The sequence below is a fragment of the Mesorhizobium sp. LNJC391B00 genome, from assembly GCF_000502535.1.
Lineage (GTDB): Bacteria > Pseudomonadota > Alphaproteobacteria > Rhizobiales > Rhizobiaceae > Mesorhizobium.
In genome coordinates this window covers 114,585-170,378 of sequence record NZ_AYWI01000002.1, presented here as the reverse complement: position 1 = coordinate 170,378, position 55,794 = coordinate 114,585, and the positions used below count along the sequence as shown (strand labels likewise).

The window sequence follows — 55,794 nt, the reverse complement described above, 5'->3', positions numbered from 1 at the left end:
TGTCTTCGCCTGTGCATTATGCAGCTACTATCTGGTCGAGAAGCCCGCGCGGGCCTGGCTGAACCGGAATTGGTGAGGGCTACGGACTCCTAATCTTATGCTGCCGTGGCGATCTGCTTGCCGATCATCAGCCAGCGATGCGTCAGCCCGCAATCTGCCTGAGGTAGTAGCGCACGGTCTTCTTGCCGCCATGGATCACCGCGTCGCCGACCTCGGCGAAGCCAAGCGCGGCATGGAAGGCGTCCGAAGCCGGATTGGGCGGTTCGGCATTCACCTCGCACGTGACGATGCTGTGGCCCGCGCGTGCGACTTCCCCGAACAGATCCTCGTAGAGCCGGCGGGCATGGCCGCGGCCGCGCGCTTGCGCCGCGACGACGACGCGGTCGACATAGACGAAGCGTGGATAGCGCTCGCGGAACCAGAGGAAATTCGGGCTGTCGTAGCGCGCATCCTGGTCGAAGGTCATGATGAAGGCTTCGAGCGCGCCGATGCGCCTGACGTAAAACGCTTCGCCAAGAAGGAAGGACAGCCGTTCGGGCTCGAGCCATGACAGTTCGGCGGCGTGCTCGTTGTTGAGTGCGAGGATGGCCGCTTCGTCCTGAGGCGAGACACGGCTGATCGGCGACGGCCCACTCACGGCTTCGCTCATCATGCTCTGGCCGCCGCAATCGTCGCGGCAACCAGCGCCCCATCGGTGACTGTGGTGCGATACTCGCGGTCGAGATCGGTGCCGCCCATGCCGACTTGCGGGTTGCGGTAGGCCATGGCGCTCGGTACGTCCTTGAGCGCGGCGAAATGCAGTTCCGTCAGCCCGGTTGATGCCAGCACCCCGGCGATGTTTTCGGGGTCCAGCGCGCCGCAGCCGAGGATGATGATGCGGCCGTCGGCCTGGCGGACGAGATCCGCCAACAGGCCGGCGCCTTCCACCGCGGTGTCCCTCTGGCCGCTGGTCAGCACGCGGCCGACCTTGCAGCGGATTAGCGCTTCCAGCGCCTCGGCCGGGTCGCGCGTCATGTCGAAGGCGCGGTGGCAGGTAACGGCGAGCGGACCGGCGGCATCGACCAGCGCGCCCATGCGGGTTTCATCGATGGTGCCGTCGGCATCGAGGCAACCGACAACGACGCCGGCGACGCCGAGGTCACGAAGCGCTGCGACATCGGCGAGCATCGAGCTGTATTCGGCCTCGCTGTAGAGGAAATCGCCGCCGCGCGGCCGCACGATGACATGGAAGGGAATGGTCGCGCTCTCGAGTGCGGCGCGCACCGTGCCGAGGCTGGGCGTGATGCCGCCTTCGACCAGGCTGGCGCAGAGCTCGACCCGGTCGGCGCCGGCGGCCTGCGCAGCCAGCAGTCCATCGATGCCTTCGACGCAGATTTCGATCAGGGGGCGAGCATTTCCGGCCAAGGGGCGATCCTTCATGATTGCATGACGGCCAGCCCTAGCATCGGCTCGGTTGGCGGGGAAGCCGGAACAGCCAGTCGCTGCTTGGGCCAGCCCGGCAACCCTGCCTAGGTCCGTAGCGAGAGATCTATTGTTTCTGCAGCACCGTGTTCTTGGCGCCTTGTTCGACCTGGTCGATGACCAGCAGCTTGACCGGGGCGTCGCCGATGTTGGTGGCCTGGTGCCATTGGCCGATCATCTCGATGATGAAATCGCCCGTCTTGTAGGTGTTGCTGTTGCCGGTCTCGACATTCGTCACTTTGAGTGTCCCGGCCTCGACATAGGCGTAGCGGGCAAACGGGTGCTTGTGCACCGGCAGAGTGGCGCCGACCGCAATGTCATAGGTTGAAACCAGCACCTGGACATTTTTCTGCGGCAGCACGATCGGCTGGCCGGACGCCGTCTGGCTGCGATCGGCAAGCGGTGTGACGACAACCGGCGGGCTGGTACTGTCCAGCGCCCGAGCGGGGTTTGCAGATAGCGCTGCCGCGAACAGCAGCATCGATGCCAGAATCTTTCGCATGGTTCCTCCAGGTTTTACCGCCACCGCGCGGCGCGACGCCAAAGTTCTAACTCTCGTCAGTTACTGGAGACACAACGTCATCCGCCGGTGCCGTCGTCCATCATCGTATTGGTGAGCGCTTCATAGATGTTGCTGCATACCTGAGACCGCGGACAGTGTTTTACGATGAATGCCGGCACGACAGTCAGTGCGGCGGCGATCAGGATTTGCAGGAAGAGAGGAGCAGGCTCGAAGCGTTTGCCAAACAAGGCTCGGCAAGCGAAGTAGAGACTTTGAGCCAGGCATGCCCAGACAAGGACATGCAACAGCGTGCTCGTTGCTCGGGCATAGGGCGTTATGTATCCGTCGGGAAAGCCGACCATGCCAAGGTCGACGAGCCACTGCAGAGCCAGAACGCAGGACAGGCATGCCCACAGGAAGAGCGCTGCGCGGGTAACCAAAACTCTGCTGCGATCCACGCTCATGTGCGATCGAAGCACAACTGCGCTCGGTCTTCCAGAGCGGCTGCTGCGTGGCTTGGAGTGTGGCCTATTTCAGAGTGCGCAGCGTGATCGAATAGCGGTGCCCGGCGACCGGAGGAATGCTGTGCTCCCACTCGTGGCGCGCCGGGCCGTCAATGAGATAGACAGATCTCGGCTGAACCTCGATCGTCTTGCGATCCCATTTCGAGCCGTTTTTTCGGCGCAGCCGAAAGCTGCAGGGCGCCAGCAGGGAGACGCCGGCGACGAGATCGAAATGCGGCTTGTCGCGATGCCAACCTATGCCCGCGCCCGGCCGATACTCGTTGATGAGCACTTGCGCGAATTCCGTGGCCTGCCTGCCGGCAAAATCCGCGACCTTGTCGCGAAGCGGCAGCAGGAATTTCGGGATGGGCGGCGCTTCGACGACCTGGCGCCGGTCGTAGTCGTAGCGCCAGCCGAAGCCGGCGACCTGCCGGTTGGCAAGGTGGCCGTGGAAATCGAACGGCTTGAAGGACAGTTCATTGAGGTGACGGACCAGTTCCGCCTCTTCGTCCGTTGTGATCAGGCTAGGCCGGTAAGAAAATCCTTCCGGCAGCGTGTCGGCCGCGCCGAAGAGATCGCCCTGGCTGGCATATGCTGTTGTGCTGGATTTCGTCTGTGCCATCTGACGGAGAGATAGGAAGCCTCGCCACCCGGGCAAGATTTTCGGCGTTGTGGTGCGCCTCCCTGTCGGAACCTCCGCATCGTTGCGGCATTACGCATGTTCGAAGCAGGATTTGGAGAAGATTTGGGGACGAAGCGGGATTTTCGACATGCCGTCCACTGCCATCCGCAATACCCACTACGACCCGTCGACGAAAATCCTCTCGGTCTGGTTCGTCCCGAGCGGAGCCCGCTACGACTACGAGGAGGTCGAGCCCGAGACCTATGCGGCGTTCCGGGCCGCCTTCTCGAAAGCGCAATTTTTCAACGAGTTCATACGCGATCACTACCGGTTTCATTTGGTTGAAGAAGGACGCCGGCGCGTGACTGGATCCTGAAGGCGCTACCAGGAGTCGCAGCGCAGGGATAGTTTTCGGGCTGGGAAGACCAGGGACCCAGGCAGCTATAGGCCCGCCACGGCGAGCGGAATGCCAAACAGACGACCGCATGGCCTCATCAAAGCCCTGTTCAACTCCTTAATTCGTGGTAAGGTGATTATACCAGTTAATAACATGACGATCGGCGCGGCCGTCGTTTAAAGCGGGAGTAGGGATAGATGACGACGATTGCGCTACTCGGTGCCGGCGGCAAAATGGGGTACCGCCTATCGACCAATTTTCGCGGATCGCCCTACACGGTACGCCATGTCGAGGTCAGCGAGGCCGGCCGCGAGCGGCTGAAGACCGGACTGGGCTTCGACGCGGTCAGTGCCGATGCGGCGCTCGACGGGGCGGATATCGTCATCCTGGCCGTTCCCGACACGCATATCGGCAAGGTGGCGGCTGATATCGAGAGCAAACTGGCGCCAGGCACAATGGTGATAGTGCTCGATGCGGCCGCACCCTTCGCCGGCCATCTGCCCAACCGGCCGGACCTGACCTATTTCGTCACCCATCCCTGTCATCCGCCGATCTTCAACGACGAGACCGACATGGCGGCCAAGAAGGATTATTTTGGCGGCGTCAAGGCCAAGCAGCATATGGTCAGCGCGCTGATGCAGGGGCCGGAAGCGGACTACGCCAAGGGCGAGGCGGTCGCGAAAATCATCTGGGCGCCGGTCATGCGCTCGCACCGTGTCACCGTCGAACAGATGGCGCTGCTGGAGCCCGGTCTATCGGAGACGGTGTGCGCGTCACTGCTTGTCGTCATGAAGGAAGCCGTCGACGAGGTCGTCGCGCGAGGCGTCGACCAACAGGCGGCGCTCGACTTCCTGCTCGGCCACATGAACGTGCTCGGCGCCGTGATTTTCGGCGAGACCAAGGGCGTATTCTCGGATGCCTGCAACAAGGCGATCGAATTCGGCAAGCCGGTGCTGATGCGCGACGACTGGAAGCGGGTGTTCGAGCCGGAAGAGATCGCCGCGAGCATTCGGCGCATTACCTGAGAAAGGCCGAGTCGGGCGCTTGCCGGAGTGCCTCGGTGGCTCGACACACCCGCCATGACACCCAACTGTTTTTGCTCAGTGGGCACATGTCACCTCGATTAGTGATTGACTCATCATACCAGTTGGCTTAGCTGTTGATGGCTTGGGCAAGGGTTCGCGGGAAGTACGAAGCCTGGACGAGTGGAGGGACGGCGGGGGGCGCAACGATCCGTCAGGTGGGAAGCCGGCAACGGCATTTCAGCCCGAACCGATCAGCGGCCCGCGCTGCGCGACGAATTCGAATGCATGGGCCTTGATTGATCAAGGCAATTTTTCAAACGGGAGGACATCATGAAACTCACACGCAGAATGACACTTGCGGCGTTCGCCGGCATGCTGGCGCTTGGCACGGCGGCGCCCGCCTATGCGGCCGACCTCATTGCCATCATCACGCCCTCGCATGACAATCCGTTCTTCAAGGCGGAAGCCGTCGGCGCCGAAGCCAAGGCCAAGGAACTCGGCTACGAAGCGCTTGTGCTCGTCCATGACGACGACGCCAACAAGCAATCCGAATTGATCGATACGGCGATCGGTCGCGGCGCCAAGGCGATCATCCTCGACAATGCCGGCGCCGACGCCACCGTCGCTGCCGTGCAGAAGGCCAAGGACGCAGGCGTGCCGTCGTTCCTGATCGATCGCGAGATCAACGCCACCGGCGTCGCCGTGGCTCAGATCGTCTCCAACAACTACCAGGGCGCCCAGCTCGGCGCGCAGGAGTTCGTCAAGCTGATGGGCGAGAAGGGCAATTTCGTCGAGCTGGTCGGCAAGGAATCCGATACCAATGCCGGCATTCGCTCGAAGGGCTATCATGACGTCATCGACGACTATCCGGACCTGAAGATGGTCGCCCAGCAATCGGCCAACTGGAGCCAGACGGAAGCCTATTCCAAGATGGAATCGATCCTGCAGGCCAACCCGGATATCAAGGGCGTCATCTCCGGCAACGACACGATGGCCATGGGCGCGTATGCGGCGCTGGTTGCGGCGAACCGCAAGGACGTCATCGTCGTCGGTTTCGACGGATCCAACGACGTGCGCGATTCGATCACCGCGGGCGGCATCAAGGCAACCGTGCTGCAGCCGGCCTATGCGCAGGCGCAGATGGCGGTCGAGCAGGCCAACGACTTCATCAAGAACAAGAAGTCGCCCGAGAAGGAAAAGCAGCTGATGGACTGCGTTCTGGTCAATGGCGACAATGCTTCCAAGCTGGAAACTTTTGCGCTTACCAACTGAGCCGGCGTGACATGAATAGCGAGGGGCGATCAAGGTCGTCCCTCGCCGCCATTTTCCGTGGGTGCCAATCACCATGCTCAACAGGCCATCATGCTGAACAACAAGCCGATCTGGCCGATGCTTGTCGTTGCAGTCGGCATCAGCCTGACCGCCTGCAAGATCCTGCCGACTCCCTCGGGGGATAGCGGCAGCGCTGCCGCCTTCAATCCGGACAAGATGGTCGAGGAGATATGGGCGGCGAAGGTCGTGCCTTACCTCCAGCAGAAAGCCGGGCCGTTTGTGCAAGTCCACGCTCTGGCAAAAACCGATCCTGCTTCCGCCGGCGCCAAATATGGCAATCCGAACAAGCAGGCGAATTCGCCCTGGACCTTCGCGGTTCGCGTCGAGGGCAAGATCATCGCCGCCAACACGCAGTCGCGGGCAGCGACCATGGATGTCGATGTCGACGGCGACGGCAAGGCCGATGCGCGGGTGCAAATCGGACCGGCGATGCGGGGAACCGCGCTGCGCGACAGCCTCGATTTCATCCAGTTCAACGATTTTACCAATCAGATCGACTTTGCCCAGTTCGGCAAGGCGTTCAACGCCTATGCCGTCAAGGCCCTGTTTGCCAAACTGCCGCGTGACGCGCTGGAAGGCCGGACCGCCAAGGTTCTCGGCGCCTATACGCTCGAGAGCGGCCAGGACCTGCCGCTGGTGACGCCGGCGGAGGCAGAAATCGGGCGGAAGCCATGAGCGCTGCGGTTGCTCACGATGTCGTCTTGAAGCTGGAGGACGTCTCCAAGGTCTATTCCGGCACCGTCGCGGTCAAGCGCGCGAATTTCGAGGTGCGCAAGGGCGCGGTCAATGTGCTGGTCGGCGAAAACGGCGCCGGCAAATCGACGCTGATGAAGATCATCGCCGGCGTCGAACAGCCGACGCTCGGCCGGATCCTCCTGGAAGGGGAGGAGGTCTCCTTCTCGTCATCGGGCGACGCGGTGAACCGCGGCATCGGCATGGTGTTCCAGGAGCTGAACCTGTTTGGCAATATGACCGTCGCCGAGAACATCTTCGCCACGCGCGAGATCACCAACCGGTTCCGCAAGATCGACCGCAAGGAGCAGGAGCGTCGCGCGGCGCAATTTCTCGAACGCCTGCAGGCCGGGATAAGGCCCGACATGCTGGTCGAGGATCTGCGCATCGGCCAGCAGCAGCTGGTCGAGATCGCCAAGGCGGTTTCGCTCGATGCGCGCATCCTGATCATGGACGAGCCGACCTCGGCGCTCAGTGCGGCGGAAGTCGAGATCCTGTTCAAGGTGATCGCCGACCTCAAGGCGCGCGGCGTGGCGATCGTCTACATCTCGCACCGGCTGGAAGAGCTGATCCGCATCGGCGACTACATCACGGTGCTGCGCGATGGGCACATCACCGGCCAGGAGGAGATGAAAAACGTCGACACCCGGTGGATCGTGCGGCAGATGATCGGCTCCGACGCCAAGGATTTCGCCAAGGCCGACGGCCATGTTCCCGGCGAAGAGATATTCCGCGCCGAGGACATCTGCCTGCCGCGCGCGACCGGCGGACTGGCGGTCGATCACGTTTCGCTGTCGCTGCGCGCCGGCGAGATCCTCGGCATATACGGCCTGATGGGCGCTGGGCGCAGCGAGCTGTTCGACTGCATCATGGGCCGCCATGGCCAGGCTACCGGCGCGATCTTCATCGCCGGCAAAAAGGTCAAGGAGCGCGACACGACGCGGCGCATCCGGCGCGGGCTGGCGCTGATCCCCGAAGACCGCCAACGCGAAGGGCTGGTGTCGATCCTGTCCGTCGCCAGCAATCTGACACTGGCCAGCCTGTCGCGGTTTGTCCGCCTGTTCCACATTCGCGGCGGCCAGGAGAAGCAGGCGGTGACGCAGATGGTGCGGGAACTGGCGATCAAGGTCGCCGACCCGGCGCAGGAGGTCTCGTCGCTGTCGGGCGGCAACCAGCAAAAGGTGGTGATCGGCAAGGCGCTGCTCACCGGGCCGAAGGTGCTGCTGATGGACGAGCCGAGCCGCGGCATCGATGTCGGCGCCAAGGCCGACGTCTTCCGCACCATGCGCAAACTGTCGCGCGATGGGCTCGGTATTCTGTTCGCCACCTCCGATCTCGATGAGGTGATGGCGCTGTCCGACCGGATCGCGGTGATGAGCAATGGAAAACTGACCGGCATGTTCGATCGCGCCGAGGCGACGGAGGCAGCCCTTGTCGCCGCCTCGGCACTTGGCCACGGACCGGCCCCGCACACGGAGAACCCATGACTGACATCCCGGCCAAGGCGGCTGTCTCCTCCGTTTCGAGCGGCTCGCTGCTGCTGACGCTGATGAAGGCGAGGACCTTCATCGCGCTGATCGCCGTCTTGATCTTCTTCTCGATCGCGGCGCCGAATTTCCTGTCGACCGCCAATCTGGTCCTGATGTCGAAACATGTGGCGCTGAACGCCTTCCTCGCCATGGGCATGACCTTCGTCATCATCACCGGCGGCATCGACCTGTCGGTCGGCTCGATCGTCGGCCTGTGCGGCATGGTCGCCGGCTACCTCGTGCTCAACGGCATCGACCTGCAATTCGGCTACACTATCTATTTCAACGTCGTCGAGATCGCGCTGATCACGCTGGCGGTCGGCATCCTGATCGGCGCCGTCAACGGACTGCTGATCACCAGGTTGAATGTCGCGCCGTTCATCGCCACGCTTGGCGTGCTCTATGTCGCGCGCGGCCTGGCGTTGCTGTCGTCGGACGGCCGCACCTTCCCCAACCTCGTCGGCAAGCCGGAGCTCGGTACCACCGGGTTTGGTTTCCTCGGCGCCGGGCGGCTGCTCGGCCTGCCGGTGGCGATCTGGATCCTGATCGTCGTTGCGCTGGCTGCGGCATATCTCGCCAAATACACGCCGCTCGGCCGCCACATCTTCGCCGTCGGCGGCAATGAACGGGCGTCGCGAATTTCGGGCGTCCGTGTCAACATGGTGAAAATGTTCGTCTACATGTTCTCCGGTTTCTGCGCGGCGATCGTCGGCCTGATCATCTCGTCGGAACTGATGGCCTCGCACCCGGCAACGGGCGAAAGTTTCGAGCTCAACGCCATCGCGGCGGCAGTGCTCGGCGGCACCTCGATGTCAGGTGGGCGCGGCACGATCGGCGGCACCATTGTCGGCGCCTTCGTCATCGGCATTCTTTCGGACGGGTTGGTGATGATGGGCGTGAGTTCCTTCTGGCAGATGGTGATCAAGGGCCTTGTCATCATCGTCGCCGTCGTCGTCGACCAAGCGCAGCGCCGGCTGCAGAGCCGGGTGACGTTGATGCAGATGGCAAAGGCAGGCTGAGCATGGCGGAGTTGCGGGGAGGGCTCATCGGCTGCGGCTTCTTTGCCATCAACCAGATGCATGCCTGGCGCGACATTGAAGGCGCCGCGATGGTCGCCATTTGCGACCGCGACCCGGAGCGGCTGCGCATCATCGGCGACCAGTTCGGCATTNAGACGTGTGCTCTTCCGATCTTCGGCATTGCGAAGCGCTACACCGACGCGGCAGAGATGTTTGCAAGCGAAAGCCTCGACTTCGTCGATATCGCCACTACCGTTCCCAGCCATCGTCCGCTGGTCGAGATGGCGGCGCTGCACCGTGTGCCGGTGATTTGCCAAAAGCCGTTCGCGCCGACGCTTGCCGACGCCAAGGCGATGGTGAGGGCCTGCGTGGAAGCCGGCGTACCGCTGATGGTGCATGAGAATTTTCGCTGGCAGTCGGCGATCCAGGCGGTGCGTGCCGTGCTCGACAGCGGCGAGATCGGCACGCCGTTCTTCGGGCGCATCTCCTTCCGCTCTGCCTATGACGTGTTTTCCGGCCAGCCCTATCTCGCCAAGGGAAAGCGCTTCATCATCGAGGACCTCGGTATCCACAGTCTCGACATCGCCCGTTTTCTACTGGGCGACGTGTCGACGATCACGACGCGAACCGCGCGCATCAACCCCGGCATCGCGGGCGAAGATGTCGCGACGATGCTGATGGACCACAAGAGCGGGGCGACGTCAGTGGTCGACTGTAGCTACGCGACGAAGCTCGCCACCGAACCGTTTCCCGAAACGCTGATCGAGATCGACGGCAGCGACGGCACGATCCGCTTGGCGCAGGGATATCGACTCACCGTCACCGGCAGGAGCGGCACGAAGATCACCGACGTTTCGCCGCCCGTACTCGCCTGGGCATCGCGCCCATGGCACAACATCCAGGAGAGCGTCGTCGCCATCCAGCAGCACTGGGTCGACTGCCTGGCAAAGGGAACCGAGCCGGCGACCTCGGGCGCCGACAATCTCAAGACATTCGCGCTGGTCGAGGCGGCCTATCTGGGCGCCGCGAGCCACGAACCTGTCCACCTGGATGGCTTGCTGACATGACAGCCGACGCCTTCCTCCTATACGGCACACGCGTGGTCGAGGCCGAGCCGGTTAGGCTGAGTGCGGGCTTGCTCAGCGCCGACTTTGTCAACGGCAGCCTGCGCACCATCCGTTACGGCGGCATCGAAGTGCTGCGCGCCATCGCCTACATCGTGCGCGACCGCGACTGGGGCACCTATGAACCGGCGCTGACGGACCTTGCCGTCGATCAGAACGCCGACAGCTTCTCCGTCAGCTACTCCGCAACTTGCTTAGCACCGGGCGGAAGCCGGCTCGACTTTCGCGCTACGATCAAGGGCTCCGCCAACGGTCACCTAGTGTTCGACGTCAGCGGGGTCCCTGAAAGCGATTTCGAGACCAATCGCTGCGGTTTTTGCGTCCTGCATCCGATCGCCGGCCTCGCCGGCAGCCCGGTCACGGTCGAGCATACCGACGGCAGCGTCGTGGCGACGAAACTGCCGCTGTTGATCGATCCCTGGCAGCCTTTCAAGGATTTGCGCGCGATCACCCATGAAGTCCGGCCGGGCATTACTGCCGAATGCCGGATGGAGGGCGACACTTTCGAGATGGAGGACCAGCGCAACTGGTCGGACGCGTCCTACAAGACCTATGTGCGGCCACTCGCGCTGCCTTGGCCCTATGTACTGCCGGCCGGCCAAACTGTAAGCCAGACGGTCAGCCTGCGCATCACCGGCGAGGGGGGAATGCCGGCCGCAGCATCTGCCGCCGAACCGGTCAGCGTCGAACTCGGCGAGACCGGGCAGAGGCTGCCGGATCTCGGCGTGATCATCTACCCGGATGAGGTCGAAGCAGCGCTCGCAAATCTTTCGACATTGACCGAGCTCGGCCCGCAGCAACTTGTCTTCCACTACGATCCGACGCGCGGCCACGGTCTCGAAGCATTGCAGTCTTATGCAAGGCTCACCGCCGCCTATCCGGTGCAGACGACGCTGGAATGCGTCGTTGCCTGCGCGGGCGACCTCGATCCCGAGCTGTCAGGCGTTGCCGACATGGTGCGTCAAGCCGGGTTGAAGCTTTCGGCCATTGCCGTCTCGCCTTCGGTCGACCGGCAGTCGACACCGCCGGGCAGTGCGTGGCCGGACTGTCCGCCGCTCGAAGACGTCTATGACGCGGCGCGGCGCGCCTTTCCCGATATCCGGCTTGGCGGCGGCATGTTCAGCTATTTCACCGAGCTCAACCGCAAGCGCGTGCCGGGGGGCCTGCTCGATTTCGTCACTCACTGCACGTGCCCGATCGTGCACGCCGCCGACGATCTCAGCGTCATGCAGTCGCTGGAGGCGCTGCCCTCCATAACCGCGTCGGCGCGGGCGATCTTTGGGGAAAAGCCTTACCGCATCGGTCCATCGACGATCGCCATGCGCCAGAACCCCTATGGCGGCGCGACCAAGGGCAATCCCGGGGGACAGCGCATCGCCATGGCCGATCGCGACCCTCGCCATGCCGGCCTGTTCGCAGCCGCATGGGCGATCGGCTATGCCGCGCGTGTCGCGCCGGCCGGGCTGGAACTGCTCACGCTGTCCGGCTTCGCCGGGCCCTTCGGCGTGCTGGCAGCATCCGGCGAACCCGTCGCGGAAGGATCGCCTCGGCCGATCTTCGATGCCATCAAGGGGCTTTGCGAACTGGCCGGCCTTGCCCATGTTGCGGCAAGGACGAGCGACGAGACCAAGGTGCTGGCGCTGGCCGGCCGCTCCGCTTCGGGCAAGACCGTGGCGTGGCTGGCGAACCTGACGGCGGACGACGTGACGGTCGACATCTCAGCGTTTGGCCGAGGCCAACTGGTGATGACCCCTTACGCGATCACGCGGATCAGCTGAAATCAGTTGCCGGAGTTCATCACATAAAGCGCGCGCGAGCGCTCGAGGTGCTTGATCATCGCCTTCTCGGCGCCGTCGGCATCCTTCTTCTCAATGCGGCCGATGATCTCTTCATGCTCGGTCAGCGTGAACTGTTCCTTGCCGGTCCAGATCAGCATTTCGGTGTGATATTCCTTCAGCCAACCGAGCATCGCCTCGCTGACGGCGATATAGATCGGGTTGCCCGAGATCGCCGCGATCTGGGTGTGAAACTTCATGTCGGCGGAGATGAAGGCTTCGGAATCGCCGCGAAAGCCACGCTGTTCGGCAATTGTGGCCCGCAGCTGCTCAACGTCCTCGGCAGTGGCGTTTTCGGCGGCTTCCCTGACCATACCGCGCTCGAAGAAGATGCGCGCCGTTTTCAGGTGTTCCAACGTGTCCTTCGACGACGACAGGATGATCTTGGCTGCGCCATCGACCTGCTTGATGATCGACTTGGCGGTCAGCTGCAGCACCTTGGCGCGTTCCCCATGCGAGATCGCGACGAGGCCCATATTGCTCAGTGCCTGCATCGCCTCGCGGATCGCGGGACGGCCGACCTCGAAGCGCTCCATCAACTCGCGCTCCGACGGCATGTCGTCGCCCGGCGTCAATTCTCCGCTGGTGATCAGGCGCTTCAGCCGCAAAAACACTTCGTCGGAAAGTTTGCGCCGGACGATCGGCTCCGAACGGTTCATCGTCGCGAATCACTCCCTTGACCTGTCTCTATCTAGCATTGCCACAGCCATTCCCGGAATGGCCGTCGCCCCCATCGGCGATAGCCGCAAGACAGGATATCGCTTGCAAAGCTTATGTACTCATTATACCAGATTTCGACGGTCAAGGAACTCTTTTCGAACCTTCCGCCCCTCAGACAACGAACCATGATCACGCTCACCTACCGCATCGAAACATCAGGCAGCATCGAGGCGCTGGCAGCCAAGATCGCGAGCGACCAGTCGACCGGAACCTTCGTCGCGCTGCCCGGCGAAACCGAGGAACTAAAGGCCCGGGTGGCCGCGCGCGTCCTGGCCATCCGGCACCTGCCGGACGCACTTCGCCCCTCCATTCCCGAGGCCGGTAACGGGCCGTTCAAGCGCGCGGATGTCGACATCGCCTTTCCATTCGATGCCATCGGCCACGACCTGTCGGCTCTGATGACCATTGCCATCGGCGGCGCCTATTCGATCAAGGGCCTGTCCGGCATTCGCGTTGTCGACATGAAGCTGCCGGAGCAATTCCGCGGCGCGCATCCAGGGCCGCAATTCGGCGTCGCCGGCAGCCGCAGGCTGACAGGTGTCACGGATCGGCCGATCATCGGCACCATCGTCAAGCCGGCGCTGGGGCTGCGGCCCCCCGAGACCGCCGCGATGGTGGGCGAGCTGATCGCCGCCGGTGTCGATTTCATCAAGGACGATGAGAAGCTGATGAGCCCAGCCTATTCGCCGCTGGCGGAGCGGGTAAAGGCAATCATGCCGCTGATCCTCGACCACGAGCAGAGGACCGGCAAGAAGGTGATGTATGCCTTCGGCATCTCGCATGCCGACCCGGACGAGATGATGCGCAATCACGATCTGGTGGCCAAGGCCGGCGGAAATTGCGCGGTGGTCAACATCAACTCCGTCGGTTTCGGTGGCCTGGCCTTCTTGAGAAAACGCTCCAGCCTGGTGCTTCACGCTCATCGCAACGGCTGGGACATCCTCACCCGCCATCCCGGCCTCGGTATGAACTTCAAGGTCTGGCAACAGTTCTGGCGGCTGCTCGGCGTCGACCAGTTCCAGATCAACGGCATCCAATCGAAATACTGGGAGCCGGACGCGTCTTTCGTCGAGTCCTTCAAGGCGGTAACGACCCCGATCTTTGCGCCTGAGGATTGCGCTCTGCCGGTCGCCGGTTCCGGCCAATGGGGCGGGCAGGCGCCCGAGACCTATGAACGGACCGGCCGGACGGTCGATCTGCTCTATCTGTGCGGCGGCGGCATCGTCAGCCATCCGGACGGGCCGGGCGCCGGGGTGCGTGCCGTGCAGCAGGCCTGGCAAGCTGCGGTCGACGGCATTCCGCTGGCGGATTTCGCCTTGAGCCATCCCGAACTGGCGCGGTCGATCGAAAAATTCGGCGACGGCAAAGCGGCCTGAAGCGATGCAAGATCTGCTTCTCAGCTATTATGGCGATGACCTCACCGGTTCGACCGACGTCATGGAAGCGCTCGAACTCGGCGGCGTGCCGACCGTGCTGTTCATGCGCCAGCCGGACGCGGCCATGCTTGCGCAGTTCGCACATTGCCGAGCCGTTGGCCTGGCCGGCACCAGCCGCAGCGAAACCCCGCAATGGATGGACACCCATCTCAAGAGTGCCTTCGTCTGGCTGAAGACGCTCAACGCAGCTCTCTGTCACTACAAGGTCTGCTCGACCTTCGATTCCAGTCCGACGATCGGCAGCATCGGTCGCGCCATCGAGATCGGCCGCTCGGTTTTCGCTCAGGACAGCGTGCCGCTGCTGGTCGGGGCGCCGCAGCTCAAGCGTTACACGGCCTTCGGTCATTTGTTCGCGGCCTATCGTGAAAAGTATTTCCGCATCGACCGCCATCCGGTGATGAGCCGCCACCCGACGACGCCGATGGATGAATCCGACCTGCTGATCCATCTGTCGCGGCAGACGGAGCTCACATCGGGGCTGGTCGACCTCGCGACGTTGCAGTCGGTGGCGCGCTCGGAGGCCTTCGACCGCTTGCTCGCAGAGGGCACCGACATCGTACTTGTCGATGTCGACAGCCGCGAGACGCAGGCGCTTGCCGGCAAGGAGATATGGCGCGTCCGCAAGCCGGGCGGTTCGTTCGTCGTCGGCTCGTCGGGGATCGAATATGCGCTGCTGGCCGAATGGGTGTCGAACGGGACAGTCAGAGCTGAACCAGAATTTTCGCCGCCGGGTGCCGCCGACCGGATCGCGGTCGTCTCGGGCAGTTGTTCGCCGACGACCGAACGACAGATCCGTCACGCTTTGACTGACGGCTTCGACGGCATCGAGGTCGATCCCGTCGAACTGATCTCCGAAGCTTCCGGAGATGCGATCGCACGCGCGACGGCAGCCGGTCGCGCCAGTCTGGAAGCCGGGCGCAGCGTCGTTCTCTACACGGCCCTTGGACCCGCGGCCGATAGGGGGGGCGAAATCGACCGCCAGGAAGGCGCCCGCCACAAGCTCGGGCGGGGCCTCGGCGAACTGCTTCGCGCGCTGACCATCGAGCAGAAGTTGCAGCGCGTGGTCGTTGCCGGCGGCGATACGTCGAGCCACGCGCTCGGCCAGATGGGTGTCGATGCGCTGACCGTGCGGATGCCGTTGCCGGCGTCGCCGGGCTCGCCGCTTTGCGTCGCTCACTCGCGCGTCAAGGCGATCGATGGGCTGGAGGTGGCACTCAAGGGCGGGCAGGTTGGAACCGACCGCTATTTCAGCGCCATCCGTGACGGCCTTAGCAGCTGATTACGCGTCGCCTGGCAACGGCGAGATCCATTCATGCCCTCTAACGGCGCCGTAGCGGTTTTTGTCGCGCATGTTGACGTTAAATTCACATAAAGATATGGGTGTTTTGTCGGGGCAAGGTACTTTTGCCATTTATCCGCCTTGCTCTATCGGGGTTGTCGCCATGTGTTTCGCCCTTGCATCAGACTGCAGGATCGCCCTGTAGCAATCGCCAATGCTGAAAGAGGCGGTGATCATGCCCAGCCTGCTCGGAATCGATAACGGCCTCACGGTCACCAAGGCGGTCATCTTCGATGCCGACGGCACGCAATTGTCCGTGGCGCGTCGCCGGGTGCCGCAATCGATGCCCCACGCGCGCTGGGTGGAGCGCGACATGTCAGGCCTGTGGCAAGCAACAGCCGACGCCATCAAGGAGGCGATCGCGCTCTCCGGCAGGCCGGCGGAAGACATCAAGGCGGTGGCGGCGACCGCGCATGGCGATGGTCTCTATCTGCTCGATCATGATCGTCAGCCTTTGGGACCAGGCATCCTGTCGCTCGACAGCCGCGCCGGCGACATTGTCGAAAGGTGGTCCGCCGCTACCGTTTTCACCGATGCGCTGGCGACGACAGGCCAGACGCCGCATGTTTCGGCGCCGTCGGCGCTGCTGGCGTGGCTTAAGCAGAACGATCCTGATCGCTATGGCCGCATCGGCCATGTGCTGGCCTGCAAGGACTGGCTGCGCTTTTGCCTGACCGGCACGATCGGGACCGACCGCACGGAGGCAAGCACCTCATTCACGGATTTTCGCACGCAAGCCTATGCGCCTGAAGCGCTGCGCATCTTCGGGTTGGAAGATCTGTTCAACGCGCTGCCGCCGGTGGCGCATTCCGCTGACATCGCCGGTCAAGTCACAGCCGATGCCGCCGAAAAGACCGGCCTTCGCAAGGGAACACCGGTCGCCTGCGGCCTGCACGACGTGGCCGCCTCGGCGCTTGGCATGGGCGGCCATGAAGACGGCGTGCTCGCCATCGTCGCCGGCACCTATTCCATCAATGAAGTCGTCTCTTCGCAACCGCGCGTCGACCGGCGTTGGTTCTGCCGCAACGCCATCGACGCGGGCCGTTGGAACAACATGTCGATCTCGCCGGCCTCGACCGCGAACTACGACTGGTTTCTCGACACGTTTTGCCGCGCGGAGCAGGACAGGACGGATGGCGGCTCCCTCCACGAATTGCTGGCGGGAGAGATCGACGCGGCGTTGAAGAAGCCTTCGACCATCCTGTTTCATCCCTATCTGTTCGGCTCTCCCTATGGCGATTTGGCCAGCGGCAGCTTTGTCGGCCTGCATGGCTGGCACAATCGCGGCGACATGTTGAAGGCGGTTCTGGAAGGCATAGTCTTCAATCACCGCACCCATGTCGAAGCTTTGCGTGACGGCTTTGCTGTCAGCGAGATCCGCCTGACTGGCGGCGGTTCGCGCAATCCTGCTTTCGTGCAGATGTTTGCCGACGTGCTGAACGCCCCCGTCACTGTCACATCGACGGATGAGACCGCGGCTTTGGGCGCAGCACTTTGCGCAGGTGCCGCGGTCGGCTTGTTCAAGACGCCGCAAGAGGGTGCAAGGCAGATCGGCATGACGGCGCGGACATATCAGCCAGCGCCGGCCTCCAGTGCTGTGTTCAACGAGCGGTTTTCGCTCTACTGCCGCATCGCCGAGCAGATGAAGTCGCATTGGCCTGATATCGAAAGGCTGGCGGGGGTAAACGCATGATCAAGGCCGACGAACGACGCGAAGAGATCGCCGATTATGTGATCAAGCTCGGCCAGGTGCGCATCGACGATCTGGTCGAGCATTTCGGCGTGTCGCGCATGACCATCCACCGGCATATCGACCGGCTGGCGCAGCAGGGCGTGCTGCGCAAGCTGCACGGTGCGGTGACGGTCCAGCCTTCCGGCCTCTACGAGAGCGCTTTCCGCTACCGGGTGACCGTCAATCGAGCCGAGAAGGATGCACTGGCGCGGGCGGCACTGGATTATGTCGAGGCCGGCCAGGTGGTGATGCTCGACGATTCATCGACAGCAAACGCGGTCGCCACGCTGCTGCTCGACGTCAAGCCGTTGACGGTCGTCACCAACAGCGTGTCGACGGCGGCGCTGATGATCAATGTCGACGACCTCGATTTCATCTGTCTCGGCGGCCAGTATCACGGCACCTACAATGCCTATATCGGCATCGTCTGCGAGAACGCCGTGGCGCAGCTGCGCGCCAATGTGCTGATCTGTTCGGCTTCGGCGATCACCGGAACCACTGCCTTCATCCAGGATCCGAATGTCGTGCGGGTCAAGCAGGCGATGATGACCGCCTCCGTGAAGCGCATCCTTTTGGTCGACCACGCAAAATTCGACCGGATCGCGCTGCATGTCTTCGACGATCTGACCAGTTTCGACGCCGTGCTGGTGACCGAGGGCCTGGGCGATGCGCAGGCGCAGAGCCTCGAACGGGCGGGGGTGAAGTTGCGCATCGTCAAGACGAAGGCGCCATGAACCCAGCAGATGGAGCCGGGGCGGACAATCCCGCCGGGCGTCTCGCCGCGATGGCCGGGACCGCCGAAGTCGACGTCGTCATTCTTGGCGCCGGCATCAACGGGGCTGGGCTGTTTCGCGATCTGTGCGCGCAAGGTGTCAGCTGCCTGATCGTCGAAAAGGCGGATTTCGGCTCGGGCACCAGTGCCGCGCCGTCGAGGCTCATCCACGGCGGCTTGAAATATCTCGAGACCGGCGAGTTCGGGCTGGTGGCGCAGTCGACGCTCGAACGCAATCTGCTTCTTCAAAACGCGCCGCACTATGTCAGCCCGCTGCCGACCGTCATCCCGATCTTCTCGTGGAGCAAGGGCATGCTCGCGGCGTTGCGAACGCTGTTCGGCTCGACCAGCGCGCCGCGCAGCCGCGGCGCCATACTGATCAAGATCGGCTTGATGATCTACGATTTCTACGGTTCACGAAACCAGGTCATGCCGCGCCACCGCATGGTCGGGCGGCGGCAGGCGCTTGTTGAGATGCCGGCGCTCAATCCGGCGATCGTCGCCACCGGCACCTACTACGACGCCAAGATAAGTCACCCGGAAAGGCTGGTGCTGGAACTGATCCTCGACGGCTTGCAGGCTCACGCGGCGTCTGCCGGTGCCAACTACACGACACTGGCGGCTTCAGCCAATGGCGTGCTCACATTCCAGCCGGAAAACGGCGCGGCCTTTTCGGTGCGGCCGAAGCTGGTGGTGAACGCCGCCGGTCCGTGGATCGACGACGTCAATGCGTTGCTTGGCGCGCCGTCGAAGATGATCGGCGGCACCAAAGGGTCGCACATCCTGTTGAAGCATGACGAATTGGTCGAAAGCCTGGCCGGGCGCATGCTCTATTTCGAGGCCGATGACGGCCGCATCTGCCTGGTCTACGACTATCTCGGCCTGGCGCTGGTCGGCTCGACCGACATCAAGGCCGACAATCCGGACGCGGTCCGCTGCGAACCCGAAGAAGTCGACTATCTGCTCGACAGCGTGCGAACGCTGCTGCCGGGCATGGCGTTCGAGCGCGACCAGATCGTCTACGCCTATAGCGGCATCCGGCCGCTGCCGACGTCTGAAGCAGCGACGCCCGGACTGATCAGCCGCGATCATTCGGCGCCCGTTGCCGAGCCGGACGGCAACAGGCCCTTTGCAGTCATTTCGCTGGTCGGCGGCAAATGGACGACGTTCCGCGGCTTTGCCGAGGAAGTCACTGATACCGTACTCAAGCGCTTGCAGCGCAGCCGCAAGATGTCGACTCAGTCGATGCCGATCGGCGGTGGGCGGGATTTTCCGGCCAATGCCGCCGCGCGCGCGGACTGGCTGGCTGAGGCACAGCAGGCAACGGGCGCCGGGGAAGGGCGCCTTGATCAATTGCTGTCGCGCTACGGGACCAGAGCCGTTGAGATCGCCAGGCACGGGTCGGATGATGAGGGTTGCCTGCCGGACTCCGGCGGCTACGGCAAGGCGGAAATCGACTACATCGCGCGCAACGAGTTCGTCGAACATCTGGCCGATGTCGTTATGCGCCGCAGCACGTTGGCGATAGGCGGCTCGCTGACGAGCCGCGACCTGCAGGAGATTGCCGCGATCGCGGGGCGGGCGTTGGGGTGGAGCACCGAGCGCCTCACGCGGGAGGTCGAAGCCGCTGTTGTCGAGCTCGAAGGCAGGAACCTGATGCGGCTGGACTGATCGCTTGATCGCCGACGCCTAGCTTTTCCTGAGGCAATCCGATCGATTTGCCCTTGTTGCGCCCTGTGCATCAACCTTCCCATTTTGCACCCGGATTGGGATTTGCCGGCGCCTACGGGCTCATGCCGTCACTGGATCCGGTAACACAAATTGACGTTAAATTAACACTACGGTATGGTCATATTGTATGCTTACCTTCTAATAGGCTCGCGTTGGCTGCCGAACGTCGGCTGAGGCAACCATCTGCGGAGGGATTGACAGCGGTGCAAAGGTATGAAAATTTTTGCACACAAAGATAATATTATCACCCTGGGGAGGGGATGGCTTGAATTCCGGCGGAAGCGCAAACCGCGACCATGAATCCAGCCTCGCCACGCGCGCGGCCTGGCTGCACTATGCCGGTGGTCTGACCCAGGCCCAGGTGGCCAAGCGGCTTGGCCTGACCAGCCTCAAGGCGCATAGGCTGATCACCAAGGCCAACCAGGAAGGTCTGGTCAGGGTCTTCATCGACGGCGACGTCGCCGAATGCGTCGACCTGGAACAGCGCCTGATCGCCGCCTATGGGCTCCACTATTGCGAGGTGGTTCCCGATCTCGATCAGGACGAACTGCCGCTCAAGGGGCTGGGCATTGCCGGCGCCCAGTTCCTGAAGCGCGAAATCGATCGCGGCGAAGACATGCTGATCGGCGTCGGCCATGGCCGCACGCTTGCCGCCAGCGTCGAATATCTGACGCGCGCAACTGCTGCTCACATCCGTTTCGTCTCGCTGCTTGGCGGCGTGACGCGCAAATTCGCCGCCAACCCGCACGACGTCATGCATCGCCTGGCAGAGCGGACCGGCGCGCAGGCTTTCGTCATGCCGGTGCCTTTTGTCGCCAATACCGCCGAGGACCGCGAAGTGCTGCTTGGCCAGCGCGGCATCAGCGATGTGTTCGCTCTCGCCAGCCGGTCCGACCTGATGTTCGTCGGAATAGGCACGGCCGAGCGGGAGGCGTCGCTGGTCGCCACCGGCATGATCGAGCCTTCCGAAATCGACGAGGTCAAGCGTGACGGCGGCGTTGGTGAATTGCTGGCGCATTTCTTCGACGACAAGGGGCGTCCGGTCGAAACGGCGCTGTCGGAAAGAATACTGGCGCTTCCGCGCGATCAGTTGAAGGGCCGCAGGATCGTTGCCGTCGCCGGCGGCAAGGTGAAGGTGCGCGCCATCAAGGCAGTACTCGAAAGCCGTTATCTCAGCGGCCTGATCACCGACGAATGCACGGCCCGCGCGCTGGTCGAGCTCGACGATGCAGCCGGGACCGCGAAGCGCTGCGTGAACGGAGGAACTTCGAATGCGTGACAACGGACAATCCGCACCGCTGGTGGTTGCATCATGAGCGCGAAGGCCACCGCCCGGCAAGCTTCGCCCGGCCTGCGCCGGGTGCTTGCCGGCGCTGCGGTTGTGGTTCTGCTCGGCGCCATGGCGCTCGATACCAAGGTGATCAAGATCGGCTCTGCCGGCGATGTTCGCAACGCGGTGTTTTCGGCCGCCGACTACGGCAAGTCTGAATTTCCCAAGGTGCAGGCCGATGTCGAAGCGCGTGCCGCCGACGCCGCAACGGTGGCGACGGCGATCGCCAAGGACAGGGCGACGGCCGAAAAGGAATATGGCGTGCCGGCGGGAGTCGGACCGGTCATCTCGGTCAAGTTCACCGGCGTCGTCGGCGAGGGAAAATCGGGCATCTACAAGGTCGCCGTCGACGGTTTGCCGGACACGTTGACCGTCCGCGTACAGACTGGGCCGGCGATCAACGGCACCGAGCTTCGCGACGCCACCGGCAAGATCACCTTTGGTCAGTTCACCAACCAGATCGAGTATCAGGACGCCGGCTCGGCGCTGAACAACGAGATGAAGAAGGAGGTGCTGGCGCAAGTCGACACCAGCGCCTTGACCGGCAAGACAATAGCGGTGGTCGGCGTCTTCAAGCTGGTCAATCCGAAGAGCTGGCTGGTCACACCGGTGAGGCTGGACGTCAAATGACAATGGCTGCCGGCACAGAACCCGCGACTGGCGATGCCGTGCTTTCGGCGCGCAATGTCGTCATGTCGTATGGCGGCGTTCACGCGCTCAAGGGCGTCAACTTCGACATCCATCGCGGCAAGGTCACCACCCTGTTCGGAGAGAATGGCGCCGGCAAATCGACGCTGATGAAGATCCTGTCCGGCGTGGTGACGCCGACATCCGGCGACATCGTGCTCGACGGCAATCTCGTCAGCTTTGCCTCGTCTTCAGACGCGCGCGATCGCGGCATTTCGATCATCCACCAGGAGCTCAGCCTGGCGCCGAATCTGAGCGTTCGCGACAACATCTTCATGGGCCGCGAACTGCGCACCAGAACCGGCCTCGACTTCGCCGAGGAGGCGCGCCAGGCGCGGGCGCTGATGGCCGACCTCGAAGAAGACATCGATCCGATGACCCTGGTCGAGGACCTGCGCCTGGGGCAGCAACAGATCGTCGAGATCGCACGCGCGCTGTCGGTCGATTCCCGCATCCTGATCATGGACGAGCCGACCTCCGCGCTGAGCGCGACCGAGGTGGAGGTGCTGTTCAAGGTGATCCGCGACCTGACCAGCCGCGGCGTCTCCATCGTCTACATCTCGCATCACCTCGAAGAGGCGCTGCAGATCACCGACTACGCCGTCGTGCTGCGTGACGGGGCGATCACGGCGACGGCCGAGGCCAAGGACATCGACCTCGAATGGATCGTCCGCAACATGGTGGGCGAGAATTTCGATCTCGGCTCGCCGCCGACCGGCCACGAGTTCGGCGCGGTGGCGCTGTCGATCGAGGATGTCAGCGTCACCGACGCTTCGGGTTCAGGATATGTGGTCGATCATCTGTCGCTGGATGTCAAAGCGGGCGAGATCGTCTGCATCTATGGGCTGATGGGCGCGGGCCGCACGGAATTGCTGGAGGCCGTCGCCGGCCGTGTGCCCATGGCGGGCGGGCGGGCGCTGCTCGAAGGCGAGGACGTCTCGGGGCTGACCATTGCGCAGCGTATCGCCAGAGGTCTGGTGCTGGTGCCCGAGGATCGCCAGCGCGACGGCCTGGTTCAGACCATGACGGTCGGCCGCAATCTGTCGCTTGCCAGCATCGAGGCGTTCGCGAAAGGCCTGTTCCTCTCCCGGCCGAGGGAACGCGCACTGATCGATGATTCGATCCGCAAGGTGACCATCAAGACCGCGGGCGGCAACGCCATGATCGGATCGCTGTCGGGCGGCAACCAGCAGAAGGTCGTCATCGGCAAGATGCTGACGACAGATCCCAAGGTCATCCTTCTCGACGAGCCGAGCCGCGGCATCGATGTCGGCGCCAAGGCCGAAGTCTTTCGCTTGCTCAGCGAGCGCGCCGCGCAAGGCCTGGCGGTCGTCTTCTCGACTTCGGAGGTCAATGAGTGCCTCAGCATCGCCCATCGCATCGTCGTGATGCGGCGCGGCAAGATTTCAGCCGAATTCGGCGCCAACGCCACCAAAGAGCAGATCATGGCCGCCTCCGGCGAAGCCGTGGTCGCCTGACCATAGAATTTCGGAGCCCCGACCCATGAGCGATGTCAGCCAGGCCAGCAAACAGTCCAGCCCCAATGCGGGCGGCGAGGGCTTCGACGTGGCCAAGCTGCTGCTCGAAGGCCGGGCCTTCTTTGCCCTGATCGTCATCATTGTCGTCTTCTCGATCCTGTCGCCCTATTACCTCTCGGTGGCGAATTTCCTGACCATGGCCTCGCATGTCGCCATCTTCGGGATTCTCGCCGTCGGCATGCTGCTGGTCATCCTCAATGGCGGCATCGACCTGTCGGTCGGCTCGACCCTCGGGCTTGCCGGCGTCGTCGCTGGGTTTCTGATGCAGGGCGTGACGCTGACCTGGCTGGGCGTCGTTCTCTACCCGCCGGTCTGGGTGGTCGCGGTACTGGCCTGCATGCTGGGTGCGGCCGTCGGGCTTATCAACGGCGTGCTGATCGCGCGGTTCAAGGTTCCGGCCTTCGTCGCCACGCTCGGCGTCATGTACATGGCGCGCGGCCTGGCACTGCTGATGACCAGCGGCCTGACCTACAACAATCTCGGCGGCAAGCCGGAGTTGGGCAACACCGGTTTCGATGCTCTCGGCTTCAACCGCCTGTTCGGCGTGCCGACCGGCGTGGTGGTGCTGGCGGTTATCGCGCTGATCGGCAGCATCGTCCTGAACCGCACCGCCTTTGGACGCTGGCTCTACGCCTCGGGCGGCAATGAGCGCGCCGCCGAACTCTCCGGCGTTCCGGTCAAGACCGTGCAGATTTCGGTCTATGTGCTGTCGGGCATCTGCGCCGCCATTGCCGGCCTGATCCTGTCCTCGCAGCTGACCTCGGCCGGACCGACCGCGGGCACCACCTACGAATTGACGGCCATCGCCGCCGTCGTTATCGGCGGCGCCGCACTGACTGGCGGCCGCGGCAATATTCGCGGCACTCTGCTCGGGGCCTTCGTCATCGGCTTCCTGTCCGACGGTCTGGTGATCATCGGCATCTCATCCTACTGGCAGACAGTGTTCACCGGCGCCGTCATCGTGCTCGCCGTGCTCCTCAATGCCGTTCAGTATCGCCGCCGTAGCAAGCTTCCAGCTTCGACGGGCGGCCAACCGACTTCTCAGAAACGGGGGAAGGCCGAACCGGCCAATCCTGCCCAAGGGAAGACTGCCAGCTGACTGGCAGCAAGACCGCGTAATCATTGGAGGAATGTACATGAAAATCGTGCTTAGAAGTTTGCTTGCCGCCGCGATGGTGGTCGGGTTTAGCGCAGCCGCATCGGCCGCAGGCCTGATCTCGATCATCGTCAACGATCCGGCCAACCCCTACTGGCTGACCGAAGGCAACGTCGCCAAGGCCGAAGCCGAAAAGCTTGGCTATACAGCCAACGTCGCCGCCCACAAGGGCGACACCAATACCGAAAGCAATCTGATCGACACCGCCATCACCAACAAGTCGGTGGCGATCATCCTCGACCCGGCCAATGCCGATGGTTCGGTCGGCGCGGTGAAGAAGGCGATTGCCGCCAACATCCCGGTTTTCCTCGTCAATGCCGAGATCAACCAGGAAGGTCTTGCCAAGGGACAGCTCGTCTCCAACAACGCCCAGGGTGCGGCTCTCGGTGCCCAGCAGTGGGTGCAGGCGGTCGGTGAAAAGGGCAAGTATGTCGAACTGCTCGGCGCCCCGTCGGACAACAACGCGGCCACGCGCTCGAACGGCTACGCGACCGTGCTGAGCCAGTATCCGGATCTCGAAAAGGCCGCTTCGCAGGTCGCCAACTGGGATCGCACCCAGGGCCACGACAAGATGCAGAGCATGCTGCAGGCCAATCCCGACATCATCGCCGTGATCAGCGGCAATGATGAAATGGCGCTTGGTGCGGTTGCGGCGCTGAAGGAAGCCGGCAAGCTCGCCGGCATCAAGGTCGGCGGCTTCGACGGCTCCCCGGATGCGGTTGCGGCCATCAAGTCCGGCGAACTGCAGTACACCGTGCTTCAGCCGGTGGCCATCTTCTCGGCCAAGGCCGTGCAGCAGGCCGACTCGTTCATCAAGACGGGCGCTACCGGCGCCACCAGCGAGAAGCAGCTGTTCGATTGCCTGCTCATCACCAAGGACAATGTGGACAAGTACACCGCACCCTTCGTGCTGTCGGAATAAAAACCTGCACAGGGGGTGTCCTTGCGGACACTCCCTGCCTTTTCCACGGCTCCAGACAACAAAGACTGCTCCTTGTGAATTGCCTCCATAATCATCCGGAACTCAGCGCATGAAAGACCTGCTGATCGGGATCGACGCGGGAACGTCCGTGATCAAATCGGTCGCTTTCGATCTGTCGGGGCGGCAGCTTGCCATGGCGTCGATGACCAACAGTTTTGTCACGCTGGAAGGCGGCGGCGCCGAGCAGGACCTCGATCAGACATGGCGCGACATGGCGCTGACCGTCCGTGAGCTGGCGACGAAAGTTCCCGACCTCGCGCGGCGAACCGCGGCGATCGCGATCACCGGGCAGGGCGACGGCACCTGGCTGATCGATGGTGACGGCTTGCCGGTCGGTCGCGCCTGGCTCTGGCTCGACGCCCGCGCCGGACATCTGGTGGACGAGATGCGCGGCGATCCCCGGGATCGCACGCGGTTCGAGATCACCGGCACCGGGCTCAACGCCTGCCAGCAGGGCGCTCAGCTCAGCTGGCTGAAGAGGAACAGCCCTGAAATTCTGGAGCGCGCCGCCACTGCCTTTCACTGCAAGGACTGGCTCTATTTCAAGATGACCGGCGAGCGCGCCACCGATCCATCGGAAGGCACCTTCACCTTTGGCGATTTCCGCTCGCGCAGATATTCCGACGAGGTGCTCGACATTCTGGATCTGACGTCGCACCGCCGCCTGTTGCCGCCCATGCTCGAAGGCACGACCGATCATCATCCGCTTTCTGCGTCGGCAGCAAACGAGACCGGCCTGCTTGAGGGCGCGCCGGTGGTGCTGGGCTACGTCGACATGGTCAGCACCGCGCTTGGCGCCGGCCTCTATGATCCAAGCGGCAATGTCGGCTGCACGGTCATCGGCTCGACCGGCATCCACACACGCCTGGCGCGCACCCCTGATGATGTCGTCCTCAACGACAATGCCTCCGGCTACACGATCGCCATGCCGGTTCCGGGCGCCTATGCGCAGCTGCAATCCAATATGGCGGCGACGCTCAACATCGACTGGCTGCTTGGCCTGGCGCGCGACGTGCTGACCGCCAGCGGCGCAAAACCTTCGCGCGACGAGCTGCTGAAAGCGCTCGATGTCTGGGTCGAAGGATCGGAACCGGGGTCGCTGGTCTATCAGCCTTATATCTCGCTTGCCGGCGAACGCGGCCCGTTCGTCGATCCAGACGCGCGCGCCGGCTTCATCGGGCTTTCCGTCAAGCACGGTTTTGGCGATCTGGCACGCGCGGTTCTCGAAGGATTGGCCTTCGCGGCCCGCGATTGCTACCAGGAAATGGGCAGCGTGCCCGGCGAAATCCGCCTGTCTGGCGGCGCCGCGCGCAGCCCGTCGCTGCGCCGTATCATCGCTGCGGCGACCCGCGCGCAAGTCAGGACCAGCAGCCGCCAGGAAGCCGGCGCCGCGGGTGCGGCGATGATGGCCGCGGTCGGGCTTGGCGTCTATCGCTCGATGGATGTTTGCTGCGCCGAGTGGGTGGCGCCGCTGCTGGGCGAATGCGACGCCTATGACGAGGCGCTTTCGCAAACCTACGATGCGCTGTTTCCGTCTTTTGTCGCGGCGCGTCAGGCGCTGCATCCGGTGTGGAAATCGATGGCGCACCGCACAGGAGCTAAGTCTTGAGCGATACAACAGATATTGTCGATCTCTTCGTGATCGGCGGCGGCGTGAATGGAGCGGGCATAGCGCGCGATGCCGCCGGCCGTGGGCTGTCGGTCATCCTGTGCGAGAAGGACGATCTGGCGCAAGGCACCAGCTCGCGTTCCGGCAAGCTGGTGCATGGCGGTCTGCGCTACCTCGAATATTACGAGTTCCGGCTGGTGCGAGAAGCGCTGATCGAGCGCGAGGTGCTGCTTGAGGCGGCGCCGCACATCATCTGGCCAATGCGTTTCGTGCTGCCGCACAGCCCCGAGGACCGGCCGGCATGGCTGGTGCGGCTCGGGCTGTTTCTCTACGACCATCTTGGCGGCCGCAAGCGGCTGCCGGGAACGAGGACACTGAACCTGAGAACGGCGCCGGAAGGGGCGCCGATCAGGGACGAATTCAAGCGTGGCTTCGAATATTCCGACTGCTGGGTCGATGACGCCAGGCTGGTGCTGCTCAATGCGCTCGATGCCAGTCAGCGCGGCGCAAAAGTCTTCACTCGCACGGCCTGTATTGCTGCCAGGCGCGAAGGCGGCCTGTGGTCGATCGACATGCAGGACGGCCGCACCGGTGCTGTGACGAGGGTCCGCGCACGCGGGTTGGTCAACGCGGCCGGGCCATGGGTGAATGACATCGTCAGCCGCGTCGCCGGACAGAATTCCACCCGCAACGTTCGCTTGGTGAAAGGAAGCCATATCGTCGTGCCGAAATTCTGGGAGGGACGGCAGGCCTATCTCATCCAGAACAACGACAAGCGGGTGATCTTCGTCAACCCGTATGAGAACGATCTGGCGCTGATCGGCACCACCGACATTCCTTATGAAGGTCGGCCCGAAGAAGTGGCCGCCGAGGCAAGCGAGATCAATTATCTGATCAAGGTGGTCAATCGCTACTTCAAGCGGCAGCTGACCGCGCAAGACGTGGTCTACAGTTTCTCGGGCGTGCGTCCGCTCTATGACGACAATGCCGACAACCCAAGCGCGGTGACGCGCGACTATATCTTTGAACTCGATGCCCCCAACGGCGGCGCGCCGCTGCTGTCAGTGTTCGGCGGCAAGATCACCACCTTCCGCAAACTGTCCGAACATGCTCTGGAAAAGATCCAGCCCTTCTTTCCGACCATAAAGAAGGCCTGGACAGCCAAAATTCCCCTGCCGGGAGGCGACCTGCCCAACGCGGATTTCGAACAGTTCCTGGGCGATCTGCACGCCGAGTTTTCGTGGCTTAGCCCGTCGCTGGTGAAGCACTATGCCCGCAGCTACGGCACGCGCACACGCGCCTTGCTGAAAGGCGTAAAAGGCGAAGCCGATCTCGGCCGTCGTTTCGGCCCGGATTTCTATGAGCTCGAAGCTGTCTTCCTGTTCGAGACCGAATGGGCGATGACCGCCGCCGACGTTCTCGAACGCCGGACCAAACACGGGCTGCATATCAATGCGGCCGAGCGGAAAACATTCGAAGACTGGTGCACAAAGACAATGGCGGCGGTGAACTGATGGCCTTCACGCTTTCGCTGAACACCAACCCGCTGGTCAATCGCTTCGCCGATCCCGACGATCTGATCGACGCCATTGCCTATGGCATCGGCATCCGCGACGTGCAACTGACGCATGAATTCGTCAATCCGGGCTGGCCGGCGGCAACGATCGCCAAGTTCCTTCGCCTGTTCAACAGCGCCTTGGCGCGGACCGGCGTGCGGATCACTTCGGGTATGACCGGTCCCTATGGCCGGCTCAATCATTTCGGCCATCCGGACGCGGATGTGCGCCGCTATTATGTCGATTGGTTCAAGACCTTCGCCGACATCTCCGCCGAACTCGGCGCGTCGGGCATGGGCACGCAGTTCGCCATATTCACCTACAAGGATTTTGACGATCCGCAGCAGCGCGCGGCGCTTCTCGATATCGCGCTCGAGTGCTGGCGCGAAGTGGCCGAGCACGCCAAGGCGGCGGGCCTGACCTATTTGTTCTGGGAACCGATGTCGGTGGGGCGGGAGTTCGGCCACACGATCGAAAGCTGCGTCGAATTGCAGGGCGCCATCGATGCGGCCAAGCTGCCGATCCCGATGCAGATGATGGTCGACATCGACCATGGCGACGTGACCTCGCCCAATCCTGACGACACTGATCCCTATGCCTGGGCGAAAGCGTTCCCGTTGCAATCGCCGATCATCCACATCAAGCAATCGTCGATGAACAAGGGCGGACACTGGCCGTTCACCGCCGCCTACAACAAGGATGGCCGCATCCTCCCGCAGAAGCTGCTCGATACCGTGCGGGCGGGTGGCGGAACCGACAATGAGATCTGCCTTGAACTTTCCTTCCGGGAGAGGGAGCCGGTCGATCATCAGGTTATTGCAATGATCCGCGAGTCGGTGGATTTCTGGGCGCCTTACATCGACAGCGGCCGCGAAAGTCTCACGCCTCGCGCTTGAGGGAAAGCGTCGGCCCGAAGGCCGGCGCGTAGACCCGGAAACACGCATCATCCGAATTTCGGATCGAAGGAGAGAAGAATGACCCCATATTGGGTCGGCACGAGCTGGAAGATGAACAAGACGCTGGCGGAGGCGCTGCAGTTCGCCGAGGCATTGGCGGCGTTCGTGCCGGGCTTCGATCAGGCAATACAGCCTTTCGTCATTCCGCCCTTCACAGCGGTGCGGCAGGTCAAGGCGGCACTCGCCAACACCCGCGTCAAGGTCGGCGCCCAGAACATGCATTGGGCCGATTCCGGCGCCTGGACGGGCGAGATTTCGCCGGTGATGCTGAGGGATTGCGGGCTCGACCTGATTGAACTCGGCCATAGCGAGCGCCGCGAGCATTTTGGCGAGACGGACAAGACCGTGGGACTGAAAACCGCGGCGGCGGTCAGGCACGGCTTCGTGCCGTTGATCTGCGTCGGCGAGACGCTGGCCGAGCGCGAGGGCGGCCGCGCCGACGAAATTCTGACCGCGCAGGTTTTGGGCGCGCTGCAGGGGCTCGCAAACAATGAGTTGTCGGCAGAGATACTCTTTGCCTATGAACCGGTGTGGGCGATCGGCGAGAAAGGCATTCCGGCCAGCGCCGACTATGCCGACAAGCAGCAGGCGCTGATCAAGCAGGTCGCCGCAACCCGGTTGCCGGCTGCCCCGCTTGTTCTCTATGGCGGCAGCGTCAATCCCGGCAACGCGGCCGAACTGATCGGCCAGCCCCATATCGATGGGCTGTTCATCGGCCGCTCGGCGTGGCAAGCGGAAGGCTATATCGACATTCTGAAAAAGGCGTCGGCCGCCATCGGGCGCTGACCACGAAAACGAAGGAGTTCATTGCCATGAAGATCGCACTTGGAGCCGACAGCGCCGGCAAGCCGCTGCTCGATGTCATCGCCAAGCATCTCGCCACCAAGCCAGAACTGCAGGTCGTCGATCTCAGCCAGGCCGGATTCTACGCCGATATTGCCGCTGCGGTCGGCCACGAAATTGTCGACGGCAATTACGACCGCGCCATCCTGTTTTGCGGCACCGGCATCGGCGTCAGCATCTCGGCCAACAAGGTGCCCGGAATCCGTGCCGCGCTAACCCACGACACCTATTCGGCGGAGCGCGCGGCGAAGTCCAACAACGCCCAGATCATCACCATGGGCGCCCGCGTCATCGGCCCCGAACTGGCAAAATCGATCGCCGATGCGTGGCTGGCCTCCGAATTCGATCCGAACGGCCCTTCTGCCGCCAACGTGCAGGCTGTCGACAAGCTCGACGCGAAGCGCTGAGGATTCGCTCCCGACCTAGCCGGTCAAGGCGATCCGCATCGCCTCGATGACGGTTACGGCGGACGCCGCGCCTGGATCCATATGGCCAAGCGAGCGTTCGCCGAGGCGGGAGGCCCGGCCCTTGGTGGCGATCATCGCCTTGGTCGCCTCCGCGCCGGCCTTTGCCGCCTCGGCTGCAGCCGCGAGGCTGCCGGCCAGCCCCTTGCCGGCGGCCAGTGCCTCGCCCGCAGCCGTCGCGGCCGGCGCCCACGCATCGATCATCGTCTTTTCGCCAGGCTCGGCCTTGCCGCGATCCTGAATGCCTCTGGCCATCGCTTGGAACATAGCGACCGCGTCGGCGTCGTCGAGCGTCGCCTTGCCCTTGACGGCGGCCGCGCCGCGCATGAATGCCGTGGCATAGAGCGGGCCCGAGGAGGCGCCGACGGCGTTGAGGAACGACTTCGCCGCCGTGTTCAGCAAGATGGTCGGATCGGTGGTGCCGTCGTCCAATGCGGCCACCGCATCGCGTGCCGCGGAAAATCCAAGCTCCATCGCAATGCCGTGGTCGGCATCGCCGATCACCCCGTCAAGCGCGCACAACCGATCCCGGTCGGCTGACATAGCGTCGGCGATGGCCGCGAACATCGCGGCAAGGCGGGTGGTGTCGATTGTCGTCATCTCTTGTTCCTTGCCGTTCGCCAAGTTTACCCGGCGCGAAACATGGCGCAGTCGCAAGGGTGGTCGAGCATCGTTTGCAACTCGTCGTCGAGGTGGTGCAGCGTAATCGAAGCGCCGGCCATTTCGAGCGAGGTGCAGTAATTGCCGACCCAGCTTGCGTGAATGGATACACCGATATCGTCAAGCCTCTGCTTCACGCGCCGGTTCATGATGTAGAGTTCCATCAGCGGCGTCGAACCCAGCGAATTGACCAGCACGGCGACCTTCTCGCCGCGTGCCGGCGCCATCTCGGCGAGAATCCTGTCCAGCATTTCGTCAGTGATCTCGTCGGCCGTTTTGAGTTTTCCGCGTGCGATGCCGGGTTCGCCATGGATGCCCATGCCGATCTCCATCTCGTCGGGTCCGATTTCGAAATTCGGCCGGCGGGTTTGCGGCAACGAACAGGGCGCCAATGCGACGCCCATGGTGAATGTGTGGTCGTTGGCCTTCCCGGCAATGCGTTCGCATTCGTCGAAGGACAGCATCCGGTCGCAGGCAGCGCCTGCCGCCTTGAAGATGAAGAAGTTGCCGGCGACACCGCGCCTCTTGTGCCTGTCGCCAACGGGCGCGGAAGCGACGTCGTCGGTGCTCAGAACCGTGCGCACCTCGATGTCGTCCATCGCGGCCATCTCGGCCGCCATGTCGAAATTCATGACGTCGCCGGCATAGTTGCCGTACATGAACAGCACACCGGCGCCGCCGCTCGCCGCCTTGGCGCATTCGAGGATCGGGTCGGGCGGCGGAGAGGCGAAGACATTGCCGATCGCCGCCGCGTCGGCCAGCCCCTTGCCGACGAAGCCGAGAAAACTCGGCTCGTGGCCCGAGCCGCCACCAATGACGAGGCCTACCTTGCCTTTGCGCGGTCCATCGCGGGCGATGATAGAGCGCGGGCTTCCGTCAACGGCTTTGAGATGGCGGGGATGCGCTGCCAGGATGCCTTCCAGCATCTCGTCGACGGCGCGATTGCCGTCATTGATGATCTTCTTGGTTTGCACCGGCATCCTCCCGATTTGGGTATTTTCATAGATGATACAGGGCGTATCAGGCTGCCTCGGGCGGGGGCAGGGGCGCGATGCCCACCAAACTGCCTTCGATCGGCTTCGTAGCTGTTTACCAGCCGTTCTGGCAGAAGCTAAGCGGACCGACGTGCACGGACAATGGCACTGTAGTGTACAAGATCGCACCACGGCTTAGAAAAGGCGGTGGCTCCCCGGGCCGGATTCGAACCAGCGACCAACCGGTTAACAGCCGCTCTCGGGATAGCCCACCAGCGCCATATACCGGTTGTTCCACTCCTGAAAAACCCCTTGTTTCATAACGATTTCAGCTTTCCTGTTGCACATTAGAGCACACAGGGCAACATAGGCAGCAGTTGCATCCTGTTGCCCCGACGTTGCCCCGGAGAGCCCTAATGCCCCGCGAGAACCTGAACGACAACCGCCTGAAGGCTTTGAAGCCGGCTGCTCCTGGCAAGCGATACGTGATCATGGATGCCCAAGTCCCGAGCATGGGCGTCCGCGTAACCGACAAGGAGCCGTCCAACGGTTCAAAGCTTAAGGCCGGACAAGTCAGCTTTGTCTACATCGCCCGTTTCGGTGTTGCAACTCAGCCAGCCCGCCGCGCGCTGGGAGAGTACGACGTCATGTCGCTTGAAGCGGCACGCACCAAGGCGAGGCAGTGGGCAGCGCTCATTGATCGCGGCATTGACCCGAAGGTCCAGGCTGACGAGGAGCGGCAGGCGGCGGCGAGGGCAGCGACAGAGAGCCGTGACCGGTCTTTCGAAACCATCCTTGAACGGTTCATCAAAGCCCGGCGCCGCGATGGCATCCGCAAGGCCGACGAGGACGAGCGCGACCTCAACCGGGAATGCCTGCCGAAGTGGAAGGGCAGGGACGTCGCCACCCTCACCAATGCCGACATCATGGAAGTGGTCGAACCGATCTATGCGCGCGGCGCGCAGCGGCAGGCGCTCAACATCGCCCAGAAGATCGGGACGTTCTTCGGCTGGTGTGTCGATGACGACCTGATCACCGCCTCACCCTTCCGGGCAAAGAAGGTGCGCACCACCATCGGCGAGAAGGGATCAAGGGACCGCGTCCTGACCGATGCTGAGATTGGGGCGCTCTGGACTGCCACGGCCGCTGGCGACGTCTACAGCGCCGTCTATCGGCTGCTGCTGCTGACCGGCCAGCGCCTCAACGATATCGCCCAGGCGTCATGGACCGAAGTCGACGTTGACCGCAAGACGCTGACTGTGCCGGCGGCGCGCTTCAAGTCCGGCCGCGATCACGTTGTGCCTCTCACTGACGAAGCGCTCGGCATCATCGCCAAGTTGCCGCGGTTAAAGAAATGCAACTGGCTTTGCTCGCTCGACGGCGCGGGACCGGTGACGATCGGCCATAAGGTCAAGCTGCGGATTGACGCCGCCATGCTCGCAGCGCTTCGGAAAGACGATCAAGAGGCCAAGCTGCCGGCGTGGGTCAATCATGACATCCGCCGGACGGTTCGCACCCGGCTGTCCGAGCTCGACGTGATGGACGAGGTTGCCGAGGCTGTCATCGGACATGTGCCTACGGCGCTAGTCAGGACGTACAACCAGTCTGACCGCCTCAAGGTGAAGCGAGACGCCCTGACGCGCTGGGAGGGCGCGCTTGTGGCGCTGACAGGCCGCAAGACGGCCAACAATGTCATCCAGATAAAGGCGGCCGGTCAATGACCCTCAATTTCAACTATCAGCACGATTTCTCGGAGCGAGCCGAACGAGAGATCGTTTGTCGAGGCTGAGTTAGATGCTTGGGTGAAGGCCCGCGTCGACCAGCGAGACGCGGTGGCCTAATGACCACTGATCACGAACATAGCGCTGCTATCGATGAGGCTGCAGCCTGGCTGCGATCTGACAGCCGGGAGCGCATCAGCCGGCCAATTATCCCCCACCTGAAGCAGGCGTTCGGCCTGACCGCTGCTGAAGCGATCGAAGCGATCAGGGAAGCGAACCTGCGGCGGGCCCGCCCCACATGAGCGAAATTACGCCTAGCCGTAAAACTGGCCGACCGAAGGGCTACATCGCCAACTACCAGCCGCAGACCAAGACGCTGGCGCTGCTCGATGCGGTCGACATGGTTCTCAATACCGGGAACACTGGCCGCTCACGATCCGCCATGTCTTTTATCGGCTGGTCGGCGCCTACGGTTATCCGAAGGATGAGTCGTTTTACTCGAAGCTGATCGACCATATCGGCAACGCGCGCCGCGGCCGGGTGATCCCGTTCAATGCGATCCGCGACGATGGCGTGGTCACGCACCGCATGGACCATTTTGACGACCAGAACCATTTCCTGCGCCATGTGCGGGTGCTCGGCGAAAACTACCATCGGAACATGCTCGCCAATCAAAACCTGCACGTCGAGGTCTGGTGCGAGGCCGCCGGCATGCTGTCGCAGCTCTTCAAGGTCAGCCGAGAATTCTCGGTGCAAGCCTATTCCTCAGGCGGCTTCGACAGTCTCACTGCGAAGAAGGATCTGGCCGATCGAATATGCGAGATCGCAAAGCCGACGGTGATCCTGCACCTGGGCGACTATGACCCGAGCGGCAAATCGATGTTCGATGTCATCGCCGAGGACGTCTCTGCCTTCGTCATCGCCGATCGCCCATGGAGTTCGGTGACAGTCGACTTCAAACGCATCGCCCTGACCGCCGACCAGGTGTTTCGCTATTCGCTGCCCCGTGCCGCCCAAGAAGACCGACAGCCGCACCGCGCGATGGGAGGGTGAGACATGCCAACTCGAGGCGCTGTCGCCCGACAACATCGCTCATATCTTGCGGTCACATATCATTGACCTGTTCGACGTTCACCAGTTCCATGAAGACCGCGATATACAGGCACGCGAGCGGCAGTTGATCACTGCAGCCTTGCCGGCCCCGAGGGGGGATGCGTGACCGTCCAGCCCAGCCCATTCATCCCCGGCGCCGACGCCAGCAATCCGCGGTGGACCGGCAAGCGGAAGAAGATCCAGCGCAGCGCTGCCATCCACATGAGGTGGGGATCCACGTTCAAGGAATGCGAGGAGGCTTTCGCCGACTGGCACCACTGCGCCCTGCAAATCGTTCACGCCGAGAACATCAGCTTCCGGTTGCTGGCCTTCGTCCGACAGCACCTCAACATGAAGGCCGGGACCATCAGCGGCACGAATTTCGAATTTGCCAAGATGGGAGGAGGCTGCTCAATCAAAACGATATCCCGCGAGATAGGCCTGTACGAGCGGCTCGGCCTGTTCATCGTGAGCCGGTGTCGGCACAAAATCCCGGGTGGTGGCATCAACGAAGTGCGGACGCTTCGGTTGGCGCTGCCGACGCCCTTCAATCCAAAATTTACAGCGAGAGGTGAGGAGCCATGAGGACCACAGTGGTCCCGCATGCCGGCGCTGGTCTCCTGGACCACAGTGGTCCCGCTAATACAGCCATCTTGCTCGGGTGACGCATGACACAACTCGACCTTTTCAAGCAGCCAGCAAGGAAGACCGGCCAGGTAGTGGCATTCCCCGCCGATCGCCGCGCCGCCCTTATCCGCGCCACCGCCCACGAACTCTGCACCCTCGACTATATCGCCGGCCGCAAGTTCTGGAGCGAGCACGTCAAAGGCCTGCGAGCCCAGCTTCGCGCTGTCGGCATCCCCTCTCGCCAAGTCGATATGGAAGTCCGTCGATACTCCGCAGCCGTTGCCCGCACTATCGACCATTCCCTGCCCAATCATGGAGCGCCGCCACCAACGGCAGCCTGAGGCCCCACACCCCCACTCGTTCCGCTTCGCGGACGGTTATGCCCCAAGTTGGCGGTGATGATGCCAACGCCGACATGAGCCTGATAGGCAAGGGGACTGGTGGTATCCGCCTCGTGACGGCGCGGCCAACAACCAGATAAATACGCTGGTGTTGGTTTCTTCAATGAATACAACTCCGGTTGCTAAAGCCACTGTCGGTGCCGCCCTCTCTACAGGGGGCGCCGAAACAAACGTCAACCTCGCCACACGCATCAATGAACTTCGCACCGCGCTGATCAACTACGGGTTGGCGGTATGATAGGAGAAACCATGTACACATTGACCTTTACCGAAGAGCAGATGGCGGTTCTCGACCGCGCCCCGCAGGACGTGCCTTTCAAATTTGCAATGCCGATCATTCAATCCATAAACGAGCAGCTTGTGAAGCAGCGCGATCCGGCTAAGGAAGCCGAAGAAGTGAAAAACTTGAAGAGCGCCTAAGCCGCCCGGCCTTCAACCGCAGCGAACCGGACTTTGTACATCGCCACCCACTTCTCGAAAGCGAAGTAGCTGATGGTCGCGGCTACAATTGTCAGCATCAGCGCGGTTGCCCACAATGTCCAATAGTCGCCGGCATTCGTCGCGGGTGCGATGGCATGTCCTCGCGCCTTCGTTGCCGTCCCGACCGAGTAGGCGATAACGGCAAAGTGATAGACGTACAGGCCATACGAGATTCGGCCCAGGAACCGCAACGGAGTGGCCGACAGGACCGTTGCTAGAAGCGGTGCGCGTAATCCGGCGTCGACCAGCCCGCCGAACATCAACGCCGCCAGAGGGTAACTGAAGGCAGAGGCCACGGGCGAGACCCACGGCGGCGCCAACGACAGGAAAGCAGCGCCAGCAACCACGGCTACGGCGATCGAGAACCCCCAATGCCACTGCGGTCGAAGGATGTAGAGCGCCATTCCGCACAGAACGCTCTCAGGTCGCAGGAACGGCGTAACCCAAATGATCGGGTGGCTCGCTCCGAGGCTGTAGACCGTCATCCGCGCAAGGAAGCAGTAGACGAACACAGTCAGCAGCGCTCCAAGGAAGACGGTTTTGCCGAACCGGCGATAGGCGAGAAAGACGAACGGGATCAGCAGGTAAACCTGGAACTCGAATGAGAGCGTCCCCAGGTGCGCTGTGTTTGGGATCGACAGGTTGTAGCTCTTGAACCACGCGACGGCGTTATCAAGAAAAAGTGCCAGACCAGCCAGCCGGAAGTAGCCATTGCCGTCCGGGCTGCCGTGGATCACCAGCATGGCGATCGGAAACAGGATCATCAGCGGGTAGATGCGTAGGAATCGGCGCACAAAGAAATTCCGCACGCCGATGCCGCCTGTCTTGACGTACTCCGCATCGAGCAAGTGGAAAAACAGGAACGACGATATCAGGAAGAACAACTCGACGCCGACCCAGCCGTAGTTGTGCATCTTGTCAAGTACGGCAGACACCGTGAAGTCCGACATGTGGTGGAAAAACACCGCAAGGAACGCGAAGAACCGCAGGCCGTCTAGCGGCGCCAAGTACAATTTTGGAGAGGTCATGGCCGGCTTCTCGCACCAAATCCCCACAACCTCAAGAGGCACCCATGGCCGTAACCCGCGAGAAGCAAAGCCTTGACCTCGTGCTGGTGCACGAAGGCGGCTACTCAAACCACCCTGCCGACCCTGGCGGCCCAACAATGAAGGGCGTTACCCAGCGCGTCTATGACGGCTACCGGAAGCGCAATGGCCCTTGCGCTTCAGGTATAGCAAGATGCCGGCAGCGTTGGCGCAGCCGGGTGAGGCCGTCCAACCGAAAGTCAAGCGGCAGTTCCGCTCCACTCTCCAATCGGAGAAAAATGGCTACAGTGCCGTCCTCTTTGATTGCGTGGCCTTCCACGCTGCCGTTGAAAGACAGTTAAAAGAAGGGCATGAGGAGCGCTGCCAAAGCTAGTTAGATTGGATGAGGCCTATGACGCAGAGCATTCTCGATAAGACATTGGCAGGGGCCCAGAAGGATCAGGAGACGGTTCGATCCGGCGAGCCGATCGGCAAGGTCCCCGACGGCGTGACGTTTCACGACATGACCGCTCACCTCGACGACAGGGGAAGCGTCACCGAGGTCTACGACCCTCGCTGGAATTGGCATCCCGATCCGCTTGTTTTTTGCTACATGTTTACCATACGACCGAGAACGGTGAAGGGTTGGGCGCTGCATAAGCTTCACGAGGATCGATACTTCGTTGTCGATGGCGAGATGGAGGTCGTCCTGTATGACCCAAGGCCCGAGTCGAGCACCTACGGACAGGTATTTCGGATTGTTCTGTCTTCAGCCCGGCCACGCCTGATGAACATCCCCAGATTCGTCTGGCACGCGGACCACAACATCGGCGCGAGGGACGTTAGAGCAATCAATTTTCCTACAATGCAATATGACCACGCCAATCCCGACAAATACCGGCTGCCGCTGGATACCGATTTGATCCCGGTCGACTTTGGCGGCCTCAAGGGATGGTAGACGACGCTCCGCCGCTCTTCAGCGTTCTGATGCCGACCCATAATCGTCCCGACTCTCTTGCCTATGCGATCCAGTCGGTGCTGGCGCAGACGGAGCAATCGTTCGAGCTTCTGGTCGTTGGCGACGGTGCAGCACCGGAGACCGAAGCGGTCGTGAAAAGCTTTTCCGACCCGCGCATTCGTTGGTTTGATTTCCCCAAGGCGCCTCACTTTGGCTATGCCAATCGAAATCTGGCGCTTCGATCGTCACGCGGGGAATTGATAGCCTTCGCCGCCGACGATGACCTGATGATGCCGGATCATCTTGCACTCATGCGCGGCCAGTTCGTCGATCCGTCGGTGGCACTTGTCTACGGCCAGGTCCTCTGGGTCTCGACCGACGGCATTTGCGGTCCTGATCTTACCAACCTGTTTTTTCCCGAAGAGCGGCGCCAATTCATGGCGAGAGGGAACACGATAGCGGCCTCAGGCGTCGTATATCGCGCCAGCGCTCTTGCAGAGCGGACGGTGTGGCCAGAAGATGTGAACGGGGCGGGAGACTGGGAGATCTGGCGTCGGATCGTGCTCACAAAGGGCTTCGCCGCCGTGCGCTACCTTCGCCTTCCTACGTGCCTGCATTTCTCCGCTAAGTGGAAAAACCTCAGAGACTCCGGATTCGCGAGGCTGACGGGCTTCATCAAAGCGTGTGAGACGTCGATCTGGTTTCCGGCGCCGCTACGGGTCGCCATTCCGACAGGACACCTGGAACAAAAGGTCTTCTGGGACATCATGTGTGTCGATCCCGATGGCTGGACCGCGCTCATTCGGGAAGCCGCAGCCGACGCCGTGAACCGACTTGCGCTCGACCGTCTCGAAAAGCTGGCTACACCCGACTCGCCGCCCACACCACCTCCTCCCCCCGCTGCCCCAGATGACGGCCGAGCCGAGGCGCTTGCGGTAGAAGTACAGGCTCTCGCGATTGAAAGGGACGCTATGAAGATGGAGATGGAGGCGCTCAAGCGCTCGAAGAGTTGGCGTTGGACTGCCCCTTTAAGGCAATTGCGAAGGCATATCGGCCGATAGGAGCCGGCGCCAAAGGGCATGAAGCGGCCGGATAATCCTATTCGTCCCCGTCGCCGAGGTACGCCTTCACACGTCCGAAATCGCGGTACATTCCGCCGTCCGGGTGTTTCTTCTCATGCCAGGTGATCGCCCAATAGCCGGTGTCCTGAAGACCCTCCATGACCATCACCCGATCGCGGTCGGTCGGGAAATGCTCCTTGAGAAGATCCTTGACGGCATTCAAGCCGCCGTCTCGGTAGGCTTGCAGATATACATCATCTACCATGGGATAATTCCCCTTTTCGCGGACTGTTGCTACCGACAGGGATGTTGCAGCCGGTGCTCTAGCAAGAGGGTTAAGACCTCTTCGGTTTTGTCCCGCCGGTGCTTCTCTGCCAAAGCGACTCTATCATTGCTAGGCCCCAGCGGCATCGATATCAGGAGGTCGGTGAGTTGCGGGTTGCACTCGAAGAGGATTGCCCTGGCCAGTAGGTCGGCCGGCTCGCAGAGGCCTTTGAACCGGTCGATCCCGGCGCCAAGGCAGGCTTCGAACGCCTCCCGCTTAGTAGTTTCGGCGCCCGCGGTGCAGATCGTCGCACCCATCACCAACGAACAAAGCATCGCTTTCATGGCTGAAGCATCGCGCGCAAGCTTCGCCCCCGCAAGGGCGTGCTTGAGTTTTTAAAGGTGTCGGCGCATCATCACCGGCGGAGCGTGAGAACTCCCGCGGATGGCCCTGCCGGGCCATCTGCACCCAGAGCGTTGGCGGGGCGATCCCTCCAAGGATCGATATTGCCAACGGGTAGAACGAGCCGACTTAGCCGTCGGAGCGAACGGCAGCACTATGCCGGGAGAGCGGCGGCTATACAAGACCCGAAAGGGAAAGGCCGTTCGCGCATGGTCTCTGGCCATGTTCTCACCCTCCCGGCGCCAGTGCTGTCCACTGGCAACCGGCCGTGAGAAGCCGAAACCAGAGAGCCTACATCATGACCATCCATCAACCTGAAATGCGCCGTGAAGACGGGGCAATCTTCCTCACCGTGGCGGAAAACGACCGCCTGGGGATAGCAACCACGATAGAGCGACTGATCGACCTGCTCGACGCCATGAGCCCGGATCCTGATCTCGAGGAAAGCCTCGGATGGGGATATGGCAGCCAATTGGAATTGCACGCCCAGGACGGCGAGCGCGAGGAGGAGAACGAGCACGGTGGCGACGTCCAAGACGACACGATTCGCAGGACGAAGGGGACTACGAGCCGAGCCTTGGCTGGGGCAACCGTACGGGGCAAAGCGGCGTCGGGCTGGAAGCCTGGAGCCTTGAGGATGCCTGCGACATCAGCGGCCTCGGCGGGCCCGCGCTCTTCTCAGGCACGGGCTATGCGATCGGGAAGGCAATCCTACGAGAGTTTGCGCAGCGCCGCCCTGATGTGACGCAGGCCTATGTGAAGACGTCGTGCGCGATTGGGGGCGCTGGCGAAGCGGCGAGATCGGCGACGTACCTCTGCTGAAGATCATACCGGGGGTGACGCGCATCCTTCGCGACTGACCTTTCGCCAACTGGCGATAAATGGCCCGCCGCCCCGCGGTGCCGGGCTGGGCGCGCTAGATCATTCCGTGCCGAAACAACCAGCCCCCTGTCTTGCTATGGCGGGCTGCTTTTTAGAATTTCCGCTTCGGTCGATCGTCAATGGACCGAGTAATTGCATTCAGTTCTTCCTGCGATGGCACAGGGGGAGCTTCACCGGTCTTCCACCCCGTCGCCATCTGCCGTTGAACATGTTCCCAGAGTGGCCCGAGCACTTGGTTCATCGGGAAGCCTTTCGAGATCAATGGCAGCATGCTTGTATTGTTGATTCGACAGCCATCGGCATCATAAGCTGAATGCGCCCCGCCGCCTTCGCGGTAAGCCCATGCGCAAAGTGCTTGCGGTCCCACGGTCGCCGGCTCCTTCGCGCTGATCTCCCTGTTCATTCGCACGAACCATGCGCAGAGACGATCGGCCGCACGCTCCTTCGTTCTGGCACGAGCGGCCTGTCTCGTCATTGTTTGCATAATCGTCACGGGCAGGAAGTGGGGAGCGCCTGAGCCGAGAGCGATGCCAAAGCTATAAACACGCGGCCCGAGCTTCAAGTCCATCACCCGAAATTTGGTTTGGCCTTTCGTATCGATTGTCGAGGCACCCGTCTCCAGCCTCATTTGCATCTGGTCCAGCGACGTAATAGCCGCAACTCGGGCCTTCCCGTCGATGAAGCCCACATACCCGAACGTGTGGCCGGGGGCGTGTTTATCGAAGCCCTGCTCTTCGGCAGCAGCGGCAATTTCCCGCAAGGTCTGATCGAGCGTGCGGTTCGCTCCGCGCAGAACGCCCTCGATCCACTCGCAGACTTCGAAAGGCTTGCTACCTGATCTCGCGCCGGCGCCAGCATAGGTGATGAAGCCGTGACCGTCGGCGGTTTCCAGCCTGGCCATCTTGGTGGCCGCGAACGACTTCATGCTGTCCACGCCGCTGTATAGACGGTCTGCGCCGACGAACGCCACGCGAGCAGTAACCATTGCAAGGGCGAAGGTCATCGTTGCCCCAGATGTTGCCCTGTCCGGAACTCAAGTAAACGGTCAGGAAAGGGAAAGCGGGCTAAGTGTTTGGAAATGTTGGCTCCCCGGGCCGGATTCGAACCAGCGACCAACCGGTTAACAGCCGGTTGCTCTACCACTGAGCTACCGGGGAATAGAGGCTCTCATGTGAGTGGCGCAGCCTATAGCAAACCCTTTTCGGCTTTGCAAAGAAGCATTTCGCATTTTTTAGCGCATTTTCACCCAATGGTTTCTGGCAATCGCCGGATGACACCACATATGAGCCGTCTTGGGCGCCGTCGGACCTTGGTCGGCGGAACCTGAAAGGCGATTGCAGCCTTTAGCGCATATGGCTTTATCGAAGGCAACCGGATCGACTTTCGACATGACTGCAGCAGACGAAAACCAGGCACCGGCGCGGAAAATCTCGGTGTTCGGGCGCGAGTTCACCATGCCGCGCTCGCGCGGGCTGAGGATCGCCATCGGTATCGTGCTGGTGTTTTTCGGCCTTCTCGGTTTCCTGCCGATTCTCGGCTTCTGGATGATTCCGCTCGGCCTTTTGGTGCTTTCCTACGAATTTGCCGCGGTGCGCCGCCTGCGGCGCCGGTTCGTCGTCTGGTGGGAACGGCGTCGCCGGCCAAATTGAAAGCGATGGCGCGCGGTCCCGGTTCAGTGGACGCTTCGCTTCCAGCCCCCCGCAGACCTTCCCCTCGAATATCTCCTTGAGAACGGCAGCCCCTGGTGTCAGCCGCGCGTTTACGGTGAAAGCCAGTTTGCACCCGCTGCGTAAAGCTGCGGGTTCGAGTTTCGCCGGTCGCGCAGCCATGCTTGAGGAGCGGCCAATATGCCGGTGCGCCAAGCGCTGAAATCGCTCGGGAACCACGTTGCGGCGGCTGATGAGGAAAGCGCGCCGGAATGCCGCGCGGACGCTTGACGACCTTTCGCTGCCACCATATTGAGTTCGCTCGCCGGGAGCGATGAGGCCTCGTGGCGGAGTGGTTACGCAGAGGACTGCAAATCCTTGCACCCCGGTTCGATTCCGGGCGAGGCCTCCAATCGCTTCAACTCCCGCATGCCGGGGGCTTGAGTTCCGGTCGAATGCGCCGCAGTGTCGGCGCGACAAGCGCATTTCAGCGCATTGGCTTTTGACGGATTGGTTGGGACATGAGCGCTGATTTCTCCGAACTTCGCGTCAAGATGGTCGACGGCCAGGTCCGCACCACCGATGTGACCGACGCAGCATTGCTCGATGCCATGCTTGCCGTGCCGCGCGAGGCCTTTGTCGGGGCCGGCCAACAGGCTCTCGCCTATATTGACGAGGATATCCGCATCTCCGACGGCGCCGATGGCAGCGGTGCGCGCTACCTCATGGAGCCGTCGCCACTGGCCAAGCTTTTGCAGTTGGCCGAGATCGACGTCGGCGATTCGGTGCTCGATGTCGGCTGCGGAACCGGTTATTCCGCGGCGCTGCTGTCCAGGCTGGCCAAATCCGTCGTGGCGCTGGAAAGCGATACCACACTGGCGGAAGCAGCCAAAGCGGCGCTTTCGGCGCAGGGCTGCGATAACGTCACCGTGGTCACCGGCCCACTGCCGCAAGGTCATGCCGCCAAGGCGCCCTACAATGTGATTCTCATCGGCGGCAGCGTCGAGAAAGTGCCTGCGGCGCTGCTTGAGCAGCTTGCCGAAGGCGGCCGGCTGGTGGCTGTGGAAGGGCAGGGCAATGCGGGCGTAGCCCGGCTCTTTTTCAACGCAGGGGGGGTTGTAACAGGAAGACGGGCATTTAATGCGGCAATTAAGCCACTACCCGGATTTGAACGCATTCATGCCTTCGAGTTCTAAGTGATTTTGCCTTGCAGCAAAGACTCTGTCATGTTGGCTTACGATTGAACAATCGTTGCTGATTGGTTAACCGGGGTTTCGGGAGCTGTCAGCGGGGGAACGATAGATCGACGCGGCGCTGGCCGATCCCTAGGGATGGGCTGGCGTGGCGTGGTTCCCGTGCAAAACGAATGAGGGATATAAAGTGCCGTCCTTAGCCAAGAGTCTGTTTGTTACCGTCCTCATTTCCGCGACAGCGCTTTCGCCGATAGCCGCCTCGGCGGAAACCATTCTCGGCGCGCTTTCCAAGGCCTACCAGAACAATTCCTCGCTGAATTCGGCCCGTGCCGGCGTGCGCGTCACCGATGAGGGCGTGGCGATCGCCAAGTCGGGCTATCGCCCGGTGATCACTGGTTCGGCTGATATCGATTACACCTCCAGGCACCTAAACGGCAGGAACGCGAGCCTGGCATTGACCACCGGCAGCTTCGGCGTTCGGATTGACCAGACGCTGTTCGACGGCTTCCAGACCAAGAACAGGGTCGCGTCGGCCGCTGCACAGGTGAGGGCCTCGGTCGAGGGCCTGCGCAACACCGAAGAGAACACGCTGTTCAACGCGGCGAGCGCCTATATGGACGTGATTCGCGACCGCCAGGTGGCGGTGCTGACCGAACAGAATCTGCAGTTCCTGACCGAGCAGGCGCGCGCGGCACGCTCGCGCTTCGAGGTCGGCGAGGGCACGCGCACCGATGTGGCGCAGGCCGACGCGTCTCGTTCGGCCGCGGTGGCGCAATTGAGTGCTGCCCGTGCGCAGGCTCTGGCCAGTGCAGCAACCTATCATCAGATCGTCGGTGACGAGCCGGGCAAGCTCAAGGCCGCGTCGCCGTTGGCGAAGCTGTTGCCGAGGAGTCTCGAGGCGGCGATCGGCATTGCATCGAACGAGCATCCGGCCATCCTGGCCGCCCTACATTCCGTCGATGCAGCGGGATTTGATGTAAAGACGCAGGAAGGTGCGTTGCTGCCGCAGTTGACTGCTAGTGCCGGCCTTTCCCATGCCTATCAAAATACTGTACCTGGCGCGGGGAATTCGGACGGCGACTCCAATGCCGCCACCGTCGGCGCGACGCTGACCGTTCCGATCTATTCGGGCGGCCGTACCTCCGCACTCGTTCGTCAGTCGAAGGAATCGCTCAGCCAGGCTCGCATCGAGGTGGATGTCAGCCGTGACTCGGTGCGCCAGGCCGTGACCTCGGCATGGACGCAATACATCGCAGCGCGGGAAAGCGTCGACGCTAATCGGCAGGTGATCGCGGCCGCACAGTTGGCGCTCAACGGCGTCATCGAGGAGCGCAATGTCGGACAGCGCACCACGCTCGACGTGTTGAATGCCCAGAACGCCGTCATCTCGGCAAAGATCGACCTCGCCAGCTCCGAGCGCGATGTGGTCGTAGCCAGCTACGCCATCCTGTCGGCCATGGGCCGCCTGTCGGCCGATCGCCTGGCGTTGAATGTGGTGAAGTACAAGCCTGAAGAGCACTACAGAGCCGTAAAGGACAAATGGATCGGGCTGCGTACGCCGGACGGTCGTTGAGCCCACCTGGGCGGCTCAAGTCCCGCCAGGGTTGAAGCATTTCACGCCGCGCTTCCCATGGATGCGCGGCGTTTGTCTTTTGTAGCCTAAATTGTTGAAATCCGGCGTCTTCCGAGATTGGGGATTCTCGGATGGCGATCCGTCGGCTACGCTGTCGCCATGATTCGTATCCGGCTTTGCCGGACAGGAATCCAGGAACGGGTCACTACAGCGCCACGCGTCCGATGGATGCGCAAAGGACGCTGTAGAATTTTGATTTGCGCCTGATCCTCTTCGAAAATCGAAGATCGATTTTCGGGATCATGCGCGGGGGCGGCGGATGTGACGATGGCGACGGCAAGCAGCGCACAGCGCGAACCTTCCATGGAAGAAATACTGGCTTCCATCAGGAGGATCATCGAAGACAGCGACACCGGCCGCAAGCTGCCGGGCGACGCCGATGAGTTGCGCCAGGACCTTGTGCCGGCCGCCGGGCCTGTTTCGGATGTTGAGGCCTTCCGCAGCGAATTGCACAGCTCGACCGAAAGCAAGAAGCCGGTGACGCTGGCCGAGGTGCAGGCCCAACTGGCCGAGCCGGTGGTTGCGCGGCTGGAGCCGCGGTCCGAGCCGTCGCCAGTGAAGCCTGCCATTGCGGCAAATGCCACGACCGCCGCGCCACCCGCGCATGCTCCGATGACATTGGCGGAAGTAAGCGCCAGGATAGCCAGTGAGCCAGCTCCCGCCGTCAGGGCAGAAGCTGCAGTGCGGGCAAAGGCGGAAACCACCGACTCGATCGTCACGGATTGGCGCCGCGAAATCGCGGCCGTTGGCAATCAGGCAAAACCGGCTGACACAGTACGGCGGCCCGAGATCAGGCAGCCGAAGATCAGGCAGCCGGAGACTGAAAATCGGCAGGCAGCAATCGCGGAGGTCGAGGCTTTCGAGGACGATCTCGCTGCCGAGCCGGCTTTCGAGCCTCGTCCTTCGCGCAGCGAGCACGCGCGCCCGGCCGATACAACCCCGGCCCGTCCGGCGATCGTTTCGGAACATACGGGACGGCAGGTCGCAGCCGCCTTCGGCGAGCTCTCCGACGCCTTCGCCAGCCGCAGCAAGAAGACCTTCGACGAGATGGCCGAGGAGATGCTGCGGCCGATGTTGCAGGACTGGCTGGACAACAATCTGCCGACGCTGGTCGAGCGCCTGGTACGCGAAGAAATCGAGCGCGTCGCGCGCGGCGCGCAATAGACATCACCATAGCCCGTTCCGGATTAAGGCGCCGCCTTCGGGCGACGCTTTCGCTGCAGGTCAGCTTCCGGCCGATGTCGCGAACACGATCAGCTTACCGTCGGGATCGCTGACGATGAAGGTGCAGGCATGGCCTTCCCGTTGAAATGACCAGGGCCCCGCCTATTTGCGTTGAAGGACTGAGGCCGCCCTCGCGGTTGACTTGGCCAAAACCTTCCGATTTACACCGGGTCAGCAAAACTCCCGACCGCGCGGACCATTTTCCCATGCTTGAAAAGACCTACGACGCCAAGACCGTCGAGCCCAGGATCGCCAAAATCTGGGAAGAGGCGGACGCATTTCGCGCCGGCGCCGGCGCCGAGGAGGGGGCGGAGGCCTTCACCATCGTCATCCCGCCGCCCAACGTCACCGGCTCGCTGCATATGGGCCATGCACTCAACAACACGCTGCAGGACATACTCGTGCGCTTCGAGCGCATGCGCGGCAAAAACGTGCTGTGGCAGCCCGGCATGGATCATGCCGGCATCGCCACGCAGATGGTGGTCGAACGCCAGCTGATGGAAAAGCAGATACATCGCCGCGATCTCACCCGCGAACAGTTCATCGACAAGGTCTGGGAGTGGAAGGCCGAGTCCGGCGGCGCCATCTTCAACCAGCTGAAGCGGCTCGGCGCCTCGGCGGACTGGTCGCGCGAACGCTTCACCATGGATGAAGGCCTGTCCAAGGCCGTGCTCGAAGTTTTTGTCAGCCTCTACAAGGAAGGGCTGATCTACAAGGACAAGCGCCTTGTGAACTGGGACCCGAAGCTGTTGACGGCGATCTCCGACCTGGAGGTCGAGCCGCAGGAGGTCAATGGCAATCTCTGGCACTTCCGCTATCCGATCGAGGGCGAGATTTTCGATCCGGAAAATCCTGGGACATTCATCACCGTGGCGACGACACGGCCCGAGACGATGCTGGGCGATACGGCAGTCGCCGTGCACCCGGACGACGAGCGCTACTGGCATCTGGTCGGCAAGAATGTCGTGTTGCCGATCGTCGGCCGGAAAATTCCGGTTGTGGCTGACGAGTATTCCGACCCGGAAAAGGGTTCCGGCGCCGTCAAGATCACGCCGGCGCACGACTTCAACGATTTCGAGGTTGGCAAGCGCCACAAGCTGCCGGCGATCAACATCCTGACCATCGAGGCGGCAATAACGCTCAGGGATAACGAGGATTTTCTCGCCGGGCTCGACGTGACGCCGGAGCGCCAGGCCGTCTGGGACGAGCTCGACGGTCTCGACCGTTTCGTCGCGCGCAAGAAAATCGTCGAGCTGATGGAGGCCGGCGGCTTCCTCGACAAGATCGAGCCGCATCGCCACGCCGTGCCGCATGGCGACCGCGGCGGCGTGCCGATCGAGCCGTTTCTGACCGAGCAGTGGTATGCAAACGCCGCCGAGCTGGCCAAGCCGGCGATCGCATCGGTGCGCGAAGGCCGTACCAACTTCGTGCCGAAGAACTGGGAAAAGACCTATTTTGACTGGATGGAGAACATTCAGCCCTGGTGTATTTCACGCCAGCTGTGGTGGGGTCATCAGATCCCGGCCTGGTACGGGCCGGACGGCCGCGTCTTCGTCGAGAAATCAGAGGAAGAGGCGTTGGCTGCAGCGATTGAATATTATCTGGCGCTGGAAGGTCCATGGAAGGCCTGGGTCGAGGACAAACTCGAGAATTTCAAGCCGGGCGAGATCCTGAGCCGCGACGAGGACGTGCTCGACACCTGGTTCTCGTCTGCACTGTGGCCGTTCTCGACGCTCGGCTGGCCGGATCAAACGCCGGAGCTCAAGACCTATTACCAGACCGACGTGCTGGTGACCGGTTTCGACATCATCTTCTTCTGGGTCGCGCGAATGATGATGATGGGCCTGCATTTCATGCACGAGGAGCCGTTCCACACCATCTATGTGCACGCGCTGGTGCGCGACAAGAACGGGCAGAAGATGTCGAAGTCGAAAGGCAACGTCATCGATCCGCTCGACCTCATCGACGAGTTTGGCGCCGACGCACTGCGCTTCACGCTGACGGTGATGGCGGCGCAGGGGCGCGACGTGAAGCTCGATCCGGCGCGCATCGCCGGCTACCGCAATTTCGGCACCAAGCTGTGGAACGCGACACGCTTTGCCGAGATGAACGAGGTCGCGCGCAATGACGATTTCTGGCTGAACGACGCCAAGCTGCCGGTCAACCGCTGGATCCTGACCGAGCTGACCAGGGCGTCGCACGCGATGACCGAGGGCATCACCGGCTACCGCTTCAACGAAGCAGCGGGCGCTGCCTACCGCTTCGTCTGGAACCTGTTTTGCGACTGGTATCTGGAACTGCTGAAGCCGGTGTTCATGGGCGCCGACGAGGCGGCCAAAGCCGAAAGCCGCGCCTGCGTCGCCTTCGTGCTCGACGAGATCTACAAGCTGCTTCACCCCATGATGCCGTTCATGACGGAGGAGCTGTGGGCGCAGACGGCAGGTGGGGGCAGGCCGCGCGCAACGCTGCTGTGCCACGCCGCCTGGCCGTCGCCCGACTTCGAGGACGCCGATGCAGCCGCCGACATCAACTGGCTGGTCGATCTGGTCTCCGGTATTCGCTCCGTGCGCTCTGAAATGAACGTGCCGCCGGCGGCGATCGCGCCGCTGGTGGTGGTCGGCGCCAGCGCCGAGACTCACCAGAGGCTGGAACGCCATGCGTCCGCCATCAAGCGGCTGGCGCGGGTCGGCGACATCTCGCTGCAGGACGCCGCACCCAAGGGCTCGGCCCAGATCGTGCTCAACGAGGCGACGATCTGCCTGCCGCTCGGCAGCCTGATCGATCTGTCCGCCGAGGCGGCGCGGCTGCAGAAGGAACTGGCCAAGGTGACCGAGGAAATCGCGCGGTTGCACAAGAAGCTGTCGAACGAACGGTTCGTCGCCAGCGCGCCGGAAGAGATCGTCGCGGCCGAGCGCGAAAAACTCGACGAATACCGCGATCAGCAGGAGAAGCTTTCGGTGGCGCTGACCAGGGTGCGCGACGCCGGTTGACGGCCGGATTCGCGAGACGCTTGCAGCGCTTCGCGAAGGTTCTTTTGCTCGAAAAATAGGCGTTCCGTAACGTTAATATTGACGTAAACGGAAAGTTTCGACCTCATTGTTGCCATAATGTAACAATGGGGCAGAATGCCGGCAAAATAGCTGGTTTTGGGTGCTGTTTTCAGCGGTTTTACCTGATTTGTTCCCCAGTCTGCCGCCCAAATGGTCATTTTCGAACCTACCGGCCAGGCCGCCACTGTGTTCGAAATGCGGTCCGCTAGAGTGTACATGTACGCTATTCGAATTCATTGTTGCGCCGTTAACCCGAATTGGTTCTAGCTTGACGCACTAGTATTTCGGGGAGGACATCCATGAGCAATTTGCGTTTGAAAGCACTGCTGGGGGCAGGGTGTTTTTCGCTGGGTCTGATCGGTTCCGTGCATGCCGGCGGCCTGGAGCGCGGCGGCTATGACATCGATCTGCTGTTCGATCCCGCGCAGGTCACGGGCGAGGTTACCGGCACCTATGTGATGCCGCAGCGCGACCTCAAGAATGTGGTGGACGCGAATCCGGCTGACGGCCCCCTTAACGCGTTGGGCCTTTCCAACAGCGCCCGCGATACCGCAAGTTATTGGGTGCCGAGCGTGGGCATCAAGGCTGGTATGGGCCCGGTCGATTGTCTTGTCGACTATGGCCAACCGATCGGTGCGTACAGCAATCCCGGCGTTAACTGGGCCGGCGCGAACGGCAATATCGTAACCAAGGTCAAGAGCGAGGCCGTGGGCGGAACCTGCTCGTACAAAATGGACGTCGGCAAAGGCCAGTTTCGTTTCATCGGCGGCGTGTTCCATGAGGACGTCTCGGGCTTCAAGGAACAGCTGGTCGCTCCGCTTCCCGTATTTTTGGGTACAGGCATCGGGCGCCTTGATCTCAAGGGAGACGGCTGGGGATGGCGCGTCGGTGCCGCCTATGAAATTCCTGATATCGCGCTGCGCGCCAGCCTGGTCTACAATTCAGCCGTCAAGCTCGACAACCTCTCGGGGACCCTTGATCTGACCCAGGTTCCCGGATTCCTCGACCCAACTAATCCGATTTTGGGTCGCATAACCGACGTAAGCGGTTCTTCGGAGGTGCCTGAGTCTTTGGAACTCAAGCTCCAGTCAGGTATTGCTCCTGGTTGGCTCGCGTTTGGATCCATAAAGTGGGTCAATTGGAGCGTGTTGCAGAGCATACCATTCTGCCCGACCGGCGCCCCGGGGGCTTGCACCACGACCGGCCCCACCCGCGCTACATCGCTTGATCTGCTCTACCGGGATGGCTGGACGGTCTCAGGCGGTATCGGTCACAAGTTCAACGATCAGTGGAGCGGCGCCGCCATTCTGACCTGGGATCGCGGAACCTCCACCGGTCTGAGCGCCCAGACGGACACCTGGACGGTTGGCGGTGGCGTGGCTTACACGCCGACCCAGAACATCGAGGTTCGTCTTGGTGGGGCGCTGGGCGTGCTTACCAGCGGGTCGATCCATCCAGTCGTAGGCGACGATGGCGTCACCTATGGTACGGACTACACCGCTGACTTCGGCAACGATCTTGTGTCGGCCATTTCAACTTCGTTGAAGGTGAAGTGGTAAGCCTTTCAAATTGAAAAGAAAAAGGCCGGTCATCCCCGGTCTTTTTCTTATGCGGGCACCGCGTCGAGCCTTGTCGGCGAGAGTTGGCGTTGCAGATACGCCGCACGGGCGTCGCCTCTCGCGATTGTGACGTTTTGGCAACAGTTTCTGAACAACCCCCGCGCTAGACTTCCGCCCGACCAAATTGCCCATTTCCCGCCATAAACCCGGCGCACCTCGAATTTGTCTCGGGACACGCGCCAAAAGGCTCGGCGATGAGGCAGGCCGCGCCGCCCGCGGCAAGGAAGAGAATGGACGCCAAAGTCATCTCCAAGGCCAAGCTGCCTAGCCGCCATGTGACCGTCGGTCCGGCGCGTGCGCCGCACCGTTCGTATCTCTATGCCATGGGGTTGTCGGCGGCCGAGATCGCGCAGCCGCTGGTCGGCGTTGCCTCCTGCTGGAACGAAGCGGCGCCTTGCAACATCTCGCTGATGCGCCAGGCGCAAGTGGTCAAGAAAGGCGTCGCGGCCGCCAACGGCACGCCGCGCGAATTCTGCACCATCACCGTCACCGACGGCATCGCCATGGGCCACCAGGGCATGAAGTCGTCGCTGGTGTCGCGCGATGTCATCGCCGATTCGGTCGAACTCACCATGCGCGGCCATTGCTACGATGCGCTGGTCGGCCTTGCCGGCTGCGACAAGTCGCTGCCCGGCATGATGATGGCCATGGTGCGGCTCAACGTGCCGTCGATCTTCATCTATGGCGGCTCGATCCTGCCGGGCTCTTATCGCGGCCGCCAGATCACCGTGCAGGACGTGTTCGAGGCGGTCGGCCAGCATTCGGTCGGCACGGTCAGTGATGCCGAACTGCTCGAGATCGAGCAGGCGGCGTGTCCGTCCGCCGGCTCCTGCGGGGCCCAGTTCACCGCCAACACCATGGCCACCGTCGCCGAGGCGATCGGCCTGGCGCTGCCCTATTCCTGCGGCGCGCCGGCGCCTTACGAGATGCGCGACCGCTTCAATTTCGCCTCCGGCGAAAAGATCATGGAGCTGATCGCCAAGAACATCCGGCCGCGCGACATCGTCACGCTGAAGGCGCTGGAGAATGCGGCGACCGTGGTCTCGGCCACCGGCGGCTCGACCAATGCGGCTTTGCACCTGCCGGCGATCGCGCATGAGGCAGGCATCAAGTTCGACCTGTTCGACGTTGCCGCGATTTTCGAGAAGACGCCCTACATCGCCGACCTCAAGCCGGGCGGCAAATATGTCGCCAAGGACATGTTCGAGGCCGGCGGCATTCCGCTGTTGATGAAGACGCTGCTCGACCATGGCTATCTGCATGGCGACTGCATGACCGTGACTGGCCGTACTTTGGCCGAAAACATGGAGCATGTTGCCTGGAATGATAGCCAGGATGTGGTCCGTCCCGCCAACCGACCAATCACCCAAACCGGCGGTGTCGTGGGCTTGAAGGGCAACCTTGCCCCCGAAGGCGCGATCGTGAAGGTCGCGGGCATGACGGAGCTGAAATTCTCAGGTCCGGCACGGTGTTTCGATTCGGAAGAGGAATGTTTCGAGGCGGTCACGCACCGCAACTACCGGGAAGGCGAGGTTCTCGTCATCCGTTACGAAGGTCCGCGCGGCGGCCCGGGCATGCGCGAGATGCTGTCGACGACGGCGGCGCTCTACGGCCAGGGCATGGGCGGCAAGGTCGCCCTCATCACCGACGGTCGTTTTTCGGGCGCGACGCGCGGTTTCTGCATCGGCCATGTCGGGCCAGAAGCTGCCGTTGGCGGCCCGATCGGACTGCTGAAGGATGGCGACGTGATCTCGATCGACGCAACCAAAGGCACGATCGAGGTCGACCTGTCCGAGGCTGAACTGGCAACGAGGGCGAAGGCCTGGAAGGCGCGCACGACCGACTATCAGTCGGGCGCGATCTGGAAATATGCACAGACGGTAGGGCCAGCCCGCGACGGCGCGGTCACCCATCCCGGCGGTGCCAAAGAAACACATTGCTATGCGGATATCTGAGTTGTTGAGGTCGTCTGTCCTTCCGGCACTGGTCGCTGTTGCGATCTTTGGCGCCGTGGGCCAGGCCATGGCCTTCGACGACAAGGTGTTCGACGACAAGACCGGCGTGAAGCCGCAATCGAGCCCATGGGCCGTGTTCCAGTTCGGCTTCTCCGCCTACAAGAGCGGCCACAAGGAACAGGCGGTCGAGGCCTATAAATACGCCGCCGAAAACGGCCAGATCGGCGCCACCTGGAAGCTCGCGCGCATGTATGCCGAAGGCGACGGCGTGACGCGCGACGACTATGCGGCGTTCAAGTTCTTCTCCGAGATCGTCGATCAGGATGTCGAGCCGGGGTCGCCGGAGGAAAGCTATGTCTCCGACGCGCTGGTGGCGTTGGGCGACTATCTCAGGACAGGCATTCCCGGTAGCCCGGTCGAGGAAAACGAGGTCGCGGCGCAGGAATATTACATGCGTGCGGCCGCCAACTACCGCAATCCGAACGCCCAGTTCGAGATGGGCCAGATGTTCCTGAAGGGCGAGGGCGGCGTGAAGGCCAGCGTCAAGCAGGCCGGTCGCTGGTTCCAGCTCGCTGCCGAAAAGGGCCATGCCGGCGCCCAGGCGACGCTCGGCAATCTTCTGTTCCAGAGCGGCAAGATCGTGCGCGGGCTGGCCATGATGACCGCCGCGCTCGAACGCGCCTCGCCGAGCGACCAGCCGTGGATCCGCGGCATGCAGGAAGAGGCATTTGCCGCCGCCGGCGAAGCCGACCGCCGCACGGCGATTTCGCTTGCCGACGATCTTCTCACCAAGGGTGGTGACGACCAGTGAAATTGCCAATCTCCCCCCTTGTGGGGGAGATGCCCGGCAGGGCAGAGGGGGGCGCTGTCCCGCTGGCATTTCAGTTGACTAAAGTTTGCCCGGGTTGGACTGAGAGGGTGAGCTTGTTTGACCGAAAGGTCGCCTTTCTTCGCGCTCCCCCCTGGCCTGCCGGCCATCTCCCCCTCAAGGGGGGAGATTAGCTCACATCCATCAGTTCTCGGTGAGTTCCGCCGGCATCGCTCTGTACACCGGCATCGAGATCGGCGTGACGTGAAGATGCGGCTTAATCGTGCTGTCGGGACAGGTATCGCCGATCTTGGTCCATGAGGTGTTGTTGAGCACCAGGTCGCAGCGGGCCATATGGCTCTTGTCTGAAACCGTCAGGCAGGTGACCTGGCCGACTTGGTAGGACTTGCCATTGGCCAGGCACTGCTGGTCGGCAAGTGCCGCTGCAGGGGAGGCCATGGCAAATGCCAGGCCGATTGGACAAAGGAGGAATCGTAGTGCCATGGAACCCCAGCCGCCATGCTGATCTCTGACTGAATGGCGCGATTGTGGCGATATCAGGGTTTCGGCTGATATCAAGCCGGCAGCAGCGCCAGATCGATCGCCACCGGCACGTGGTCGGAAGGTTTTTCCCAGGCGCGCACGTGCTTTTCAATCGAGGCCGAGGAAAAGCGGTTGGCGGCTTCGGGCGACAACAGCAGATGGTCGATGCGGATGCCGTTGTTCTTCTGCCAGGCACCGGCCTGGTAATCCCAGAAGGTATAGACATCGGCCGCATCGGTGACGGCGCGCACTGCCTCGGTGAAGCCGAGATTCTTCAGCCGCCGGAAGGCCTGCCGGGTCTGCGGCTGGAACAGCGCATCGCCAAGCCAGTTCTCGGGGAAGCGCGCATCGAACGGCTCGGGGATGACATTGTAGTCGCCGGCCAGCACCAGCGCCTCCTCCAGAAGCAGGCGCTGCTCGGCCCAGCGATGCAGCCGTTCCATCCAGGCCAGCTTGTAGGGAAACTTCTTCTCGTCATCGACCGGGTTGCCGTTGGGCAGATAGAGCGAGGCGACGCGCAGCGCGCCCTGGTCGGTCGAGAACACGCCCTCGATGAAGCGCGCCTGCTCGTCGGTGTCATCACCGGGCAGGCCTGGGATAACCTCGTCGAACGGAAGCTTCGACAGCAGGGCGACGCCGTTAA

General features: G+C 62.5%; 57 protein-coding genes, 2 tRNA genes and 1 pseudogene (2 of these 60 running past the window's edge). 43 read left to right on the top strand and 17 right to left on the bottom strand.

Annotated features, from left to right (window positions below; all coding sequences use genetic code 11):
* Positions 1-76, top strand: partial view of an acyltransferase gene (locus tag X750_RS159075; RefSeq protein ID WP_023746796.1) — the 3' portion only. 947 nt of this gene lie to the left of the window's left edge; the window shows 76 of its 1,023 coding nt (coding positions 948-1,023); the start codon falls outside the window, past its left edge; its stop codon occupies positions 74-76.
* 66 nt (positions 77-142) lie between these two features.
* Here X750_RS159075 and X750_RS159080 read toward each other — a convergent pair whose 3' ends face one another.
* From X750_RS159080 to X750_RS159100, 5 genes are all read right to left on the bottom strand, one after another.
* Positions 143-649, bottom strand: a complete 507-nt coding sequence (locus tag X750_RS159080; protein WP_023746795.1) for a GNAT family N-acetyltransferase — start codon at positions 647-649, stop codon at positions 143-145.
* Positions 649-1,404, bottom strand: coding sequence for a copper homeostasis protein CutC (locus X750_RS159085; protein ID WP_023746794.1), 756 nt, complete (start codon positions 1,402-1,404; stop codon positions 649-651). Before X750_RS159085 ends, X750_RS159080 begins: the two co-directional genes overlap by 1 nt.
* A 124-nt stretch (positions 1,405-1,528) precedes the next feature.
* On the bottom strand, positions 1,529-1,963 hold the full coding sequence (locus tag X750_RS159090) for a cupin domain-containing protein (protein ID WP_023735277.1): 435 nt from the start codon (positions 1,961-1,963) through the stop codon (positions 1,529-1,531).
* Positions 1,964-2,040: 77 nt separating this feature from the next.
* The gene (locus X750_RS159095; protein ID WP_023735278.1) at positions 2,041-2,427 is read right to left on the bottom strand and encodes a hypothetical protein; all 387 of its coding nucleotides are present in this window, start codon (positions 2,425-2,427) and stop codon (positions 2,041-2,043) included.
* A gap of 64 nt (positions 2,428-2,491) precedes the next feature.
* Entirely contained in the window at positions 2,492-3,088 is a 597-nt protein-coding gene (locus tag X750_RS159100; RefSeq protein WP_023672616.1) for an alpha-ketoglutarate-dependent dioxygenase AlkB, read from the bottom strand.
* Positions 3,089-3,236: 148 nt separating this feature from the next.
* Here X750_RS159100 and X750_RS159105 point away from each other — a divergent pair, with 148 nt between their 5' ends.
* The 8 genes from X750_RS159105 (at position 3,237) to X750_RS159140 (ending at position 12,024) form a co-directional block, all read left to right on the top strand.
* A complete protein-coding gene (locus tag X750_RS159105; RefSeq protein WP_023746793.1) occupies positions 3,237-3,464 on the top strand; it encodes a KTSC domain-containing protein in 228 nt (75 codons plus the stop codon).
* A 218-nt stretch (positions 3,465-3,682) separates the two neighbouring features.
* Complete coding sequence (locus X750_RS159110; RefSeq protein WP_023681705.1) at positions 3,683-4,510, top strand: phosphogluconate dehydrogenase C-terminal domain-containing protein; 828 nt, start codon at positions 3,683-3,685, stop codon at positions 4,508-4,510.
* A gap of 330 nt (positions 4,511-4,840) precedes the next feature.
* Positions 4,841-5,782, top strand: a complete 942-nt coding sequence (locus tag X750_RS159115) for a D-ribose ABC transporter substrate-binding protein (protein WP_023730740.1) — start codon at positions 4,841-4,843, stop codon at positions 5,780-5,782.
* A gap of 90 nt (positions 5,783-5,872) precedes the next feature.
* Positions 5,873-6,517: a DUF2291 family protein gene (locus X750_RS159120; protein WP_023746792.1), complete on the top strand. Its 645-nt coding sequence runs from the start codon at positions 5,873-5,875 to the stop codon at positions 6,515-6,517.
* On the top strand, positions 6,514-8,061 hold the full coding sequence (locus tag X750_RS159125; protein WP_023672611.1) for a sugar ABC transporter ATP-binding protein: 1,548 nt from the start codon (positions 6,514-6,516) through the stop codon (positions 8,059-8,061). Before X750_RS159120 ends, X750_RS159125 begins: the two co-directional genes overlap by 4 nt.
* Positions 8,058-9,122, top strand: a complete 1,065-nt coding sequence (locus X750_RS159130) for an ABC transporter permease (RefSeq protein ID WP_023746791.1) — start codon at positions 8,058-8,060, stop codon at positions 9,120-9,122. Before X750_RS159125 ends, X750_RS159130 begins: the two co-directional genes overlap by 4 nt.
* Positions 9,123-9,124: 2 nt before the next feature.
* On the top strand, positions 9,125-10,189 hold the full coding sequence (locus X750_RS159135; protein WP_023746790.1) for a Gfo/Idh/MocA family oxidoreductase: 1,065 nt from the start codon (positions 9,125-9,127) through the stop codon (positions 10,187-10,189).
* Positions 10,186-12,024 (top strand): hypothetical protein, encoded by a 1,839-nt coding sequence (locus tag X750_RS159140; protein WP_023746789.1) that lies wholly within the window; start codon positions 10,186-10,188, stop codon positions 12,022-12,024. Before X750_RS159135 ends, X750_RS159140 begins: the two co-directional genes overlap by 4 nt.
* Positions 12,025-12,026: 2 nt before the next feature.
* On the opposite strand, the gene X750_RS159145 is transcribed toward X750_RS159140, so the two are convergent.
* Positions 12,027-12,740 (bottom strand): transcriptional regulator NanR, encoded by a 714-nt coding sequence (locus X750_RS159145; protein ID WP_023672607.1) that lies wholly within the window; start codon positions 12,738-12,740, stop codon positions 12,027-12,029.
* Between the two features lie 186 nt (positions 12,741-12,926).
* Between X750_RS159145 and oiaX the strand changes: the two genes are divergently transcribed.
* From oiaX to X750_RS159220, 15 genes are all read left to right on the top strand, one after another.
* Entirely contained in the window at positions 12,927-14,177 is a 1,251-nt protein-coding gene (gene oiaX / locus X750_RS159150) for a 3-oxo-isoapionate-4-phosphate decarboxylase OiaX (RefSeq protein ID WP_023746788.1), read from the top strand.
* 4 nt (positions 14,178-14,181) lie between these two features.
* The gene (locus X750_RS159155; RefSeq protein WP_023746787.1) at positions 14,182-15,516 is read left to right on the top strand and encodes a four-carbon acid sugar kinase family protein; all 1,335 of its coding nucleotides are present in this window, start codon (positions 14,182-14,184) and stop codon (positions 15,514-15,516) included.
* 235 nt (positions 15,517-15,751) lie between these two features.
* Positions 15,752-17,269, top strand: a complete 1,518-nt coding sequence (locus X750_RS159160; RefSeq protein WP_023746786.1) for an FGGY-family carbohydrate kinase — start codon at positions 15,752-15,754, stop codon at positions 17,267-17,269.
* On the top strand, positions 17,266-18,042 hold the full coding sequence (locus tag X750_RS159165; protein WP_031242587.1) for a DeoR/GlpR family DNA-binding transcription regulator: 777 nt from the start codon (positions 17,266-17,268) through the stop codon (positions 18,040-18,042). The genes X750_RS159160 and X750_RS159165 overlap by 4 nt, the downstream gene beginning before the upstream one ends.
* Before the next feature lie 50 nt (positions 18,043-18,092).
* Positions 18,093-19,751 (top strand): glycerol-3-phosphate dehydrogenase/oxidase, encoded by a 1,659-nt coding sequence (locus X750_RS159170; protein WP_245271814.1) that lies wholly within the window; start codon positions 18,093-18,095, stop codon positions 19,749-19,751.
* Between the two features lie 325 nt (positions 19,752-20,076).
* A complete protein-coding gene (locus tag X750_RS159175) occupies positions 20,077-21,090 on the top strand; it encodes a sugar-binding transcriptional regulator (protein WP_023672601.1) in 1,014 nt (337 codons plus the stop codon).
* Positions 21,091-21,210: 120 nt separating this feature from the next.
* A complete protein-coding gene (locus X750_RS159180; protein WP_245271813.1) occupies positions 21,211-21,771 on the top strand; it encodes a DUF2291 domain-containing protein in 561 nt (186 codons plus the stop codon).
* Entirely contained in the window at positions 21,768-23,306 is a 1,539-nt protein-coding gene (locus X750_RS159185; RefSeq protein ID WP_023697632.1) for a sugar ABC transporter ATP-binding protein, read from the top strand. Before X750_RS159180 ends, X750_RS159185 begins: the two co-directional genes overlap by 4 nt.
* Before the next feature lie 25 nt (positions 23,307-23,331).
* Positions 23,332-24,465 carry an ABC transporter permease gene (locus tag X750_RS159190; RefSeq protein WP_023688198.1) on the top strand — a complete coding sequence of 378 codons (1,134 nt, stop codon included), beginning with the start codon at positions 23,332-23,334 and terminating at the stop codon, positions 24,463-24,465.
* Positions 24,466-24,496: 31 nt separating this feature from the next.
* Positions 24,497-25,444, top strand: a complete 948-nt coding sequence (locus X750_RS159195; protein ID WP_023672597.1) for a D-ribose ABC transporter substrate-binding protein — start codon at positions 24,497-24,499, stop codon at positions 25,442-25,444.
* A gap of 109 nt (positions 25,445-25,553) precedes the next feature.
* On the top strand, positions 25,554-27,113 hold the full coding sequence (locus X750_RS159200) for an FGGY-family carbohydrate kinase (protein WP_023746782.1): 1,560 nt from the start codon (positions 25,554-25,556) through the stop codon (positions 27,111-27,113).
* On the top strand, positions 27,110-28,627 hold the full coding sequence (locus X750_RS159205; protein ID WP_023746781.1) for a glycerol-3-phosphate dehydrogenase: 1,518 nt from the start codon (positions 27,110-27,112) through the stop codon (positions 28,625-28,627). Before X750_RS159200 ends, X750_RS159205 begins: the two co-directional genes overlap by 4 nt.
* Entirely contained in the window at positions 28,627-29,565 is a 939-nt protein-coding gene (locus X750_RS159210; protein WP_023746780.1) for a TIM barrel protein, read from the top strand. Before X750_RS159205 ends, X750_RS159210 begins: the two co-directional genes overlap by 1 nt.
* A gap of 78 nt (positions 29,566-29,643) precedes the next feature.
* The gene (locus X750_RS159215) at positions 29,644-30,411 is read left to right on the top strand and encodes a triose-phosphate isomerase (protein ID WP_023746779.1); all 768 of its coding nucleotides are present in this window, start codon (positions 29,644-29,646) and stop codon (positions 30,409-30,411) included.
* 26 nt (positions 30,412-30,437) lie between these two features.
* A complete protein-coding gene (locus tag X750_RS159220; RefSeq protein ID WP_023672592.1) occupies positions 30,438-30,875 on the top strand; it encodes an RpiB/LacA/LacB family sugar-phosphate isomerase in 438 nt (145 codons plus the stop codon).
* 15 nt (positions 30,876-30,890) lie between these two features.
* On the opposite strand, the gene dhaL is transcribed toward X750_RS159220, so the two are convergent.
* Both dhaL and X750_RS159230 read right to left on the bottom strand, forming a co-directional pair.
* Positions 30,891-31,532 (bottom strand): dihydroxyacetone kinase subunit DhaL, encoded by a 642-nt coding sequence (gene dhaL, locus X750_RS159225; RefSeq protein ID WP_023746778.1) that lies wholly within the window; start codon positions 31,530-31,532, stop codon positions 30,891-30,893.
* A 26-nt stretch (positions 31,533-31,558) separates the two neighbouring features.
* Positions 31,559-32,566 (bottom strand): dihydroxyacetone kinase subunit DhaK, encoded by a 1,008-nt coding sequence (locus X750_RS159230; RefSeq protein ID WP_023746777.1) that lies wholly within the window; start codon positions 32,564-32,566, stop codon positions 31,559-31,561.
* Positions 32,567-32,982: 416 nt separating this feature from the next.
* Between X750_RS159230 and X750_RS159240 the strand changes: the two genes are divergently transcribed.
* Positions 32,983-34,287: a site-specific integrase gene (locus X750_RS159240; protein WP_023746776.1), complete on the top strand. Its 1,305-nt coding sequence runs from the start codon at positions 32,983-32,985 to the stop codon at positions 34,285-34,287.
* A gap of 119 nt (positions 34,288-34,406) precedes the next feature.
* Positions 34,407-34,589: a hypothetical protein gene (locus X750_RS1000000165660; protein ID WP_023746775.1), complete on the top strand. Its 183-nt coding sequence runs from the start codon at positions 34,407-34,409 to the stop codon at positions 34,587-34,589.
* A 52-nt stretch (positions 34,590-34,641) separates the two neighbouring features.
* Here X750_RS1000000165660 and X750_RS1000000166320 read toward each other — a convergent pair whose 3' ends face one another.
* Positions 34,642-34,902, bottom strand: a complete 261-nt coding sequence (locus tag X750_RS1000000166320; protein ID WP_198020965.1) for a hypothetical protein — start codon at positions 34,900-34,902, stop codon at positions 34,642-34,644.
* On the opposite strand from X750_RS1000000166320, the gene X750_RS1000000166315 reads away from it, so the two are divergent.
* From X750_RS1000000166315 to X750_RS159255, 4 genes are all read left to right on the top strand, one after another.
* The gene (locus X750_RS1000000166315; protein WP_198020964.1) at positions 34,876-35,340 is read left to right on the top strand and encodes a hypothetical protein; all 465 of its coding nucleotides are present in this window, start codon (positions 34,876-34,878) and stop codon (positions 35,338-35,340) included. The genes X750_RS1000000166320 and X750_RS1000000166315 overlap by 27 nt on opposite strands.
* Positions 35,341-35,502: 162 nt before the next feature.
* Positions 35,503-35,964: a hypothetical protein gene (locus tag X750_RS159245; protein WP_023746773.1), complete on the top strand. Its 462-nt coding sequence runs from the start codon at positions 35,503-35,505 to the stop codon at positions 35,962-35,964.
* Positions 35,965-36,047: 83 nt separating this feature from the next.
* The gene (locus X750_RS159250; RefSeq protein WP_023746772.1) at positions 36,048-36,347 is read left to right on the top strand and encodes a DUF6074 family protein; all 300 of its coding nucleotides are present in this window, start codon (positions 36,048-36,050) and stop codon (positions 36,345-36,347) included.
* A gap of 309 nt (positions 36,348-36,656) precedes the next feature.
* A complete protein-coding gene (locus X750_RS159255) occupies positions 36,657-36,827 on the top strand; it encodes a hypothetical protein (protein WP_156932365.1) in 171 nt (56 codons plus the stop codon).
* Here the strand turns inward: X750_RS159255 and X750_RS159260 are convergent.
* Positions 36,824-37,915, bottom strand: a complete 1,092-nt coding sequence (locus X750_RS159260) for an acyltransferase (RefSeq protein ID WP_023746770.1) — start codon at positions 37,913-37,915, stop codon at positions 36,824-36,826. The genes X750_RS159255 and X750_RS159260 overlap by 4 nt on opposite strands.
* A gap of 44 nt (positions 37,916-37,959) precedes the next feature.
* Between X750_RS159260 and X750_RS1000000164125 the strand changes: the two are divergent.
* The 3 genes and pseudogenes from X750_RS1000000164125 to X750_RS159275 form a co-directional block, all read left to right on the top strand.
* A pseudogene (locus X750_RS1000000164125) lies at positions 37,960-38,094 on the top strand (glycosyl hydrolase 108 family protein); the annotation flags it as partial.
* Between the two features lie 230 nt (positions 38,095-38,324).
* On the top strand, positions 38,325-38,870 hold the full coding sequence (locus X750_RS159270; RefSeq protein WP_023746768.1) for a dTDP-4-dehydrorhamnose 3,5-epimerase family protein: 546 nt from the start codon (positions 38,325-38,327) through the stop codon (positions 38,868-38,870).
* The gene (locus X750_RS159275; protein ID WP_023746767.1) at positions 38,864-39,931 is read left to right on the top strand and encodes a glycosyltransferase family 2 protein; all 1,068 of its coding nucleotides are present in this window, start codon (positions 38,864-38,866) and stop codon (positions 39,929-39,931) included. The genes X750_RS159270 and X750_RS159275 overlap by 7 nt, the downstream gene beginning before the upstream one ends.
* A gap of 37 nt (positions 39,932-39,968) precedes the next feature.
* On the opposite strand, the gene X750_RS159280 is transcribed toward X750_RS159275, so the two are convergent.
* Both X750_RS159280 and X750_RS159285 read right to left on the bottom strand, forming a co-directional pair.
* Entirely contained in the window at positions 39,969-40,196 is a 228-nt protein-coding gene (locus X750_RS159280) for a hypothetical protein (RefSeq protein WP_023746766.1), read from the bottom strand.
* 29 nt (positions 40,197-40,225) lie between these two features.
* Positions 40,226-40,540, bottom strand: coding sequence for a hypothetical protein (locus X750_RS159285; protein ID WP_023739027.1), 315 nt, complete (start codon positions 40,538-40,540; stop codon positions 40,226-40,228).
* Positions 40,541-40,896: 356 nt separating this feature from the next.
* Here X750_RS159285 and X750_RS159290 point away from each other — a divergent pair, with 356 nt between their 5' ends.
* The gene (locus X750_RS159290; protein ID WP_156932364.1) at positions 40,897-41,343 is read left to right on the top strand and encodes a hypothetical protein; all 447 of its coding nucleotides are present in this window, start codon (positions 40,897-40,899) and stop codon (positions 41,341-41,343) included.
* 228 nt (positions 41,344-41,571) lie between these two features.
* Here the strand turns inward: X750_RS159290 and X750_RS159295 are convergent, their stop codons facing one another.
* Entirely contained in the window at positions 41,572-42,483 is a 912-nt protein-coding gene (locus X750_RS159295) for a hypothetical protein (protein ID WP_023746764.1), read from the bottom strand.
* Between the two features lie 79 nt (positions 42,484-42,562).
* Positions 42,563-42,637: transfer RNA gene (locus X750_RS159300), tRNA-Asn, on the bottom strand.
* Positions 42,638-42,868: 231 nt separating this feature from the next.
* Between X750_RS159300 and X750_RS0132290 the strand changes: the two genes are divergently transcribed.
* The 6 genes from X750_RS0132290 (at position 42,869) to X750_RS159325 (ending at position 50,166) form a co-directional block, all read left to right on the top strand.
* Entirely contained in the window at positions 42,869-43,129 is a 261-nt protein-coding gene (locus X750_RS0132290) for a PGPGW domain-containing protein (RefSeq protein WP_027050334.1), read from the top strand.
* A 335-nt stretch (positions 43,130-43,464) separates the two neighbouring features.
* A tRNA-Cys gene (locus tag X750_RS159305) sits at positions 43,465-43,538 on the top strand.
* A 109-nt stretch (positions 43,539-43,647) separates the two neighbouring features.
* Complete coding sequence (locus tag X750_RS159310) at positions 43,648-44,322, top strand: protein-L-isoaspartate O-methyltransferase (RefSeq protein WP_023746763.1); 675 nt, start codon at positions 43,648-43,650, stop codon at positions 44,320-44,322.
* Positions 44,323-44,506: 184 nt separating this feature from the next.
* Positions 44,507-45,892: a TolC family outer membrane protein gene (locus tag X750_RS159315; RefSeq protein WP_023667706.1), complete on the top strand. Its 1,386-nt coding sequence runs from the start codon at positions 44,507-44,509 to the stop codon at positions 45,890-45,892.
* Between the two features lie 327 nt (positions 45,893-46,219).
* Positions 46,220-47,116 (top strand): PopZ family protein, encoded by an 897-nt coding sequence (locus tag X750_RS159320; protein WP_023706013.1) that lies wholly within the window; start codon positions 46,220-46,222, stop codon positions 47,114-47,116.
* Positions 47,117-47,382: 266 nt separating this feature from the next.
* Positions 47,383-50,166, top strand: coding sequence for a valine--tRNA ligase (locus X750_RS159325; RefSeq protein ID WP_023706012.1), 2,784 nt, complete (start codon positions 47,383-47,385; stop codon positions 50,164-50,166).
* Here X750_RS159325 and X750_RS1000000165655 read toward each other — a convergent pair.
* Entirely contained in the window at positions 50,115-50,444 is a 330-nt protein-coding gene (locus X750_RS1000000165655) for a hypothetical protein (protein WP_156932363.1), read from the bottom strand. The genes X750_RS159325 and X750_RS1000000165655 overlap by 52 nt on opposite strands.
* An 81-nt stretch (positions 50,445-50,525) precedes the next feature.
* Between X750_RS1000000165655 and X750_RS159330 the strand changes: the two genes are divergently transcribed.
* From X750_RS159330 to X750_RS159340, 3 genes are all read left to right on the top strand, one after another.
* Positions 50,526-51,785 carry an OmpP1/FadL family transporter gene (locus X750_RS159330; RefSeq protein ID WP_023706011.1) on the top strand — a complete coding sequence of 420 codons (1,260 nt, stop codon included), beginning with the start codon at positions 50,526-50,528 and terminating at the stop codon, positions 51,783-51,785.
* Positions 51,786-52,075: 290 nt separating this feature from the next.
* The gene (gene ilvD, locus X750_RS159335; RefSeq protein WP_023688211.1) at positions 52,076-53,800 is read left to right on the top strand and encodes a dihydroxy-acid dehydratase; all 1,725 of its coding nucleotides are present in this window, start codon (positions 52,076-52,078) and stop codon (positions 53,798-53,800) included.
* Positions 53,787-54,611 carry a tetratricopeptide repeat protein gene (locus tag X750_RS159340; RefSeq protein ID WP_023714413.1) on the top strand — a complete coding sequence of 275 codons (825 nt, stop codon included), beginning with the start codon at positions 53,787-53,789 and terminating at the stop codon, positions 54,609-54,611. The genes ilvD and X750_RS159340 overlap by 14 nt, the downstream gene beginning before the upstream one ends.
* A gap of 201 nt (positions 54,612-54,812) precedes the next feature.
* On the opposite strand, the gene X750_RS159345 is transcribed toward X750_RS159340, so the two are convergent.
* Entirely contained in the window at positions 54,813-55,067 is a 255-nt protein-coding gene (locus X750_RS159345) for a hypothetical protein (RefSeq protein WP_245271807.1), read from the bottom strand.
* A 116-nt stretch (positions 55,068-55,183) separates the two neighbouring features.
* Positions 55,184-55,794, bottom strand: the 3' portion of a protein-coding gene (xth, locus tag X750_RS159350) for an exodeoxyribonuclease III (protein ID WP_023746761.1). It continues 184 nt past the right edge of the window; only the last 611 of its 795 coding nucleotides appear in the window; its start codon lies off the right edge, out of view; the stop codon is at positions 55,184-55,186.

Bases quoted from the DNA above. Each gene is read 5' to 3' on its own strand.
- X750_RS159080 (WP_023746795.1), bottom strand. From the start codon at position 649: ATGAGCGAAGCCGTGAGTGGGCCGTCGCCGATCAGCCGTGTCTCGCCT.
- X750_RS159090 (WP_023735277.1), bottom strand. From the start codon at position 1,963: ATGCGAAAGATTCTGGCATCGATGCTGCTGTTCGCGGCAGCGCTATCT.
- X750_RS159095 (WP_023735278.1), bottom strand. From the start codon at position 2,427: ATGAGCGTGGATCGCAGCAGAGTTTTGGTTACCCGCGCAGCGCTCTTC.
- X750_RS159100 (WP_023672616.1), bottom strand. From the start codon at position 3,088: ATGGCACAGACGAAATCCAGCACAACAGCATATGCCAGCCAGGGCGAT.
- X750_RS159105 (WP_023746793.1), top strand. From the start codon at position 3,237: ATGCCGTCCACTGCCATCCGCAATACCCACTACGACCCGTCGACGAAA.
- X750_RS159110 (WP_023681705.1), top strand. From the start codon at position 3,683: ATGACGACGATTGCGCTACTCGGTGCCGGCGGCAAAATGGGGTACCGC.
- X750_RS159115 (WP_023730740.1), top strand. From the start codon at position 4,841: ATGAAACTCACACGCAGAATGACACTTGCGGCGTTCGCCGGCATGCTG.
- X750_RS159120 (WP_023746792.1), top strand. From the start codon at position 5,873: ATGCTGAACAACAAGCCGATCTGGCCGATGCTTGTCGTTGCAGTCGGC.
- X750_RS159125 (WP_023672611.1), top strand. From the start codon at position 6,514: ATGAGCGCTGCGGTTGCTCACGATGTCGTCTTGAAGCTGGAGGACGTC.
- X750_RS159130 (WP_023746791.1), top strand. From the start codon at position 8,058: ATGACTGACATCCCGGCCAAGGCGGCTGTCTCCTCCGTTTCGAGCGGC.
- X750_RS159140 (WP_023746789.1), top strand. From the start codon at position 10,186: ATGACAGCCGACGCCTTCCTCCTATACGGCACACGCGTGGTCGAGGCC.
- X750_RS159145 (WP_023672607.1), bottom strand. From the start codon at position 12,740: ATGAACCGTTCGGAGCCGATCGTCCGGCGCAAACTTTCCGACGAAGTG.
- oiaX (WP_023746788.1), top strand. From the start codon at position 12,927: ATGATCACGCTCACCTACCGCATCGAAACATCAGGCAGCATCGAGGCG.
- X750_RS159155 (WP_023746787.1), top strand. From the start codon at position 14,182: ATGCAAGATCTGCTTCTCAGCTATTATGGCGATGACCTCACCGGTTCG.
- X750_RS159160 (WP_023746786.1), top strand. From the start codon at position 15,752: ATGCCCAGCCTGCTCGGAATCGATAACGGCCTCACGGTCACCAAGGCG.
- X750_RS159165 (WP_031242587.1), top strand. From the start codon at position 17,266: ATGATCAAGGCCGACGAACGACGCGAAGAGATCGCCGATTATGTGATC.
- X750_RS159170 (WP_245271814.1), top strand. From the start codon at position 18,093: ATGGCCGGGACCGCCGAAGTCGACGTCGTCATTCTTGGCGCCGGCATC.
- X750_RS159180 (WP_245271813.1), top strand. From the start codon at position 21,211: ATGGCGCTCGATACCAAGGTGATCAAGATCGGCTCTGCCGGCGATGTT.
- X750_RS159185 (WP_023697632.1), top strand. From the start codon at position 21,768: ATGACAATGGCTGCCGGCACAGAACCCGCGACTGGCGATGCCGTGCTT.
- X750_RS159190 (WP_023688198.1), top strand. From the start codon at position 23,332: ATGAGCGATGTCAGCCAGGCCAGCAAACAGTCCAGCCCCAATGCGGGC.
- X750_RS159195 (WP_023672597.1), top strand. From the start codon at position 24,497: ATGTACATGAAAATCGTGCTTAGAAGTTTGCTTGCCGCCGCGATGGTG.
- X750_RS159200 (WP_023746782.1), top strand. From the start codon at position 25,554: ATGAAAGACCTGCTGATCGGGATCGACGCGGGAACGTCCGTGATCAAA.
- X750_RS159210 (WP_023746780.1), top strand. From the start codon at position 28,627: ATGGCCTTCACGCTTTCGCTGAACACCAACCCGCTGGTCAATCGCTTC.
- X750_RS159215 (WP_023746779.1), top strand. From the start codon at position 29,644: ATGACCCCATATTGGGTCGGCACGAGCTGGAAGATGAACAAGACGCTG.
- X750_RS159220 (WP_023672592.1), top strand. From the start codon at position 30,438: ATGAAGATCGCACTTGGAGCCGACAGCGCCGGCAAGCCGCTGCTCGAT.
- dhaL (WP_023746778.1), bottom strand. From the start codon at position 31,532: ATGACGACAATCGACACCACCCGCCTTGCCGCGATGTTCGCGGCCATC.
- X750_RS159240 (WP_023746776.1), top strand. From the start codon at position 32,983: ATGCCCCGCGAGAACCTGAACGACAACCGCCTGAAGGCTTTGAAGCCG.
- X750_RS1000000165660 (WP_023746775.1), top strand. From the start codon at position 34,407: ATGACCACTGATCACGAACATAGCGCTGCTATCGATGAGGCTGCAGCC.
- X750_RS1000000166315 (WP_198020964.1), top strand. From the start codon at position 34,876: ATGGACCATTTTGACGACCAGAACCATTTCCTGCGCCATGTGCGGGTG.
- X750_RS1000000166320 (WP_198020965.1), bottom strand. From the start codon at position 34,902: ATGGTTCTGGTCGTCAAAATGGTCCATGCGGTGCGTGACCACGCCATC.
- X750_RS159250 (WP_023746772.1), top strand. From the start codon at position 36,048: ATGACACAACTCGACCTTTTCAAGCAGCCAGCAAGGAAGACCGGCCAG.
- X750_RS159255 (WP_156932365.1), top strand. From the start codon at position 36,657: ATGTACACATTGACCTTTACCGAAGAGCAGATGGCGGTTCTCGACCGC.
- X750_RS159260 (WP_023746770.1), bottom strand. From the start codon at position 37,915: ATGACCTCTCCAAAATTGTACTTGGCGCCGCTAGACGGCCTGCGGTTC.
- X750_RS159270 (WP_023746768.1), top strand. From the start codon at position 38,325: ATGACGCAGAGCATTCTCGATAAGACATTGGCAGGGGCCCAGAAGGAT.
- X750_RS159275 (WP_023746767.1), top strand. From the start codon at position 38,864: ATGGTAGACGACGCTCCGCCGCTCTTCAGCGTTCTGATGCCGACCCAT.
- X750_RS159280 (WP_023746766.1), bottom strand. From the start codon at position 40,196: ATGGTAGATGATGTATATCTGCAAGCCTACCGAGACGGCGGCTTGAAT.
- X750_RS159285 (WP_023739027.1), bottom strand. From the start codon at position 40,540: ATGAAAGCGATGCTTTGTTCGTTGGTGATGGGTGCGACGATCTGCACC.
- X750_RS159290 (WP_156932364.1), top strand. From the start codon at position 40,897: ATGACCATCCATCAACCTGAAATGCGCCGTGAAGACGGGGCAATCTTC.
- X750_RS159295 (WP_023746764.1), bottom strand. From the start codon at position 42,483: ATGACCTTCGCCCTTGCAATGGTTACTGCTCGCGTGGCGTTCGTCGGC.
- X750_RS0132290 (WP_027050334.1), top strand. From the start codon at position 42,869: ATGACTGCAGCAGACGAAAACCAGGCACCGGCGCGGAAAATCTCGGTG.
- X750_RS159310 (WP_023746763.1), top strand. From the start codon at position 43,648: ATGAGCGCTGATTTCTCCGAACTTCGCGTCAAGATGGTCGACGGCCAG.
- X750_RS159320 (WP_023706013.1), top strand. From the start codon at position 46,220: ATGGCGACGGCAAGCAGCGCACAGCGCGAACCTTCCATGGAAGAAATA.
- X750_RS159325 (WP_023706012.1), top strand. From the start codon at position 47,383: ATGCTTGAAAAGACCTACGACGCCAAGACCGTCGAGCCCAGGATCGCC.
- X750_RS1000000165655 (WP_156932363.1), bottom strand. From the start codon at position 50,444: ATGTACACTCTAGCGGACCGCATTTCGAACACAGTGGCGGCCTGGCCG.
- X750_RS159330 (WP_023706011.1), top strand. From the start codon at position 50,526: ATGAGCAATTTGCGTTTGAAAGCACTGCTGGGGGCAGGGTGTTTTTCG.
- ilvD (WP_023688211.1), top strand. From the start codon at position 52,076: ATGGACGCCAAAGTCATCTCCAAGGCCAAGCTGCCTAGCCGCCATGTG.
- X750_RS159340 (WP_023714413.1), top strand. From the start codon at position 53,787: ATGCGGATATCTGAGTTGTTGAGGTCGTCTGTCCTTCCGGCACTGGTC.
- X750_RS159345 (WP_245271807.1), bottom strand. From the start codon at position 55,067: ATGGCCTCCCCTGCAGCGGCACTTGCCGACCAGCAGTGCCTGGCCAAT.